At 70.3% G+C, this 56,449-nt stretch carries 58 protein-coding genes and 1 pseudogene (2 of these 59 only partly in view); 9 read left to right on the top strand and 50 right to left on the bottom strand.

Annotated elements, in window-relative coordinates:
• The 4 genes from cydD to hisC all read right to left on the bottom strand — a co-directional run.
• Positions 1-3,357, bottom strand: partial view of a thiol reductant ABC exporter subunit CydD gene (gene cydD, locus ACOTKD_RS07750; RefSeq protein WP_424888123.1) — the 5' portion only. It extends 321 nt beyond the left edge of the window; only the first 3,357 of its 3,678 coding nucleotides appear in the window; the start codon lies at positions 3,355-3,357; the stop codon falls past the left edge of the window.
• A 42-nt stretch (positions 3,358-3,399) separates the two neighbouring features.
• Positions 3,400-4,407: a cytochrome d ubiquinol oxidase subunit II gene (gene cydB, locus ACOTKD_RS07745; protein ID WP_424888122.1), complete on the bottom strand. Its 1,008-nt coding sequence runs from the start codon at positions 4,405-4,407 to the stop codon at positions 3,400-3,402.
• A 90-nt stretch (positions 4,408-4,497) separates the two neighbouring features.
• Positions 4,498-6,075, bottom strand: a complete 1,578-nt coding sequence (locus tag ACOTKD_RS07740; RefSeq protein ID WP_424888121.1) for a cytochrome ubiquinol oxidase subunit I — start codon at positions 6,073-6,075, stop codon at positions 4,498-4,500.
• 332 nt (positions 6,076-6,407) lie between these two features.
• Complete coding sequence (hisC, locus tag ACOTKD_RS07735; protein ID WP_424888120.1) at positions 6,408-7,514, bottom strand: histidinol-phosphate transaminase; 1,107 nt, start codon at positions 7,512-7,514, stop codon at positions 6,408-6,410.
• A 442-nt stretch (positions 7,515-7,956) separates the two neighbouring features.
• Between hisC and ACOTKD_RS07730 the strand changes: the two genes are divergently transcribed.
• From ACOTKD_RS07730 to ACOTKD_RS07720, 3 genes are all read left to right on the top strand, one after another.
• Positions 7,957-9,066, top strand: a complete 1,110-nt coding sequence (locus ACOTKD_RS07730; RefSeq protein ID WP_424888119.1) for a LacI family DNA-binding transcriptional regulator — start codon at positions 7,957-7,959, stop codon at positions 9,064-9,066.
• Positions 9,067-9,411: 345 nt separating this feature from the next.
• Positions 9,412-10,524, top strand: coding sequence for a metallophosphoesterase (locus tag ACOTKD_RS07725; RefSeq protein ID WP_424888118.1), 1,113 nt, complete (start codon positions 9,412-9,414; stop codon positions 10,522-10,524).
• Positions 10,525-10,706: 182 nt separating this feature from the next.
• On the top strand, positions 10,707-11,630 hold the full coding sequence (locus tag ACOTKD_RS07720) for a hypothetical protein (protein WP_424888117.1): 924 nt from the start codon (positions 10,707-10,709) through the stop codon (positions 11,628-11,630).
• Between the two features lie 39 nt (positions 11,631-11,669).
• On the opposite strand, the gene thiC is transcribed toward ACOTKD_RS07720, so the two are convergent.
• Positions 11,670-13,430, bottom strand: a complete 1,761-nt coding sequence (gene thiC, locus ACOTKD_RS07715; protein ID WP_424888116.1) for a phosphomethylpyrimidine synthase ThiC — start codon at positions 13,428-13,430, stop codon at positions 11,670-11,672.
• 194 nt (positions 13,431-13,624) lie between these two features.
• On the opposite strand from thiC, the gene ACOTKD_RS07710 reads away from it, so the two are divergent.
• The 3 genes from ACOTKD_RS07710 (at position 13,625) to ACOTKD_RS07700 (ending at position 17,173) form a co-directional block, all read left to right on the top strand.
• Complete coding sequence (locus ACOTKD_RS07710; protein ID WP_424888115.1) at positions 13,625-15,064, top strand: YibE/F family protein; 1,440 nt, start codon at positions 13,625-13,627, stop codon at positions 15,062-15,064.
• 45 nt (positions 15,065-15,109) lie between these two features.
• Complete coding sequence (locus ACOTKD_RS07705) at positions 15,110-15,310, top strand: hypothetical protein (RefSeq protein ID WP_106674848.1); 201 nt, start codon at positions 15,110-15,112, stop codon at positions 15,308-15,310.
• 252 nt (positions 15,311-15,562) lie between these two features.
• Positions 15,563-17,173 (top strand): SPFH domain-containing protein, encoded by a 1,611-nt coding sequence (locus ACOTKD_RS07700; RefSeq protein ID WP_424888114.1) that lies wholly within the window; start codon positions 15,563-15,565, stop codon positions 17,171-17,173.
• Here the strand turns inward: ACOTKD_RS07700 and ACOTKD_RS07695 are convergent.
• The 3 genes from ACOTKD_RS07695 to ACOTKD_RS07685 form a co-directional block, all read right to left on the bottom strand.
• Positions 17,170-17,616: an SsgA family sporulation/cell division regulator gene (locus ACOTKD_RS07695; protein WP_030366799.1), complete on the bottom strand. Its 447-nt coding sequence runs from the start codon at positions 17,614-17,616 to the stop codon at positions 17,170-17,172. The two genes, ACOTKD_RS07700 and ACOTKD_RS07695, sit on opposite strands and share 4 nt — an antisense overlap.
• 321 nt (positions 17,617-17,937) lie before the next feature.
• Positions 17,938-18,156 (bottom strand): DUF5326 family protein, encoded by a 219-nt coding sequence (locus ACOTKD_RS07690; RefSeq protein ID WP_424888113.1) that lies wholly within the window; start codon positions 18,154-18,156, stop codon positions 17,938-17,940.
• 149 nt (positions 18,157-18,305) lie between these two features.
• Positions 18,306-18,623, bottom strand: coding sequence for a cupin domain-containing protein (locus tag ACOTKD_RS07685; protein ID WP_030366801.1), 318 nt, complete (start codon positions 18,621-18,623; stop codon positions 18,306-18,308).
• 102 nt (positions 18,624-18,725) lie between these two features.
• On the opposite strand from ACOTKD_RS07685, the gene ACOTKD_RS07680 reads away from it, so the two are divergent.
• Positions 18,726-19,106: a phage holin family protein gene (locus ACOTKD_RS07680; protein ID WP_424888112.1), complete on the top strand. Its 381-nt coding sequence runs from the start codon at positions 18,726-18,728 to the stop codon at positions 19,104-19,106.
• A gap of 62 nt (positions 19,107-19,168) precedes the next feature.
• Positions 19,169-20,383 carry a cystathionine gamma-lyase gene (locus tag ACOTKD_RS07675; protein WP_424888111.1) on the top strand — a complete coding sequence of 405 codons (1,215 nt, stop codon included), beginning with the start codon at positions 19,169-19,171 and terminating at the stop codon, positions 20,381-20,383.
• A gap of 556 nt (positions 20,384-20,939) precedes the next feature.
• On the opposite strand, the gene ACOTKD_RS07670 is transcribed toward ACOTKD_RS07675, so the two are convergent.
• Complete coding sequence (locus ACOTKD_RS07670; protein ID WP_424888110.1) at positions 20,940-21,176, bottom strand: hypothetical protein; 237 nt, start codon at positions 21,174-21,176, stop codon at positions 20,940-20,942.
• Positions 21,177-21,527: 351 nt separating this feature from the next.
• On the opposite strand from ACOTKD_RS07670, the gene ACOTKD_RS07665 reads away from it, so the two are divergent.
• A complete protein-coding gene (locus ACOTKD_RS07665; protein ID WP_367129885.1) occupies positions 21,528-21,797 on the top strand; it encodes a GntR family transcriptional regulator in 270 nt (89 codons plus the stop codon).
• A gap of 81 nt (positions 21,798-21,878) precedes the next feature.
• Here the strand turns inward: ACOTKD_RS07665 and ACOTKD_RS07660 are convergent, their stop codons facing one another.
• The 41 genes and pseudogenes from ACOTKD_RS07660 to ACOTKD_RS07460 all read right to left on the bottom strand — a co-directional run.
• Positions 21,879-22,427, bottom strand: a complete 549-nt coding sequence (locus ACOTKD_RS07660; RefSeq protein WP_424888109.1) for a GNAT family N-acetyltransferase — start codon at positions 22,425-22,427, stop codon at positions 21,879-21,881.
• Between the two features lie 101 nt (positions 22,428-22,528).
• The gene (locus ACOTKD_RS07655; protein ID WP_424888108.1) at positions 22,529-24,103 is read right to left on the bottom strand and encodes an asparagine synthase; all 1,575 of its coding nucleotides are present in this window, start codon (positions 24,101-24,103) and stop codon (positions 22,529-22,531) included.
• 67 nt (positions 24,104-24,170) lie between these two features.
• A complete protein-coding gene (locus ACOTKD_RS07650; RefSeq protein WP_311613370.1) occupies positions 24,171-24,332 on the bottom strand; it encodes a hypothetical protein in 162 nt (53 codons plus the stop codon).
• A 192-nt stretch (positions 24,333-24,524) separates the two neighbouring features.
• Complete coding sequence (locus tag ACOTKD_RS07645) at positions 24,525-24,899, bottom strand: hypothetical protein (protein WP_424888107.1); 375 nt, start codon at positions 24,897-24,899, stop codon at positions 24,525-24,527.
• A gap of 200 nt (positions 24,900-25,099) precedes the next feature.
• On the bottom strand, positions 25,100-25,387 hold the full coding sequence (locus ACOTKD_RS07640) for a hypothetical protein (protein WP_424888106.1): 288 nt from the start codon (positions 25,385-25,387) through the stop codon (positions 25,100-25,102).
• Positions 25,388-25,766: 379 nt separating this feature from the next.
• Complete coding sequence (locus tag ACOTKD_RS07635; protein ID WP_424888105.1) at positions 25,767-26,234, bottom strand: hypothetical protein; 468 nt, start codon at positions 26,232-26,234, stop codon at positions 25,767-25,769.
• A gap of 93 nt (positions 26,235-26,327) precedes the next feature.
• Positions 26,328-27,539 (bottom strand): helix-turn-helix domain-containing protein, encoded by a 1,212-nt coding sequence (locus tag ACOTKD_RS07630; RefSeq protein WP_424888393.1) that lies wholly within the window; start codon positions 27,537-27,539, stop codon positions 26,328-26,330.
• A 130-nt stretch (positions 27,540-27,669) separates the two neighbouring features.
• Positions 27,670-27,936 (bottom strand): hypothetical protein, encoded by a 267-nt coding sequence (locus tag ACOTKD_RS07625; protein WP_424888104.1) that lies wholly within the window; start codon positions 27,934-27,936, stop codon positions 27,670-27,672.
• Complete coding sequence (locus tag ACOTKD_RS07620) at positions 27,933-28,187, bottom strand: hypothetical protein (protein ID WP_424888103.1); 255 nt, start codon at positions 28,185-28,187, stop codon at positions 27,933-27,935. The genes ACOTKD_RS07625 and ACOTKD_RS07620 overlap by 4 nt, the downstream gene beginning before the upstream one ends.
• Positions 28,188-28,217: 30 nt before the next feature.
• Positions 28,218-28,406: a hypothetical protein gene (locus ACOTKD_RS07615; RefSeq protein ID WP_424888413.1), complete on the bottom strand. Its 189-nt coding sequence runs from the start codon at positions 28,404-28,406 to the stop codon at positions 28,218-28,220.
• A gap of 636 nt (positions 28,407-29,042) precedes the next feature.
• Positions 29,043-29,405, bottom strand: a pseudogene (locus tag ACOTKD_RS07610) (DNA cytosine methyltransferase); the annotation flags it as partial.
• 125 nt (positions 29,406-29,530) lie between these two features.
• Positions 29,531-30,379, bottom strand: coding sequence for a peptidoglycan-binding protein (locus ACOTKD_RS07605; protein WP_424888102.1), 849 nt, complete (start codon positions 30,377-30,379; stop codon positions 29,531-29,533).
• A gap of 104 nt (positions 30,380-30,483) precedes the next feature.
• A complete protein-coding gene (locus ACOTKD_RS07600) occupies positions 30,484-31,377 on the bottom strand; it encodes a hypothetical protein (protein WP_424888101.1) in 894 nt (297 codons plus the stop codon).
• Positions 31,378-31,456: 79 nt separating this feature from the next.
• The gene (locus ACOTKD_RS07595) at positions 31,457-31,909 is read right to left on the bottom strand and encodes a hypothetical protein (protein WP_424888100.1); all 453 of its coding nucleotides are present in this window, start codon (positions 31,907-31,909) and stop codon (positions 31,457-31,459) included.
• A 210-nt stretch (positions 31,910-32,119) separates the two neighbouring features.
• The gene (locus tag ACOTKD_RS07590; protein WP_424888099.1) at positions 32,120-33,415 is read right to left on the bottom strand and encodes a siphovirus ReqiPepy6 Gp37-like family protein; all 1,296 of its coding nucleotides are present in this window, start codon (positions 33,413-33,415) and stop codon (positions 32,120-32,122) included.
• Positions 33,310-34,884 (bottom strand): hypothetical protein, encoded by a 1,575-nt coding sequence (locus ACOTKD_RS07585; RefSeq protein WP_424888098.1) that lies wholly within the window; start codon positions 34,882-34,884, stop codon positions 33,310-33,312. The genes ACOTKD_RS07590 and ACOTKD_RS07585 overlap by 106 nt, the downstream gene beginning before the upstream one ends.
• 50 nt (positions 34,885-34,934) lie before the next feature.
• On the bottom strand, positions 34,935-39,761 hold the full coding sequence (locus tag ACOTKD_RS07580; RefSeq protein WP_424888097.1) for a hypothetical protein: 4,827 nt from the start codon (positions 39,759-39,761) through the stop codon (positions 34,935-34,937).
• Positions 39,762-39,806: 45 nt separating this feature from the next.
• Positions 39,807-40,142, bottom strand: a complete 336-nt coding sequence (locus tag ACOTKD_RS07575) for a hypothetical protein (RefSeq protein WP_424888096.1) — start codon at positions 40,140-40,142, stop codon at positions 39,807-39,809.
• Positions 40,143-40,225: 83 nt separating this feature from the next.
• The gene (locus ACOTKD_RS07570; protein WP_424888095.1) at positions 40,226-40,570 is read right to left on the bottom strand and encodes a hypothetical protein; all 345 of its coding nucleotides are present in this window, start codon (positions 40,568-40,570) and stop codon (positions 40,226-40,228) included.
• Between the two features lie 76 nt (positions 40,571-40,646).
• Positions 40,647-41,246 (bottom strand): phage tail protein, encoded by a 600-nt coding sequence (locus ACOTKD_RS07565; protein WP_424888094.1) that lies wholly within the window; start codon positions 41,244-41,246, stop codon positions 40,647-40,649.
• 65 nt (positions 41,247-41,311) lie between these two features.
• A complete protein-coding gene (locus tag ACOTKD_RS07560; protein WP_424888093.1) occupies positions 41,312-41,698 on the bottom strand; it encodes a hypothetical protein in 387 nt (128 codons plus the stop codon).
• Complete coding sequence (locus ACOTKD_RS07555) at positions 41,698-42,009, bottom strand: HK97 gp10 family phage protein (RefSeq protein ID WP_424888092.1); 312 nt, start codon at positions 42,007-42,009, stop codon at positions 41,698-41,700. The genes ACOTKD_RS07560 and ACOTKD_RS07555 overlap by 1 nt, the downstream gene beginning before the upstream one ends.
• 39 nt (positions 42,010-42,048) lie before the next feature.
• Positions 42,049-42,411, bottom strand: coding sequence for a hypothetical protein (locus tag ACOTKD_RS07550; RefSeq protein WP_424888091.1), 363 nt, complete (start codon positions 42,409-42,411; stop codon positions 42,049-42,051).
• Positions 42,393-42,710 (bottom strand): hypothetical protein, encoded by a 318-nt coding sequence (locus ACOTKD_RS07545; protein WP_424888090.1) that lies wholly within the window; start codon positions 42,708-42,710, stop codon positions 42,393-42,395. Before ACOTKD_RS07545 ends, ACOTKD_RS07550 begins: the two co-directional genes overlap by 19 nt.
• A gap of 347 nt (positions 42,711-43,057) precedes the next feature.
• Complete coding sequence (locus ACOTKD_RS07540) at positions 43,058-44,029, bottom strand: phage major capsid protein (protein WP_424888392.1); 972 nt, start codon at positions 44,027-44,029, stop codon at positions 43,058-43,060.
• A gap of 30 nt (positions 44,030-44,059) precedes the next feature.
• Positions 44,060-44,566 carry a hypothetical protein gene (locus ACOTKD_RS07535; protein ID WP_424888089.1) on the bottom strand — a complete coding sequence of 169 codons (507 nt, stop codon included), beginning with the start codon at positions 44,564-44,566 and terminating at the stop codon, positions 44,060-44,062.
• A 113-nt stretch (positions 44,567-44,679) separates the two neighbouring features.
• Complete coding sequence (locus ACOTKD_RS07530) at positions 44,680-45,462, bottom strand: hypothetical protein (protein ID WP_424888088.1); 783 nt, start codon at positions 45,460-45,462, stop codon at positions 44,680-44,682.
• A complete protein-coding gene (locus ACOTKD_RS07525) occupies positions 45,459-46,853 on the bottom strand; it encodes a phage portal protein (protein WP_424888087.1) in 1,395 nt (464 codons plus the stop codon). The genes ACOTKD_RS07530 and ACOTKD_RS07525 overlap by 4 nt, the downstream gene beginning before the upstream one ends.
• Before the next feature lie 20 nt (positions 46,854-46,873).
• Positions 46,874-48,187, bottom strand: coding sequence for a terminase (locus ACOTKD_RS07520; protein WP_424888086.1), 1,314 nt, complete (start codon positions 48,185-48,187; stop codon positions 46,874-46,876).
• Positions 48,188-48,641: 454 nt separating this feature from the next.
• Positions 48,642-49,070 (bottom strand): hypothetical protein, encoded by a 429-nt coding sequence (locus tag ACOTKD_RS07515; protein WP_424888085.1) that lies wholly within the window; start codon positions 49,068-49,070, stop codon positions 48,642-48,644.
• A 164-nt stretch (positions 49,071-49,234) separates the two neighbouring features.
• On the bottom strand, positions 49,235-50,605 hold the full coding sequence (locus tag ACOTKD_RS07510; protein WP_424888391.1) for a Vps62-related protein: 1,371 nt from the start codon (positions 50,603-50,605) through the stop codon (positions 49,235-49,237).
• 528 nt (positions 50,606-51,133) lie between these two features.
• Positions 51,134-51,280 (bottom strand): hypothetical protein, encoded by a 147-nt coding sequence (locus ACOTKD_RS07505; RefSeq protein ID WP_424888084.1) that lies wholly within the window; start codon positions 51,278-51,280, stop codon positions 51,134-51,136.
• A 458-nt stretch (positions 51,281-51,738) separates the two neighbouring features.
• On the bottom strand, positions 51,739-52,644 hold the full coding sequence (locus ACOTKD_RS07500) for a class I SAM-dependent methyltransferase (RefSeq protein ID WP_424888083.1): 906 nt from the start codon (positions 52,642-52,644) through the stop codon (positions 51,739-51,741).
• A 25-nt stretch (positions 52,645-52,669) separates the two neighbouring features.
• A complete protein-coding gene (locus tag ACOTKD_RS07495; RefSeq protein ID WP_106674886.1) occupies positions 52,670-52,864 on the bottom strand; it encodes a hypothetical protein in 195 nt (64 codons plus the stop codon).
• A gap of 157 nt (positions 52,865-53,021) precedes the next feature.
• On the bottom strand, positions 53,022-53,654 hold the full coding sequence (locus ACOTKD_RS07490; protein WP_424888082.1) for a hypothetical protein: 633 nt from the start codon (positions 53,652-53,654) through the stop codon (positions 53,022-53,024).
• A 29-nt stretch (positions 53,655-53,683) separates the two neighbouring features.
• Positions 53,684-53,878, bottom strand: coding sequence for a hypothetical protein (locus tag ACOTKD_RS07485; RefSeq protein ID WP_424888081.1), 195 nt, complete (start codon positions 53,876-53,878; stop codon positions 53,684-53,686).
• Positions 53,875-54,177: a WhiB family transcriptional regulator gene (locus ACOTKD_RS07480; RefSeq protein WP_424888080.1), complete on the bottom strand. Its 303-nt coding sequence runs from the start codon at positions 54,175-54,177 to the stop codon at positions 53,875-53,877. Before ACOTKD_RS07480 ends, ACOTKD_RS07485 begins: the two co-directional genes overlap by 4 nt.
• A gap of 256 nt (positions 54,178-54,433) precedes the next feature.
• The gene (locus ACOTKD_RS07475) at positions 54,434-54,841 is read right to left on the bottom strand and encodes a hypothetical protein (protein WP_106674890.1); all 408 of its coding nucleotides are present in this window, start codon (positions 54,839-54,841) and stop codon (positions 54,434-54,436) included.
• On the bottom strand, positions 54,838-55,815 hold the full coding sequence (locus ACOTKD_RS07470) for a mucin-2 (protein WP_424888079.1): 978 nt from the start codon (positions 55,813-55,815) through the stop codon (positions 54,838-54,840). The genes ACOTKD_RS07475 and ACOTKD_RS07470 overlap by 4 nt, the downstream gene beginning before the upstream one ends.
• 66 nt (positions 55,816-55,881) lie before the next feature.
• Positions 55,882-56,301, bottom strand: a complete 420-nt coding sequence (locus ACOTKD_RS07465) for a hypothetical protein (protein ID WP_424888078.1) — start codon at positions 56,299-56,301, stop codon at positions 55,882-55,884.
• Positions 56,298-56,449 carry the final stretch of a YqaJ viral recombinase family protein gene (locus tag ACOTKD_RS07460; protein WP_424888077.1) on the bottom strand. Its footprint extends 748 nt past the window's final position, so 152 of the gene's 900 nt are visible here — the last part of the coding sequence; the start codon falls outside the window, past its right edge; its stop codon occupies positions 56,298-56,300. The genes ACOTKD_RS07465 and ACOTKD_RS07460 overlap by 4 nt, the downstream gene beginning before the upstream one ends.

Here is a 56,449-nt window from a genome sequence, read left to right as displayed (position 1 = left end):
CGCGCGGGCGAGCGCGAGCCGCTGCCGCTGCCCGCCGGACAGGCGTGCCCCGTGCTCCCCGACGAGCGTGTCGAGCCCCTGCGGAAGGCCGTCGACCCACTCCAGGAGACGCGCCGACCGCAGGGCTTCGCGCAGATCGGCCTCACTCGCGTCCGGCCGGGCAAGGCGCAGGTTCTCGCGCAGGGAGCTGTCGAAGATGTGCGCGTCCTGCGCGCACAGTCCCACCAGCCTGCGCACCGCTTCGCCCGCCATGGGCGCCGTGTCCTCGCCGGCGAGGGTGTACGCGCCGGACTCCGCGTCCAGGAAGCGCAGCAGCACCTGCGCGAGCGTCGTCTTGCCGGCTCCGGACCGGCCCACCACGGCCACCCTGCGGCCCGCTCCGAGCTCCAGGCCGAACTCCTCCAGGGCGGGGGCGGGCTGCCCCGGGTAGCGCACCGTGAGGCCCGTCAGCCGCAGCGGGAAGGGCGTTCCCGGCGCGTCGGCCGTCCCCTCCCGTACGGGCGGAGGCGCGTCCAGCACCTCGTACACGCGCTCCGCGGAGCGCCGTACGCGCTGCCGGTACTGCACCGCGAGCGGGAGACCGGCCACGGCCTCGAACGCGGCCAGCGGGGTCAGCACCACCACGGCCAGCCACAGGCCGTCCAGCCTGCCTGTGTGCACGGCCGTCACTCCCGTCCAGGCGGCAGCCGCCACTGTCAGGCCGCACGCGAGGGCGGAGAGGCCCGAACCGAGCGCCGTGGCCGCCGCGGCGCGCCGGGCGATACGGGTGAGCCGGCCGTCGGCCGCACGCAGTCCGGCCAGCCGCTCCGGCAGGGCACCGGCCACGGTCAACTCGTCCGCACCGGCGAGGACATCGACCACCCGGACGGACAACTCGCCACGGGCAGGCGCGGACTGCCGCTCCGCGCGCCGGGCGACCGCTCCGGACAGTAGCGGCACGGCCACGCCCGCGACCAGCAGTCCGAGGGCGAGCACGAGACCGGCCTCCGGGAGCAGCCAGGCGGTGAAGCCGATGGCCGCACCGCCCACGAGGACGGCCGAACCGACCGGCAGCAGCCAGCGCAGGAAGTAGTCCTGCAGGGCGTCCACGTCCGCCACGAGCCGGGACAGCAGGTCGCCCCGGTGGGTGTCGCGCAACCCGGCCGGCGCCAGCCGCTCCAGCCGCCGGTACACCCCGACGCGCAGGCCGGCCAGGGCCCGCAGGACGGCGTCGTGGGAGACCAGGCGCTCGGCGTAGCGGAAGACGGCGCGCCCGATGCCGAACGCGCGGGTCGCGGTGACGGCGACCATCAGGTAGAGCACGGGCGGCTGCTGCGAGGCCCGCGCAATGAGCCAGCCGGACACGGCCATCAGCCCCACGGCGCTGCCGAGGGCCAGGGCGCCCAGCAGCAGTGCCAGGGCGAACCGTGCCCGCAGGGGGCGCCCGGCGGCGCGCACGCGCCCGAGGGCGCCGGGAACCCGCGGGCCGGGCGGGACCTCGGCCGGCTCGTCGGCGGAGCCGGTCGGCGCGGGGCTCCCGGCCTCAGGACCCTGCGCTTCCAAGCCCTGCCCGTCCGGGCTCTGCGCTTCCAGACTTTGCGCTTCCCGGGAAAGCGACGCCGCGCATGGCGAATCCGCGCCGCGCAGCTCAGTTCCTCGCAGCTCAGCTCCCCGCAGCTCCGGGCCGAGTGGTCCCGGCTCATCGGTGCGCTGCGCCGGCACCGCTTCCCGTCCGGTTGCCGGGCCGACCAGCCGTACCGTCCGGCCGGCCACGGCGAGCAGCGCCGGCCGGTGCACGACCATGATCACGGTACGCCCGGCGGCCAGTCGCCGGATCGCCTCGACGACCGAGGCCTCGGTCTCCCCGTCCAGGTTCGCCGTCGGCTCGTCCAGCAGCAGGACCGGCCGGTCGGCGAGGAACGCCCTTGCCAGCGCGAGGCGTTGACGCTGCCCGGCGGAGAGCCCGGCTCCGTTCTCGCCGAGCCGGGTGTCAGTGCCGTGGTGCAGCATGGTCACGAAGTCGAGCGCACCGGCAGCGCGCAGTGCGTCGCACACCTGTGCGTCCGTGGCGCCGGGCCGCGCCAGCCGTACGTTCTCGGCGACCGTCCCGGCGAAGAGACGGGGTCGTTGCGGGACCCAGGCCACCTGGTCCCGCCAGCTTTCGGGGGAGAGCGATGCCAGATCCGTACCGCCCACGAGCACCCGGCCGGCGGCCGGGCGGGCGAAGCCGAGCAGCACGTTCAGCAGGGTGGTCTTGCCGGAGCCGCTGGGGCCCACGAGCGCGACCGTCTCCCCGGCCCGGACCTCGAACGACGTCTCGGGCAGGGAGGGTTCGGCCCGCCCCTCGTGGCGCACCACCAGCCGGTCGACGGTCAGGGCGGCCCGCCGGGCGTCGGGAGCCGGGGCCGTCCCCGCCGGGACCGGCTCGGTCTCCAGGACGGCGAAGACCTCGTCGGCGGCCGCCAGGCCCTCGGCCGCCGCGTGGTACTGCGCGCCCACCTGCCGCAGCGGCAGATAGGCCTCGGGCGCGAGCACCAGCACCATCAGCCCGGTGTACAGGTCGAGTTCACCGTGGACGAGCCGCATGCCGATGCCGACGGCGACGAGCGCCACCGACACGGTCGCGAGGAGTTCGAGGGCGAAGGAGGAGAGGAAGGCGATGCGCAGGGTCCGCAGGGTGGCCCGCCGGTAGTCGGCGGTGATCGCCCGGATCGACTCGGCCTGCGCCTTGGCCCGGCCGAAGACCTTGAGGGTGGGCAGTCCGGCGACGACGTCGAGGAAGTGCCCGGACAGCCGTGACAGCAGCCGCCATTGGCGGTCCATCCGCGACTGGGTGGCCCAGCCGATCAGGACCATGAAGAGGGGGATGAGCGGCAGCGTGAGGACGATGATCAGCGCGGAGACCCAGTCCGCGGAGACGATACGGGCGAGGACGGCGACGGGGACGACGACCGCGAGGCCCAGCTGGGGCAGGTAGCGGGCGAAGTAGTCGTCGAGCGCGTCGACGCCGCGGGTGGCGAGCGTGGTGAGCTCGCCGGTCCTGCGCGCGTCCAGCCAGGCGGGGCCGAGCCGGGTGGCGCGGGTCAGCAGGCGGTCGCGCAGCTCGGACTTGACCGCCGCGCTCGCGCGGTGCGCGGCGAGTTCGGTGAGCCAGGACACGGCAGCGCGGCCGGCGGCCACGGCGGCCAGCAGCGCGAGGGCCGTGCCCAGGTCTCCCGCGGACCGTCCGTGCTGGAAGGCGCCGGTGACGATCTCCGCGACGAGCATCGCCTGGGCGATGACGAGGCCGGCGCCCGCCAGCCCCAGTGCGACGGAGGCGGCCAGGAAGAAGCGGGTCGCCGTGGCGTACCTGAGCAGTCGGGGGTCGACGGGCTTCATGCGGCCTGTCCTCCGTCCGTCGTCGCTGGGGGTCCGTACGCCCTAGTGGGCGGCGGGTGCCGGGATGTGCTGTGTGCCGATCCGCTTGCGGAAGACCCAGTACGTCCACGCCTGGTAGGCGATGATCAGGGGCGTCATGGGCACCGCCACCCAGGTCATGATCTTCAGCGTGTACGGGCTGGAGGCGGCGCCGGCGGCGGTCAGGCTCCAGGCCGGGTTCGCCGAGGAGGGCATGACGTCCGGGAAGAGCGCGAGGAAGACCAGCGCGAAGGCGGCGGCGATCGCCACGCCGGAGCACGCGAAGGCCCATCCCTCGCGCCCGTAGTGGTTCATGACCAGCGCGGCGGCCAGTGCCGCCACGGCGACGATCAGGGCGGGCAGGCTGCGTCCGTTGCCGGACTGGATCTGCGTCCAGCCGAGGAAGGCCACGGCGAGCACGCCCGAGGTCATCCCCAGCACGGTGGCGCGGGAGCGCGCCCGGTCGCGGATGTCGCCCACCGTCTTCAGCGCGGCGAAGACCGCGCCGTGGAAGGTGAACAGCACGAGGGTCAGGAGGCCGCCCAGGAGCGCGTACGGGCCGAAGAGGTCGGCGAGGGTGCCGGTGAAGTTCTTGTCCGGCCCGATCGGCACCCCGCGCACGATGTTCGCGAAGACGACGCCCCACAGGAAGGCGGGCAGCAGTGAGCACCAGAAGATCGCGTGCTCCCAGTTGCGCTGCCAGCGCTCACCGCTGCGCTTGTGGCGGTACTCGAAGGCGACGCCGCGCACGATCAGGCAGATCAGGATGGCCAGGAGGGGCAGGTAGAAGCCGCTGAACAGGGTGGCGTACCAGTCGGGGAACGCCGCGAAGGTCGCGCCGGCCGCCGTGATCAGCCAGACCTCGTTGCCGTCCCAGACGGGTCCGATCGTGTTGATCAGCACCCGGCGCTCGGTGCGGTCCCGGGCCAGCAGCTTGGTCAGCACGCCTATGCCGAAGTCGAACCCTTCGAGGAAGAAGTAGCCGGTCCACAGGACGGCGATGAGCAGGAACCAGAAGTCGTGGAGGTGCATGGTCGGTTCTCCGTTCCGTTCCGCCGCGTCGGCAGACGAGGGCGTCGGACGAAATCGTCGGTCGGCGCGTCAGCAGGCGAAGGTCACGCGTCAGTAGGCGAAGGTCATCGGCTTGTCGGCGTCCTCGGGGTGCTCGGCCGCGCCGCCGGAGGGCAGCCGCAGCCTGGGGTCCTTCGCGGGCGGCTTCTCGTCGGTGTCCGGTCCGGCCTTGGCGTACTTCACGAGCAGCCTGACCTCGACCACGGCCAGCACCCCGTACAGCAGGGTGAAGACGCCCATGGAGGTGAGCACCTCGGCCTGGCTGACGCCGGGCGACACCGCGTCGGCGGTCTTCATCAGGCCGTAGACGCCCCAGGGCTGGCGGCCCATCTCGGTGAAGATCCAGCCGAAGGAGTTGGCGATCAGCGGGAAGCCCATGGTCAGGATGCCGATCCGCCACGACCAGGCGGTGAGGAACGGGTTCATCTCGCGGTTCTTGGTCAGCATCAGGCGCGGGACCTCGGTCTCGCCCGTGCGGTACTCGGGCGCGAGCCAGAACTTCTTGCGGGTGGTCCACAGCCCGATCAGCCCGGCGACGAAGGAGGTCATCCCGAAGCCGATCATGAGCCGGAAGCCCCAGAAGGTCATGAAGATGCTGGGGATGTAGTCCTCCGGCTTGCCGCCGTACTGGGCGGCCTCGCGGGCGGCGATGTCGTTGATGCCGGGGACGGCCTCGGAGAAGTTGTTGTGGGCGAGGAAGGAGAGCAGGCCCGGGATCTCTATCTCGACGCTGTTGTGGCCCTTGCTGACGTCGCCGACCGCGAAGACCGAGAACGGCGCCGGCGCCTTGGTGTCCCACAGCGCCTCGGCCGCGGCCATCTTCATCGGCTGCTGCTCGAACATCACCTTGCCGAGCTCGTCGCCGCTGACCGCGGTGCCCAGACCGGCGATCACCGCGACGACGAGGCCGGTGCGCAGCGAGGCCCGCATCGCGCCGACCTGGTTGCGCTGCTTCTCGCCGAGCTCCTCGCCGCGCAGCTGCTTGCGCTTGGCGCGCCACAGGTGGAAGGAGGCGATGCCGACGATGAAGGCGCCACCGGTGAGGAAGGCCGCGGTGAGGGTGTGGAAGACGACGACGAGGGTGGTGTTCTGGGTGAGCACGGCCCAGATGTCGGTCAGGCGCGCCTTGCCGGTCGCCTTGTCGACGGCGTAGCCGATGGGGTGCTGCATCCAGGAGTTCGCGGCCAGGATGAAGTACGAGGACAGCAGCGTGCCGACGGCGACGATCCAGATGCACGCGCAGTGGATCTTCTTCGGCAGCTTGTCCCAGCCGAAGATCCACAGGCCGATGAAGGTCGACTCGAAGAAGAAGGCGAGCAGGGCCTCCATCGCGAGCGGGGCGCCGAAGACGTCACCGACGAAGCGTGAGTAGTCCGACCAGTTCATGCCGAACTGGAACTCCTGCACGATGCCGGTGACCACGCCCATCGCGATGTTGATCAGGAAGAGCTTTCCCCAGAACTTCGTCGCGTGGAAGTACTTGTCCTTGCCCGTGCGGACCCAGGCGGTCTCCAGCCCGGCGGTGATCGCGGCAAGGCTGATCGTGAGCGGGACGAAGAGGAAGTGGTAGACGGTCGTGATGCCGAACTGCCAGCGGGCCAGTGTCTCAGGAGCCAAAGCCAGATTCACTCGGTCTCTCCTTGCCTGTCGCATCGCCGGCAACACAGGTCTCCGGCGTTATGCACCTGTATGCCCCAGGTAAAGCAGGACAATAGAGGCGCGCTTGTGAACGCGTTCACATTCACAAGCATTATGACGCACCAGCTTTTCGGACAACTCAGGGGGGTACCCCCTTCGGCCCTAGTGCGGCCCGGCCATGAGGACGCCCGGCCCGCCCCGCGCCCCCGCGCCCCCGCACCCCGCCCTGACACAAGAACGCCGCACGCCCCCGTCAGGGGCGTGCGGCGTTCGTCGCGCATCGCCTGCCGGCCGTCAGACCTGTCGGTCATCGGACCTGCCGATCAGAGCTCCTTGCGGAACTCCTCCGCCACCCGCAGGAAGATGTCGTTCGCCTCGGTCTCGCCGATCGTCACCCGCACGCCCTCGCCCGGGAACGGCCGCACGATCACACCGGCCCGCTCGCACGCCCCCGCGAAGTCGAGCGTCCGCTCGCCCAGGCGCAGCCACACGAAGTTCGCCTGGGTCACCGCCGGCGTCCAGCCCTGGGCCGTCAGCCCCTCCACGACCCGCGCCCGCTCCGCCACCAGCGCGTCGACCCGCTCGCGCAGGGCGTCCTCGCTGCGCAACGACGCGACGGCCGCCTCCTGCGCGATGTGGCTCACGCCGAACGGCACGGCCGTCTTGCGCAGCGCCGCGGCCACCGGCTCGTGCGCCACGGCGAAGCCCACCCGGAGGCCGGCCAGGCCGTACGCCTTGGAGAAGGTGCGCAGCACGCAGACGTTGGGCCGGTCGCGGTAGAGCTCGAGGCCGTTGGGGAACTCGGGGTCACGGACGAACTCGATGTACGCCTCGTCGAGCACCACCAGGATGTCGGAGGGCACCCGGTCCAGGAAGGACTCCAGCTCGGCCCGGTGCACCACGGTGCCCGTGGGGTTGTTGGGGTTGCAGACGAAGATCAGCCGGGTCCGGTCGGTGATCGCCGCCAGCATCGCCTCCAGGTCGTGGACCTCGTCACCGGTCAGCGGGATCTGCACCGGCGTGGCCCCGGAGACCTGGGTGATGATCGGGTACGCCTCGAAGGACCGCCAGGCGTAGATCACCTCGTCGCCGGGCCCGGCCGTGGCCTGCACCAGCTGCTGGGCCACGCCCACCGAGCCGGTGCCGGTGGCGAGGTGGGTCAGGGGCACGGAGAAGCGCTCGGCCAGCTCGGCCATCAGCCCGGCGCACGCCATGTCGGGGTAGCGGTTGAGGGAGCCGGCCGCGGCGACGGCCCGCTCCAGCACGCCCGGCAGCGGCGGATACGGGTTCTCGTTGGAGGACAGCTTGAACGCGACCGGGCCGTCGGCGGCAGCGGGCTTGCCCGGCTTGTAGGTGGGCACGTCGTCCAGCGCGGCACGCAGCTTCGGGGTCTTGTCGGTCACCGCAGGTCCTCCACGAATAGCGGACATGAATACTGCACACCTTAAGAGGATTCACCGGGCCCGCGTCCAGAGACGGGAGTGAGCCCGCCCACCCCGCTTCCCACCGCCGGCTCACCGGAACCGGAGATCCCGCCCGCCCGGACGCCTCACCGCTGGAGCAGCCGGAAGCTCCCCGCGGAAGCGGCCCGCCGCCTCTCCCCGGAAGCAGGGGGAGCGCTTCCGGAAATGCCGCACGCCGGTGGCGGGCGCCGTGGCGCGCATCCCCCGTGAAGGTGAGTTGAGACCTCTTCGAGACCTGGACCATTCACCAGGTGCGGATATGCCACAGGCCAACGGCCTACCCTCAGCACCCACAACTGACTGCGTTTCCATGGTCATTGCAGGAAATTCCTCTTGCAGAAACGTCTCTGTCAACAGTCAAATATGCCGCCCTGCCAACGGACCACACGAGCCCTACTATCGGCTCGCCATGACAGCAGCAGGGAAGCATCAGGTGAGCCGGGCGGAACCATCCCGCAGGGGCAGCCGGCATGGACGTGCGGGCATCCGCGACGTGGCCGCCGCCGCCGGGGTTTCGATCACGACCGTCTCCGACGCGCTCAACGGCAAGGGCCGGCTACCGGACGCGACCCGCCGCCATGTCCGCGAGGTCGCCGACCGGCTGGGCTATCGCCCGTCCGCCGCGGCCCGCACCCTCCGTACGGGCAAGTCGGGGCTCATCGGCCTGACCGTGACCACGTACGGGGATGAACCTTTCACCTTCACCGAGTTCGCCTACTTCGCCGAGATGGCGCGAGCCGCCACCTCCGCCGCGCTGGCCCGCGGCTACGCCCTGGTCATCCTCCCCGCCACCTCCCGCCACGACGTCTGGTCCAACGTGGCGCTCGACGGCACCGTCGTCATCGACCCCTCGGACCACGACCCCGTGGTCTCCGACCTCGTCCGCCAGGGCATCCCCGTCGTCTCCGACGGGCGCCCTGCCGGCACGCTGCCCGTCACCGCCTGGGTGGACAACGACCACGAGGCCGCCGTCCTGGGCATCCTCGACCACCTCGCCGCCGCCGGCGCCCGCCGGATCGGCCTGCTGACCGGGACCAGCACCGACACGTACACCCGCCTGTCCACCCACGCCTACCTGCACTGGTGCGAGCGGATCGGCCAGGACCCGGTCTACGAGAAGTACCCCGCCCACGACCCCTGCGCCGGCGCCGTCGCCGCCGACCGGCTGCTCGCCCGCCCCGACCGGCCCGACGCCGTCTACGGCCTCTTCGACCCCAACGGCACCGACCTGCTGGCCGCCGCCCGCCGCTACGGGCTGCGCGTCCCGGACGACCTGCTGCTCGTCTGCTGCAGCGAGTCCACGGTCTACGCCACCACCGAGCCGCCCATCACCACGCTCTCCCTCAAGCCGCGGCGCATCGGCACCGCGGTCGTCCAGCTGCTCATCGACGCCATCGAGGGGCTGGACAGCGGCCGGCCGGTCGAGCAGGTGATACCGACCGAGCTGATCGTCCGGACCTCCTCGCAGCGCCGCCCGCCGCGCACCACCGTCAGCGCGCCGCGCGGCCCCGCCGTCTGATCCCCGGCGCGCCGGGCACCGGAGATCCCGGTGCCGCGGCGCCCGGCACGACACGACGGTGCCCGCCGGCCGGGCGTGCCCGCTCCCGGGCGGTCAACGCGCCGTTCGCCGCCTCCACCGCCCTTCACCCGGTGCCGGGAGGGCGCTCAGGGGGCGCACAGCCCCCGGGCGAATGGCTCAATTGGGGAGAAAAACCCGTCGTGCGCACTCTCCTGCCCCGATTCGCGGCCCCTGGTGCGTCACAAGCCGCGACGGTCATTCCTATGATGGGCGCACGACACCACGGACCGCCGTCGACCAGGCAAGGTCCACAAGGTGCACGGCGGCGCGATGGTGGAGGGGTCGATGACTCAGGGGGCCGGTCAAGGACCCGCGGCACGGCACACGGCGGGCATCCCGCCCTTCCCCGGCTACGCCGCGCCTCCCGCGGCCTCCGGCCCCGTGTCGCCGTACGCCCAGTCCGCGCCCCCCGTGCAGCCGCCCATGGACGCTCCCGACGGCTACACCCCGACCGCGCGCGACCTGCCGGTGATCGGCCGTGCCGCCCGCCAGGCGCTCCCTCAGGACGTCCCGACGGTCGAGCTGACCCCGCTCCCCGATCCGCACCCGCCGGCCCCGCAGCACCCCGCCCTGGGCCCGCTCTACGTCGTGGGCGACGTCCACGGCTATCTGGACGAGCTCTACGAGGCCCTCCAGGCCGAGGGGCTGATCGACGAGACGGGACACTGGGCGGCCGGCAACGCCCGCCTGTGGTTCCTCGGCGACTTCACCGACCGCGGCCCCGACGGCGTCGGCGTGATCGACCTCGTCATGCGCCTGTCGGCCGAGGCCGCGGCCGCCGGCGGCTACTGCAAGGCCCTCATGGGCAACCACGAGCTGCTGATCATCGGCGCGAAGCGGTTCGCCGACACGCCGGTCAACTCCGGCGCCGGCACGGCCTCCTTCCAGGCGGCCTGGCTGCTCAACGGCGGCCAGCGCTCCGACATGGAGCGCCTGGAGGACCACCACCTGCAGTGGATGTCGCGGCTCGACGCCATGGCGAAGGAGGACGGGCACCTGCTGGTGCACTCCGACACCACGGCCTACCTGGAGTTCGGCGACTCCATCGAAGACGTCAACGACTCGATCACCGAGGCCCTGCAGCGCAACGACCCGGACGAGGTCTGGGACCTCTTCCGGAAGTTCACCAAGCGCTTCGCCTTCCGCGACGAGGAGGCCGGCCCGATGGCCGTGCGGGAGCTGCTGGACACCTACGGCGGTGGCCGGATCGTGCACGGCCACAGCCCGATCCCGTACCTCCTGGGAGAGGTCGGCACGGAGGACGCGGACGCCGAGGACGACGGAGCGCCGCTGGTGAGCGGCCCGCACCTGTACGCGGACGGGCTCGCCCTCGCCATGGACGGCGGCGTCACGATGGCCGGAAAACTGCTGGTCGTGCAACTTCCGCTGGCTGACTGAGGGTTCAGCGGGCAGACGGACGGGCAGGTAGGGAGTTCCACCGCCGCGGGGGTAATTCGGGAAACACGCTGTCACCCCGCACCGGTACGGCTCTACCATCGGCTTATCCGTAGCAGGCTCTCCTCCGTTTCCGCCCACTGCCCGGTGTAAGCCGGCTACACGGCCCTACGGAGCATCGGGGGATGCACATGAACAGCGCTCCGCATCTGCTGGCCGAGGACCGCCCGGAATTCGAGCGGGTTCTCGACCAGGCGCTGCGTACCGCGAACCATGACCCGGAACTCGCCGCTGCGATAGGACAGCGGCTCAATACAGAACAGCTGCGCGAGATGGCACTCGGCTCCGTGTCCGCCATCACGGCTTGTGCAGCGGTCGAATACCAGAACTACATAAGGGCGCGCGATGCACTGCGCGCGCTCTCCGCCACGGCACGCCCCCAAACCGTAGGTGCCGGGGGCGCACCGGATGACGAAAGCGCTCCCTCCGGTGAGGCCGCCCCCGCCGCACCGGAGGACGAGCCGGAGGAGTCCTCGGGCGCGGGTGCCGGAGCGGTGCTCGCCGTGCTGGCGCCGGTCCTCGCCGGGATCGCCGCGCTGATCTTCCTTGCCATCGGCTACGTCCTGCGGTCCATCGGGTCGGACACCACCGTCGCGGACCCGATGATCAGTGTGGGCTGGTGGTTCGCCGGGCTCACGGCGGCCGGCGTGTTCATCGCCATGGTCGGCATCGTCCTCACGGCGGTGCGCAACGGCTCCTCCGAGGGGAGTGATGCGCGAGGGGTGCACGTCCAGGAGGATGCCGACCGTGCCAGAGAGGCATGGCGGCAGGCTTTGATCCACCGCGGTCTGCTGCCCTTTGTCCGCGATGCCCTGGCCAATGCTCCTGCGGGCCCGGGCACTCGCCCGCGGCCGGGTGCCGGCCCGGATCCGTCCGCCTCGTTCGTCCCCGGGCGCCGGGAGGGCAACGGCCGTACGCCGCAGCTGGGGTACTCCCGGCCCGGCTTCACCAGCCCCGACAGCGATTCGTCCCCCGGCAGCCGCGCCGGCTACACGAGCCCCGACTTCACCAGCCCCGACTACGGCGGCCCGGACCACCACCCGGAGTGAGGGTCCGGGCGGCGGTCCGGGGGTTCCGGGTGCCTGCGGTCAGTCCGCGATCGGCAGGTAGACGCGGTTGCCCGCCGCCGCGAACTCCTTCGACTTCTCCGCCATGCCGGCCTCGGGGTCGACGGCCAGGTCACCGCCGTGCTCGCGCCGGATGTCCTGCGAGATCTTCATGCTGCAGAACTTCGGCCCGCACATCGAGCAGAAATGCGCGGTCTTCGCCGGCTCGGCGGGCAGCGTCTCGTCGTGGAAGGCCCGCGCCGTCTCCGGGTCGAGGGCCAGGTTGAACTGGTCCTCCCAGCGGAACTCGAAGCGGGCGTCCGACAGCGCGTCGTCCCACTCCTGCGCCCCCGGGTGCCCCTTGGCGAGGTCCGCGGCGTGCGCGGCGATCTTGTAGGTGATCACACCGGTCTTGACGTCGTCCCGGTCCGGCAGGCCCAGGTGCTCCTTGGGCGTGACGTAGCAGAGCATCGCCGTGCCCCACCAGGCGATCATCGCGGCGCCGATGCCGGAGGTGATGTGGTCGTACGCGGGTGCGACGTCGGTCGTCAGCGGGCCGAGGGTGTAGAACGGCGCCTCCTCGCAGATCTCCTGCTGGAGGTCGATGTTCTCCTTGATCTTGTGCATCGGGACGTGGCCCGGGCCCTCGATCATCGTCTGGACGTTGTGCCGCTTGGCGATGGTGTTGAGCTCGCCGAGCGTCTTCAGCTCGGCGAACTGCGCCTCGTCGTTGGCGTCCGCGATGGAGCCGGGGCGCAGGCCGTCGCCGAGCGAGTACGTCACGTCGTAGGCCGCGAGGATCTCGCAGAGCTCCTCGAAGTTCTCGTAGAGGAACGATTCCTTGTGGTGGGCCAGGCACCACGCGGCCATGATCGAACCGCCGCGGGAGACGATGCCGGTCTTGCGGCGGGCCGTCAGCGGGACGTAGCGCAGCAGCACGCCCGCGTGCACGGTCATGTAGTCGACGCCCTGTTCGGCCTGCTCGATGACCGTGTCCTTGTAGATCTCCCAGGTGAGCTCCTCGGCCTTGCCGTCGACCTTCTCCAGGGCCTGGTAGAGCGGCACGGTGCCGATCGGCACGGGGGAGTTGCGCAGCACCCATTCGCGCGTGGTGTGGATGTTGCGGCCGGTGGAGAGGTCCATGACGGTGTCGGCGCCCCAGCGGGTGGCCCACGTCATCTTCTCCACCTCCTCCTCGATGGAGGAGGTCACGGCGGAGTTGCCGATGTTGGCGTTCACCTTCACCAGGAACTTCTTGCCGATGATCATCGGCTCGATCTCCGGGTGGTTCACATTGGCCGGGAGGACCGCCCGGCCGGCCGCGATCTCTTCGCGGACGGTCTCGGGGGAAACGTTCTCCCGGAGGGCCACGTACTCCATCTCCTCGGTGACCTCACCGCGGCGGGCGTACGCGAGCTGGGTGACGGCCTGCCCGCCGCGGCCCCGGCGGGGCTGGCGCGGACGGCCCGGGAAGACCGCGTCGAGGTTCTTCAGGCCCCCGCGCGGCGACGTGTGCTTGATGCCGTCGTCCTCCGGGCGCATCGGGCGCCCGGCGTACTCCTCGGTGTCACCACGGCCGATGATCCAGTTCTCCCGGAGCGGCTGGAGGCCGCGCCGGACGTCCGTCTCGATCGCCGGGTCGGTGTACGGGCCGGAGGTGTCGTACAGCTGTACGTCCTGCCCGTTGGTGAGGTGGACCCGCCGAACCGGCACCCGAAGGTCCGGACGCGAGCCGGTCACGTAGTCCTTGTGCCAGCCGATCTCCCGGCCGGATTCGGACGTGCGTGCATCCTGCGAGGTCATGAGACCAGAACTCCCTACGCCGGCATTACCCGGTAACAGGTTCGGCGGTCGGCGCAGCGATCTTCCGTACGAATCTCCGTACGGAGGTCAGCGCCCTCTCAGCCCGGTGCTCCGAGCTCCCGCGATTGCAAAGGTGCCACCACGCTAGCGCCTCTCCCGTACGGAGGGCCAGGGGGGCTTGCGATGATGCGGGCGTGACCCCCACGGACCAGCATTCCCCCGCCCACCCCCACGAGGCCGGCCCTCCGGCCGCTCACGAGCATCCGCCCTCCCCGGCGCACGGCCACTCCCACGCCCACAGTCACGGCCATGGCCACGGCCACGGCCCGGCCACCCCCGTCTCCGCCCACCTGCGCAAGGTGATCGGCGCGATCCTCATCCCCTTCGCCGCCGCGGTGCTCACCGGCCTGGTCGTGCTGTGGCCCGGCGGCGCGCCGGCGCACGAGCACTCCGGGCTCGGTCTCGACCAGAAGACGGAGTCGGGCCGCGTCGTGAAGATCGAGGAGCTCGACTGCGCGAAGGCGGGCGCGCAGCCGCAGCAGCCGCCGCCGGAGGCGCAGGGCGGGCCGGGGGGCCCGGGCGGCCCTCCGCAGGCGAAGGGCCCCTGCGAGAAGTCGGAGATCGAGGTCACCTCGGGCCCCGACAAGGGCCGGACGTTCACCGAGCTCGTCCAGCCCAGCGCCTCCCGGCACTACACGGTCGGCCAGGAGGTCGTCCTCGCGTACGCACCCAAGGCGCCGAAGAACCTGCAGTACTCCGTCACCGACGTGGACCGGACGCTGCCGATGGCGATACTCGCGGCGGTCTTCGCCCTGGCCGTCGTGGTCGTCGGCCGGCTGCGCGGGGTCTTCGCGCTGATCGCACTGGTGATCAGCTTCGGGGTGCTCACGCTGTTCATCCTCCCGGCGATCCTGCAGGGCTCCGATCCGCTGGTGGTCGCCGTCATCGGCGGCAGCGCGATCATGCTGATCGCGCTCTACATGTGCCACGGCCTCACCGCCCGTACGTCCGTGGCCGTGCTCGGTACGCTCACCTCGCTGATGCTCATCGGCCTGCTCGGCTCGCTGTTCACCGGCTGGGCCCACCTGACGGGCAACACCGACGACCAGACCGGGCTCGTGCACAGCCTCTATCCGGAGATCGAGATCCGCGGTCTGCTGCTCGCGGGGATCATCATCGGTTCGCTCGGCGTGCTCGACGACGTGACGGTGACGCAGACCTCCGCGGTGTGGGAGCTGAAGGACGCCGACCCGAGCGCGAGTTGGCGCAAGCTCTACGGGGCGGCCATGCGCATCGGCCGGGACCACATCGCGTCGGTCGTGAACACGCTCGTGCTGGCGTACGCGGGTGCCTCGCTGCCGCTCCTGCTGCTGTTCTCGATCGCCGACAGCGGGGTGGGAACGGTGGCGACCAGCGAGATCGTGGCCGAGGAGATCGTACGGACCCTCGTCGGCAGCATCGGGTTGGTCGCGTCGGTGCCGGTGACGACCTTGCTGGCAGCCCTCGTTGTCAGTGCCGACCGGCACAATGCGAGTACGGGGAACGGCGCGCGCCCGGGCGCCGGCCGGGGTGCCGGTGCGCGAGCAGGCGGGCGCGGCAGGTCGAAGGGTGGCAGGCGCCGGCGCGCCAAGTGACCGCGCGGTGCCGGGCCGGCCGATCACACAGGGGGGGAGCCGCAGGTGGTCGGGGAGCAGGGCAGGGTGACGGGCACGGTCGGGCCGGGGCTGGTCGGCGAGGTGATGGTGCGGGTCCGCGGCGGGGCCGAGGCCTTCCTGGCCTACGCGGCGGAGCCGGGAGAGCGGATAGAACGCGGAACGGTGGTGGTGATCATGGAGTATCAGCCGCCGCGCACGGTCTATGTGACCTCCGCCTACGGGTGAGGACAGAGGGCGTGGGGTCTGCTGGGGACACGGCGTCGGCAGGGGCACGCGCCTGCTTACGGGTGAGACGGCCGGGGCAGAGGGGGCATGAGGGGCGCTGCACCGGTCTCATAACCCTGCTGTGTCACGCCCGTGCACACCTCTCGTATCAGGACCGTGCCAAGCCGCGTCCGGGTCTTCACCACCGGCTCGCGTGGGAGCACACTTTCGAGCTCGGGCCCCGTCGCGGGGCCCATAAGGGGGGCTGGACGCATGCTCATCGGCGTCGTGGCGGGGGTCGTCCTCGTCGCTGCGGCCATCGTGGTCGGGCTGTTCAAACTGATGTGGCGGGTTGCCGAGCCCAATGAAGCGCTCGTCATCTCCGGTTCCAAGCACCGCACCGAGGGCCTGGAGGAGGGGATGGGGTTCCGGATCGTCACGGGGCGGGGGACGCTCGTGCTGCCCGGGGTCCAGGTGGTCCGGAAGCTGTCGCTCGACCTCAACGAGGCCGATCTCCATGTGGATTGTGTGACCAAGCAGGGCATCCCCCTCAAGGTCCACGGTGTGGTCATATTCAAGGTGGGCGACGACTTCGTGTCGATCGCCAACGCCGCGCGGCGCTTCCTCGACCAGCAGAAGTTCATGGGCGAGCGGGTGCACAACGTCTTCGCGGGCCATCTGCGCTCGATCGTCGGCGGTCTCACCGTTGAGGACATGATCCGCGACCGGGAGCGGCTGACGGGCGAGACCCGTGCCGCCTCGGGCACCGAGATGGAGAAGCTCGGGCTGATCATCGACTCGCTGCAGATCCATGAGATCCAGGACCCCACCGGCTACATCAAGAACCTGTCCGCGCCGCACGCCGCGGCGGTGCAGCGGGACGCCCGGATCGCCCAGGCCGAGGCCGACCGGCTGGCCACGGAGGCGGAGCAGCAGGCCGCGGCCCGGATGGCGCAGGCCCAGCGCGACTCGGAGATCCTGCAGGCCGGCTATCAGGCCGAGCGGGACAGCGCGGCGGCGAAGGCGCGGCAGGCGGGTCCGCTGGCGGACGCCGCGGCCCAGCAGGAGGTCGTGGTCCAGGAGACGCGGGTGGCCGAGCTGGCGGCGCACCGGCGGGAGCAGCAGCTCCAGGCGGACGTGCGCAAGCCCGCGGACGCGGCGGCCTACGAGAAGCGCACCCTGGCGGAGGCGGAGCGCGATGCCCGCATCTCCGCGGCCCAGGCGAAGGCCCGGGAGACGGAGCTGGCCGCGGCCGCCGAGGCGACGCGCGTGAAGGCGGCCGCCGGTGCCGAGGCCGAGGCCACCAAGGCGCGCGGCGCCGCGGCGGCGGACGCGACCCGGGCGACGGGTGAGGCCGAAGCGGCGGCCGCGCGGGCGAAGGGTCTGGCGACGGCCGAGGCCGCCAAGGCTCAGGGCCTGGCGGAGGCGGAGGCGATCAAGGCACGGGCGGCGGCCCTGGCGGAGAACCAGGAGGCAGTGGTCGCTCAGCAACTGGCCGAAAAGTGGCCCGAGATCGTACGTGCGGGGGCTGAAGCCTTCGGAAACGTTGACCACATGGTGCTGCTCAACGGGGCCGACGGGATGTCCGAGATGTTTGCGAAGGCGCTGACGATGGGGGGTACGGGGCTGGGCCTGGCGCGGCAGCTGCTCGCGGCCATGGGCACGGCAGGAGCGGCGGGCGCGGCGGACGGATCGGGCGTGCCCGGTGGGAACGGTCTCGGCGGCCCCGGTGCCGGACAGGCCGGCAAGAACGGCGGCTCGGGGGAAAACAGCAGCTCAGGGGCGCTGGGGGCCGGGACGGCGCCGAAGGGCGCGCCCCCACGCACTGAGCGGGTGCCGGTCCGGGACGAGGGCGGTGCCGGCGGAGGCATGCCGGGCCGCTAACCGGCGTTCTGCCCCTCGGTGTTGCCGGCGAGGATGTTGTCGAGGGCCGCGGCGAGGTCGTAGTCGAAGTCGGCGACCGACCGCTCCTCGCCGAGCGGGGCGATGCGGTCGGTCCGGTCGAGGAACGCCACGAGGGGCGCCGCGCCGGCCCGGAACAGGGCCCCTTCCGAGCCCACTTGCAGCCGGATGAAGACGTCCGAGAGGTGCTCGGCGGAGGCGGGGGCGATGTGCACATCGCCCTCGCCGGAGGGCTGGCTGAGCCCGTCGAGCAGCAGCTCCCTAGCGAACGCCCAGGTCACGGGCGCGTCGCCGGGAAGGTGGAAGGTGAACTTCACCGCGTAGGGATCACTGCTGTCGTAGTCCAGTCCCACCGGGATCCGGAAGGACAGCTCCTCGGACACGAGGAAGGTCATGATCACTTCTGCCTGAACCGTTTCACGCATCGCCCAATGCCCCGTATTCGTCGTTTTGGCCGGGATTGGCTCCTCGCGCCCCGGACGCCATCGCTCGACGGCATCCACGGATCACGAGGAGTGATTCTTCAGCTACCGATAGAGACCGAGACTGAGCTTACGAGCTCTATGACTCTGGAGCGTAGCGACTCGACTACGGGGCGGAGTCGTTCCGGGGGATTCAGGGCAGAGAAATTGCCAGAGCCGTCAACACCGGTCCGGGCGGCGACCGGAAGGACGAGCTCCCAGAGGGCCCGCGGGCCCACGACGAGCGCCCGTGACGGCCCGCGGCCGGCGCTCGACGGCCGGCGGCTACCAGTCGCTCTTCGACGAGGACGACGACGTGAACTTCTTGACGATGAAGATCAGCCCGCCGATGAGCGCGACCAGCAGCAGGGCCTTGAAGACCAGCGCTATGACGAAGCCCAGCACGGTCATGATCAGACCGCCGAACACCACGAGGACGAGCGCCGGCACGGCGATCCACTTCACCCACCAGGGCAGTCCTGCGAAAATCCCCTTCTCGGCCATGTCGTTCGTCCCCTGCTTTCCGCTTCGTGGTCCTGGAGCCCTGCTGCTCCGGCCTTGCTTCGATGCTAGGACGGACAGGGGTCCGGACGGGGCTTCCGCAGCCCCCGTCGACCCCTGAGCGTCCCCCTACGGGTTCCCGGGGCGAACCCTCAGCTCTCAGGCGGAGAGAAGACCACCAGAACCCTCAGAGGCTCGCTGATGTGGTGGAAGCGGTGGGTGACCCCGGCCGGGACGTACACCACGCTCCCCCGCCCCACCTGCGTCGTCTCCTCCCCCACGGTGATCGACGCCCGGCCGCTCATCACCACGTACACCTCGTCCTGGGCGTGCGGGGTCTGCGGGTCCATCTGCCCCGCGTCGAGCGCGTACAGCCCGACCGACATGTTCCGCTCGCGCAGGAACTGCAGGTACGCACCGTCGTTCGCGAGGCGCTCACCCTCCAGTTCATCCAGCCGGAAGGCCTTCATCTACCGTCCACCTCTTGCCGCTCCTCGTCCGTGACCGGTCCGTGCGCCGGCCTCCGACCGTGCTGATCCGCGCCGGGCGGGCGCGTCTGCAACGATCTCACCATGAAGAATTTCGTAGTCAAGACGATCGCCAACGCGGCGGCCCTGGCGGTCGCCATCTGGCTGCTCAAGGGCATCACGCTCTCCGGTGAGAACACCGTGCGCAAGGTGCTCACGCTGATCCTCGTCGCGCTCGTCTTCGGCGTGGTCAACTTCATCGTCAAGCCGGTGGTGAAGCTGCTCTCGTTCCCGCTGTTCATCCTCACCCTCGGCCTCATCACGCTGGTGATCAACGCGCTGATGCTGCTGCTGACCTCGTGGATCGCCAAGGAACTGGGGCTCGCCTTCCATGTCGACGGGTTCTGGAACGCCCTGGTCGGCGGCGTGATCATCTCGGTCGTGGCGTGGGCGATGCACGTGATCCTGCCGGACGAGAAGGACTGAACCGGCGCCGGACGACGGGACGTACAAGGATGACCGGACGGGCGAGGACGAAGGAGCAGCCGATGACAGGCGACGGCACCCGGGCCGTACGAGCGGGCCTGCCGGAACCGCGGGCGAACGAGCCCGCGCTCCCCGGCCCGGCCTTCGCCGCCCACTACCACCTCCCGGGCGAGGTCTCCGGCCCGTACACGTACGGCCGCGAGGCCAACCCCACCTGGGCCGCCCTGGAGAGCGCCATCGCCGTGCTGGAGACCCCCGACGGCCCCGGCCCGGCGGCGGAGGCGGTCACCTTCCCCTCCGGGATGGCCGCGATCTCCGCCGTGCTCCTCTCCCAGCTGCGGCCCGGCGACACGGCGGTCCTGCCCTCGGACGGCTACCAGCTGCTGCCCGCGCTGCGCGACCGCCTGGAGGCGTTCGGCGTCGCCGTGCGCACCGCCCCGACCGCCGGGGACGCCCAGCTCGCCGCGCTGGAGGGGGCACGGCTGCTGTGGCTCGAATCGCCCTCCAACCCCGGCCTCGACGTGTGCGACATCCGCCGCCTCGCCGACGCCGCCCACCGCCACGGCGCGCTCGTCGCCGTCGACAACACCCTCCCCACGCCGCTCGGCCAGCGCCCCCTCGAACTGGGCGCCGACTTCTCCGTGGCCAGCGGCACCAAGGCCCTCACCGGCCATGGGGATCTGCTCCTGGGGTACGTGGCCGCACGCGACCCACGGCTCACCGCGGCCGTACGGGACTGGCGCAAGGTCGCGGGCGCGATCCCCGGCCCCATGGAGGCCTGGCTGGCCCACCGCTCCCTGGCGACGCTGCACCTGCGCGTGGACCGGCAGGCGGCCACAGCGCTCGCACTCGCCGAAGCCCTGCGCGACCGGCCCGAAGTGACCGGCCTGCGCCACCCCGGGCTGCCCACCGACCCCGCCCACGCGCTCGCCCTGCGGCAGATGCGCGGCGGCCGCTTCGGATGCGTGGTCTCGTTCGTCCTGCCCGGCCGGGCGCACGCCGAACGCTTCCTGACCGCCCTGCGACTCGTCGACGAAGCGACCAGCTTCGGCGGCGTCCGGTCGACGGCCGAGCGGCGCGGGCGGTGGGGCGGCGACGCCGTGCCGGAGGGGTTCATCCGCTTCTCGGTGGGCGTCGAGGACACCGAGGACCTCGTCGCGGACGTGCTCGCCGCGCTGGACGAGGCGGTACTGGACGAGGCGGTGCCGGACCAAACAGACGTGGACGGGACGACCCGTCCACAAGGACGGCTCGAGTCTCCCCCCTCAAGAACCTAGCTCCCCCTGACTGACCTGGGGGAATGAGGCTCTCAAGGCCCCTGACCTGCACCTTTGTGCGTTTCAGAGCGTTTCCCGCATCGCTGCGTTTTGGGGGCTCGCGCTCCCCAAACGCTCCCCCGTTCTCCCCAGATTCTCCCCACGGGGAGGACCCTCTTCGCCCCCCGCTCCGCAGGTCCGAGCCGGGGGGCGTCCTGCTGTCTGCCCTTCCCCGTGTGAAGGCCGCACCCCCGGATGGGCCGAGGTGACGGCCGTTACGGCGGCGGTCATCGGCCGAGTCAACTGGCCCCGCCTCGTGGGCAAACAAGACAGCGCCCCGCCCGGCACGACGGCCGGACGGGGCGGGTTCCTGCCCTGCGATCAGATCAGCGTGGACCTGTGACGCCCATGGGCGCGATCTTCGGGGCGCAGTCGGGGCACGCAACCCGGGCGTACCCGGGTCCACTTGTGCCCTGGATGTAGGCGACGGTCACGGGGGCCACAGTCCCTCTACCGCAATTGCAGCAGTGAGCCGGGCGGTTCGCCGGGACCTCGGGAAACAGTTCGTCGTAGATGTTCATGCGGTCACCGCCGCCGGGTACGGGTGGGCTCCGTCGTAGGTGTACTCGTAGTCGTAGCCCATGACGCCGGCCACGAGGGCCACGCATCGTTGCCGCTGTCGCTCCCGCTTCTCCAGCTCCTTTTGCCAGTGCTGCATGTAGAGGGGGACGAGCGGGCGCGTGCTCGGGGGAAGGGGCATGGTCCTGGTGAGGACGTGGACCGGGATGGGGGTCCGGGGCGCGCAGATGACCACGGACCCCTGCGTCAGGGCGGAGTGCGGCGGGCGGAGGGCCTTGACGGGGACGGCCGGCGGCCGGGTCCTGGCAGTGTCACGGCAAACGGCCCGGTGTTTTCCAGCGGGCAGCAGTAGACGCAGGGCCCACGCTAAGAAACGGGCGATAGAGTCGCGCAAGGTCGTTCAGCTCCTCGAAAGCTGTCGGCTAGCCCCGGCACGCCGCTTAGGACCGGCTGTGTCGGGGCGTTCTTGTTGGAGACGATAGACCTTAACGTCAAGCGACGTAAAGACTGGTAAAGGCACGTAAGGCGTCGTCCCCTGACGTGCCCCTTTGTGACTTGCCGATAGGGCGTCGCTACGGTTTGCCGTATGGGTTACGAGCCGGACGCCAAGATCATTCGGGACGCGCCCGAGCCGCCGTTTCAGCAGCTCACGGGCATTCTCAAGGCGCGCATCCAGCGCGGGGACTGGAAGCCCCGGCGACCTATCCCGTCTGAGGCGCGATTGACCGAAGAGTACGAACTCTCACGCCCCACGATCCGCCGGGCCATCGCCGCCTTGGTGGAAGAGGGCGTCCTCTTCGTTGTCCCGCAAAGGGGGACGTACGTTGCGGGTGAGAAGGAGCATGGAACGGCGTGACCGGAGACCCGGTGCGCCCTGGGACAGACGGCTGCATCTGGGCTCGGCCAGCAGCCGAGCCCAGATGCCGGAGCCGTTGGCTCAGATGCGGTCGGCGAGTGTGCCGGTCGGGTCCTTGAACAGCGCGTCCAGCTCAGACAGGCGTTCGGCGCGGCGTGCCATGAGGTAGATGCGGTTGTGGGTGCGCTGGACCTCGTGCAGCAGGGCGAACCCTTGGGTCTCGTAGTAGCGGACCAGGCCGGGGAACATGCAGCCGCGCCGAACCCACTCTTTGCCTTCGCGAGCGGCGTGGTCCACGGCCCACAGGGCGATCAGGGTTCCGGGCTTCTGATCGCGGTATGCCGGATCGGTCACCGTTGTGAAGAGGTAGTGGGCGGGCTCGGCAAGTTCTTCGGGCGTCCACCCCCAGGGCGGGGTCTGGTCCTGCACGGTGGTGCAGCCGACGATCCGGGAGGCGTCCTCCTCCAGCACCCACATGCCGCCGTGGGAGTTCTCGGCCTGGGCGGCCAGGTTGTCGGCGCTGTCACGCCAGGTCGGCATGCCGCGTTCCTCCAGCCACGTGGAGCGGGACCGGATCAGGGCCGCGACTCCGGGAATGTCGGCCGCCGTGGCCAGGCGCATGGTGAACATCTGTGACCTCCGCATCTCCGAGGGGCTGTGGCAGCCTCCCACGGTCAGGTGTTGCGTGTGGGGGGTTCCGGTCTGGGCGGACGGCGGAACCCCCGTGGGGATTACAGGAACGCGCGGGTGGCGAGGTGGAGGTCGATGACCTGAAGGAGCTGCGCGTCACCGTCCTCGCGGTACGTCCCTTCGCTGAGTCGGCGCACGGCCTTTCGGAGGCCGTCGGGCTTGACGAGCCCGTGGTCGAAGAGCGGCGATCCTTCGTGCAGCATGCGGGCGAAGAGCGGGCGGCCGTGCGTTGTCAGGGCGTGCTGGACGACTTCGGCGAAGGACTCGCGCTCTGCGGGTTGGGTGACGTCTTCGCTGAGCCCGAGTGCGGCGAGTCGGCGGCGCTGGAGCTGTTTGAGTTCGCGCCAGTCCATCGGCAGCCACTCGCCGAGTTGGACCATGTCGGGGTCGGCGAACGGGTGGACGGGCCAGATCCCTTCGCGTAGGAGGACTGGGGCGGTGGTCTCCAGAGAGAGCAGGCTCATGGAGTTGACGATGGCCGGCGGGGCGATTCCGTCGTCCGCGAACTCAAGGGCCGCTGCCGCGCGCTCGCCGATCCACGGGAGAAGGTGGACGTCCTTCAGATCGCCCATGGCTTTGTGGGGGTACTCCTCCTGCGACAGGGCCACCATTTCATCACCGCAGAGTCCGGTGACCACGGTGTGGGCGCCGGCCGCGGCCAGGGCCTTGGTCATGCGGGTGAACGGGTGGTGAAGTGGCTCCTCGTAGGGACTGATGAGGGCACCGCGGACCCGGTCACAGTCGGGGTGGAGGGGGGTGTCCCTCATAGCGTCGATCAGGTCGTCCCGGGCGGCGAAGGGAACAGCGGCGCGCATCTCCTTGCGCCGGCGGATCTGCTGTGCCCGGCCGGGGCCGCCGATCAGGAGTGCAGAGGTGTTCAGTTGGCCGGGGAAGCGTTCGGCAGCGCGGGTTGCCAGGGTGCCGGAGTCGAATCCCCCTGTCAGGTGGAAGACGGTCTTGGAGGGGTCCAGTGGGCGCAGGTCCATGGCGTCGTCCATGGTCGCGACGAAGGCGGCCAGGACGTCGGCGTCCGGGGCGAGTTCGCGGGGGCCGCTGTGCAGGGCGGGCGCGGGGTAGCGCAGGACGAGGTGTCCGCCATAGTGGGCGGTGGCCCGTTCGGTGAGCCGGTGGATTCCGCGGAACGGGGTGTCGCTGCTGTACCGGGGCCGGTAGATCAGCAGCCGCGCGACCTCGCGGGAGTTCAGTCCGGTGATGTGGTCGCGCAGGTCGGCCATGTCCCAGGACCCGTGAAGGCTGGTGTCGTCGTGGGCCAGGTAGAGCGGTGTCGTCCTGCACGCGCCGGCAGTGACCCGTGCCGGTTCCTGCGGCGTGGTCTCCACCAGCACGTAGTCCGCCGGCCATTGCTCGGCCAGGCACCGTAACGTGTCGTACTCGCTGGGGCTGACGGTGCGGGGCGCGGGGGTGCAGGAGGGGCGGCCCGCCACTCGCTCGCGGACGACGAGCAGGGTGCGGTGTCCGTCGCTGACAGCGAGCTGTTCCACCATGGGGTGGGCGTAGGGGATGACCTCGCTGGAACGGTCGGCGGTGGTGTACCGGTCGCCGGTCCAGGACCAGCCGGTGTCGGCGCTGTAGGGGGTAAGACGCAGCTTGATCACGATGCCTCCAGACGGTCCGGGGCACGACCGAAGGGGCCGTGCCCCGGGAGCGATCAGGGTGTGGTGGTCACACCTTGGTGGTGTCGTAGGTCATGGCGCCGTCGGACGAGCCCGATTCCTTCTTGTACTCGTGGGTCTCGGCCGGCGACTGGACCCGTCGCTGCACCTTGGTCGTGAAGAGTTTTTCGGCGTGTCGCACCCGCTTCGGCGGGGGCAGGAATTCGTCCACTGTGCTCCTCCTACGCGATGCGGTACGGGGAACGTCCCCGTACCGTCGTGCGGTGGTGCGGGTGGTGCGGGTGGTGCACCCGCCCGGCCGAAACTCCCCAGGATCGGCCGGACGGGCGTCTTGGGGCCCGCCCCTTCACCAGGCGGACGCATCGGGGGGATCGCCCGGCATCCGGTGGAGGGGCAGGCGGCTCTAGGTGGGCCCGGCCCTGCCGCGAACGGCTCCCTCGGGGGCGTCGCGGCCGTTCGAGAGCACGTAGGCGAAGCCCTCCACGACCGTGCGGAACTCCTCGTGCCAGTCCTGGGCAGCGTGCGCCATGCAGGCGTCCTGCATGGGTTCAGGCGCCTCTGCTCCCCTGATCTTCCATGCACAGCCCAGGCAGTCCGCGCTGTACGTCACGGTCTCCGGATGCACGGTGATCGCGTAGGCGGCTTGATCCGCATTACTGTCCGTCTCCACGGGGTCCCGATGACTACCGCCGAGGTCGTTCCGGTCACTGACGGCCGCGGGAACCTGGATCTTCGGCAGCTGCGCCCGCTCGCGGATGCCCAGGGGCTGACGGAGCACGTAGGAAATCCCCTGGACCCGGATGCGGAACTGCACGTGTCCAGACTTGCCGCCGCCATGCTCCACGCACGCGTCGTGCACGGGCTCAGCCGACCCTTTCCCTCTGACTTTCCATGTGCAGCCGAGGCAGTCAGCGCCGTAGGTCACGGTGTTCGGGCGTGTGGTGATCTTGCACTGCACGTGTCGGATTCTGGTGCGGGTCACCACGGGCGCCACCGGCGTTCTCGATTGATCACCGCGACGCGGGCCCTGAGTCGGTCTTTGTCGTTAGCGGGACGATAGGTAGCGGTCTGCCACGGCTCCCCACCGCCCAACGGAGCGATGCTCACGACGTCACCGTCCCAGCGGACGACCCTGCCGATGCGGTCGCGTGTCGTGTCGGTGACCAAGTCGCCGATCTCCAAGGACCACTTCACGGTGCCGCCTCGGGATACCACGAACGTCGGGCGCTGCTCGCCGGCGGCGAAGAGCTTCTCGGCATCACCCATGGTGCACCTGCCTCTCGTGGTAGGTGCGGACGACGGTGACCTTCTGGACCTTGGCCACGTCCCCCTGAAGGGCGGCCTCGTGCTGAACAGTGCGGATCTTGCCGCAGGTGGGGCACCCAGCGGCCGTGACCCTGAGGACGCGCGGTCTACCTCCGGCCACGGCGTGCCGCCTCCCAATTGGTGATCAAGGGGCTGCCGTCCGGGCACTCATCCACTTCCGTGCCGACAGCGATGCCGGACGGTCCGGACGAGTGCGGCAGGGAGATCACTTCCGGACTGTCTGCCGACTCCCCCAGGTCCCGGCGCACCACGAGGACGCCATCGGCCCCGCGGGCGGCAACCCGGGCGAGGACGGCCCGCGCCTTGCTCGCTCCGGGGATCACCACGCCTCCCCGTTCGCTTCCTCCGGGCCGGTGAGCCGCTTCGCGTATACGAACCCGCCGTCCTCTTCGATCTCGCGGAGGGTCTGCTTGTACTCGTCAAGCGACGTCGAGATCATCGAGCGCCAGGCGGTCAGGATCGCGCCGGCTTCTCCGCGGCGGAGGTGACCGAGCACGGAAGCCAGCCCTTCGCGTTCCCACGGCGGAACGGCGCGACGATCGCTCTCCACGATCAGCGCGGCAACGTCCCATCCGAGGACGTCGGCGGTCTCCAGGCACCCCTGGCGATGTAGCTCGACGTCAACACCCTCGACACCGGAGAGGTAGATGACGCAGCGGAAACGTCCGATCTTCGGCGTAAGGCCCGCTGCCGCGTCTGCCAGTGCGCGCCGTCGTTGACGATCGCCTTCCGTCCGGCGCGCGTCCGGCGGGTGCTGCTGGGGTTCGGTCCTCTGGTTGCTGACCATGCGGGAATCGTGCTCGCTCAGGACACCGAGCAGAAGTGACGGAGCGTACGACCTTGCTAGATCGTCAGTGACGACTCGTACGCTCCGTATGACTCACGTGATCAAGGGCACCCCAATAACCTCGCTGATGTGACGGACCTTGGCCGTGGAGACCTTCGCGATGCGTTGGCCGATGACGCCAGGCAGGGCCTGATGCCGAACCCATTCGGGGGCGTCGAGACCCACCTCGATCAACGTGCTGGCTGCCTGGTCATGAAGGCCGGCGGCGCACTGAGCGAGGGCCACGTCGAGCTTGTACCGGTTCCTCGCGACCTTGGACATCTGCCGGGGGATATCAGCCATGTCACGCTCGTTGGCCAACTTAAGAGCGCGCCCGTAGTTCTTGAGGGCTACGTGAATCCCAACAGCTTCCGTCTTCGCCGCTGTTGGGCCGAACGCGGTCCCGTACAGCTTCTCATCACGGCCGAGTCGCGCGGCTGCGGCGTGGGCCTGCGAGATGTAATCGTCAGCCGCTGCCTCGTCCTCCCGGCGTGATGCCGCCACGGCGGCCGAGATCATCAGGCGCCCGTAGGCAAGCAGTTGCGGCCTGGACGCCTTTCGGAAGGACGGCTCAATCGCCAGCGCGGCCCGCTCGGCAACGGCAACCGCCCGGGGAGTCTTGGCCCCACGCAGGTAGATCCAAGACAGTGTGGATTCGAGGAGCGCCAACATAATGGGGTCGTCGACTTCCTGAGCGCGCAGTTTCGCCGACGTGAGCGCGCTCAGCGCCAGGTCCCGCAGACCGAACCCGTTAGCGCACGATGCGGCTACGCGGTACGTGCTGGCCAGGATGAGCCCGAGCTGCTCTCGTTCCGTGCCGGTAGCACTGTCGTACCTGACGTGCCCCTCCATGAGGACTTTGGAAGCCATACTGCTGACACCCGCTGTGTCGCTTTTCCAGAATGCAGCCCATGCGAGGTCACGCGCCTTACCCAGCGCGGCGACCGAACTCGGATCATCGATCCCCTCCCACTCACCGAGGGCGCTGTCGTGCACCGCGTCCGACAGTTGCCGGAGCGCGGCGCGGTCGCTGCGATTCATACCGCGGCGGGGTGCCTGCTGTCCGAGGATCACGCCCACATCCGTGTTGAGTGCGCTGGCGAGTTTCAGCAGGGACCCAACGGATAGTTCACCGCGGTCCTGCTCCGCCTTCTGCACAAGGGCGAGAGAGACGCCGGCCGCCTCGGCCAGCCCCTGTTGAGTCAGATCGGAGCCCCGAAGGTGCTTGATCCGCTTACCGTTTGTCAGATCGGCCCAGTTACTCACGTTCACCTCGGGGAGTCAGCTAGAACTCTGCGGCGCGTCAATTCCGATGGTAGGCCCGCGCCTGCTCCGCACGGTTCCAGCGTCAACGACGAAAGACCCCCGTACCGGTTGGACCGGTACGGGGGCTGTATCAGTGGCCGGTGGCGGCCTGCCAGAGGGCTACGGCGAGGCCGAGCACGGCGACGAGGGCCGCGAGGCTGGGCAGTGGCCATCGGTTCCGTTCGAGGGCGGCGAGGCGGGTGTCGTGGTCGTCGAGCTTCCGTTCGCTCTGGTCGGAGCGCTGAACGAGTAGGCCGAGGGCGCCGTCGACGCGGGCGAAACCAACCTCGACGGTGGCGCGGAGCCGTTCGAGCTCCAGGGCTACGGCGCCCGTGTCGGCCGGGTTCGGGTCGGTCACGCGCTGCCCCCGCGGTCGACGGCGGGGAGCTGGTCGTCAGGGTGGGCGGTGCGGAGCCACATGGGCAGGAGGGCCTGAACGCCGGGGATGGCCATGATCCGGGTAAGGCCGGCGGCGACGGCGAGGGCGCCGGCCGCCCACGGCAGGGTCGCAGGGATACCTGCGGCATCAACGATCACCGGCAGGAGCGCGGCAAGGGTGATCGCGGTCTGAACGGTCGTGCGGATGGTGCGACGGGTGGCGTCGGTCATACGTCGTGGGTCTTTCTCTGGGGGCAGGGGTCAGGGGTCGTTGTCGATCAGCGCGGGAATGGGTGCGCCGCGGGCGCGGGCGCGTTGCGCAAGGTGTTCGATGGCCGTCGCGGCCTGAAGCGGCACAACGCCATTGCCAAGGGCCTTGAGCTGGGCGGCCCGGGACAGTCCGGGAACGGCAGTGACATGACCGGGAGGAAGGCCCATCATCCATTCCACTAGGCCAGGGTTCAGGCGTCCCATAGCGTCGGTTGGACGGGGAGCGGTACGGCCGATGACAGGGGCCCATCGGGCCACGGCCCCGGCATACGGTCCCCAGATTTCTTCCGGCGCGAGCACGGAAGCGGGGTCTGGCGCATCTGCGCCGCGTGCCGCCTGCCGATCCGCGTGCCCGACGAGGTGGTGGTGCGATTCCTGGCGTGGGGCGGTGTGGCAAGGCCGGCCACGGTGCAGACCTCCGCGGCCAGGGATCGGCCGTGTGTCCCGGCTTCCTGTGACGGGGTGCGGCGCGTCTGCCGGTCCTCGTTCGGTGACGCTCTGGGGGTGGGGAGCAGGTCGATGGCGGTGCGCAGGTTCATGCCCCCGGCCCGTCCCTGGTGTCCCGCCCCGGCCGCTTCGGAGGCTGAGGGGGTGGGCAAGAGCAGGGCGGCGGCGGTCGGACAGCGCGGCTGACGTCCGCCCGGCCGGATCGGTGCAGCCGGACCGGTCAGCGTGCCGCCGGCGGCGGGCAGGCGGTCCAACGTGGTCTGACCTGTTGCCGGGCCTTGGCGGATGGCCTGGGTCGGTCGGCCAGGTGAGGAGGAAGAGGCGGTTTCTCTGGTGGGGGGCACCCACGTCGGACGCACGTAGACAAGTCCACTCCGCATCGAACCCGATGCGGGCAAGATCGGCGAGGACGTTGCCGTAGCCCACGCCAACGTGAGCTGCGACGTTTTCAAACACCCCAAGTCGGGGTCGTAGAACGCCAAGGGCGGCGGCGATGTGAGGCCAGATGTGCCGGGGATCGTTCACTCCTTTCCGCTGGCCGGCAGTGCTGAAAGGCTGGCAGGGGTATCCGCCCAGGAGCACGTCGACCGGTTCGACACCGGTCCAGTCAGTAGCCGTGATGTCGCCGAGGTTGGGAACGTCGGGGTAGTGGTGAGCGAGGATGCGGGCGGGGCCAGGGTCGGGGTCTGCAACCCACGTGACCGTGCCGCCGAATACGGCCTGCACGGCCATGTCGAGGCCGCCGTATCCGGAGCACAGAGAACCGATCCGCAGCGCCTGCCCGTCTGCCGACCCCTCCGTGGGGCCCCCGCTCCGGTGCGGGGAGGCCAGAAGGGGCTGGGTCAGAACGCCGGTGGTCACGCGGTAGTGCGCGGGACCTTCAGCGCGGCCCACTGGAGCGGGCCGGGCCAACCGTCACACTCGTGCGGCGCGTCGCCCAGCTTGCGCTGCCACTTCTGGAAGCTTGCGCGGTCGGCGGACGTCCACTGCGGCCCGGGGCCCTCGCGGTAGGCGGAGCAGCCCTCTTCGACGAGGCGGCGGCCCATGGCGGTGATGATCGGCGAGTCGGGTGCGTCGCGGAACCACTGCTCACCGGGGAACGGCTCGAACTCACTGGCCCCGCGGTCCCGCCCGTGCTCGGCCCCGTCCTCGCCGGCCGGGATGTCGTCCGTACTGGCCTCGTGGCCGAAGAACGTGATGCCGGACCGACCTCGCCAATCCGGGTCGGCCAGGACGACGCCCTCGGGGTAGTCGGGAATCCCGTAGCCGTGAATGTAGGAGCTGCGGCGGAGGCGGGTCTTCAGGTAGACACCATCGCCCTCGGCGGACCCGTTCGAGTTCGTGTTGCCTTCCACGGTGGTGATTTCGTCGTCCGTGTACGCGACGACAATGCCCGTGTGGGAGCCGCCGCCTGCGCCGAAGTAGACGATGCCGCCGATGACGGGGTAGTCGGTGTAGCGGTCGCGGTCCTGGAACCACTGGACGCCCTCCCAGCACGAGGCCGTGACGGGGGCCAGGTCTGCCGCACCGGCCTCCTGGAAGCACCAGCTCACGAACGTGTGGCACCAAGCTTCACCCTGGGCCCACTCAAGGCCGGGTACGGCCGGCGCGTACTTCTGGATGTTGTTCCAGTCACCGTCCTCACGGCCTTCGTGGTACCCGACTTCATCGCGGGCGGTATTGATCACATCAAGTGCAAGGGACATGCAAATGGCTCCCGTTGGGGCATAGAGAAAGCCCCGGCCGGGTGACGGCGCGGGGCGGGGAAAAAGGTTGGCAATGAGGGCGGCTCACGCCGACCGGGTGGTGATCAGGCGTCGATGGCGAACCTGATGCTGTCCAGATAGATCCACTTCACCGGTGACTGCACCTGGGCTTGTAGCTGGCCCGGGTAGGGGTCGGTGCCGGACGTGACGTCGATGCGAATCGAGCTGTTCTTGACCGCGTTGAAGCTGGTGGCGCAGATGAAGGAACGCATGTACTTCGGCCGTGCCTCCGGCGGCAGGACGGCCAGCAGCCAGCTGTCAGCGACGTTGAAGTCCTTGCCGTCCTTGCGCTCTACGGACCCGCTCAACTCGATCGTGCCGTTAACCAGGCGCCATCTGGGGTTACCGCCGTGCGCGGCGACGTCGGAGGGCAGGGGCAGGGGCTGCCAGGGACCGGGCGACAAGGGCGTCCAGGTGCCGTTGGTGTAGATCTCCATGCGGTCTTCGGCCTGGAGGTAGGCGAGCTTTCCGGGGACGGCCCGTTCCGGGGATGCCGCGCGGGCGGCGGCATTGGCGTACACGCTCTGGGTCAGGGCGTACACCCGCTCATCCACGATGTCCCGAGGGGCGATGGCGCCGGCCTGCGGGGCCACGGCTACCCGGCACAAGGGGACGTCGAAGACCCCGTCCTGCCCCTGGCTGAGCGCGGGGGGCTGGGGCTGGGCTGCCGGGGTGCCCTGGAGGTAGGCGATGGAGATGCGCTGGCCGGTGCGGGTCAGGCGGACAGTGATCCGGTCGACGCGCGGCTGGGTGCCGACATTGGCGGCGATCACCACGTGGCGCTCGGCGTCGGAGTAGTAGTGGAAGCCCTGAACGGTGGCGTGACCGGGTGCGATGTTGACGGTCATGTCCTGGCCGGTGGCCGTGGTGGCGAGGGGGTCGGCGGGATCGCTGGTGCGCGGGGCGCGGATGCCGTCGGTCTGCCACATGGACGTCATCTGTGACCACTGCTCGCTCGTGACAGTCGTGCCAGCGCCACTATCGAAGGGGAAATAATACTCAGCCACATTGCCCTTTCTATGAAGGTTCCTCAATAAACGTTGCCCAAAATTGCAGCGCTAGAGCGAAGCGAAGGAAGGCCGCACCAGTCAGGAGCAACAGCTTTCGCACCCGGTCATGAGTCTTGAGGGCGAGGAGCAATTTCGTTGACACGAATAGCAGAATCACGCACGCCGACAAGGCGCCCTCAATGAACACGAAGCACAATGTCACAAAAGCCAGAAACAGGGCGATGTTCAGAATCCACTCAAGAACTGTACCCACCCAGACAAAGTGGAAAAGCCCGACCTTCTCCCGATAGAGGTCCAAATTCAAATGAATTCGCAGCAGGAACGTTCGGTACAGCAGGTACCCCAACCCACCCAGGCAAGCACAGGCAAGCGTGAACCAGGCCAACGGCGGGGCCGCTTTACGGGCCATCGCCCGGAGGGTGGCGGGCTGGCTGCGCGAATCTCCCGCGAAGGCGACCACGTACGCACCTAGGTCATACAAGCCGCACCGGGCAGCCGTTGCCCACCTGCCCAACCGATCCTTTCCGATAATCTCAGGAGTGCAGCAATAGAACGAAAGTGCCAGAAAAACGATTGCCAGTCGATTGCATGAATTTGCGCCCACGTTCGCCTCTTCACGAATACCCTTTTCGAACAAGATGCCACAGGTGCGCCGCTTGCGCTTAAAACATCAGTACCGGGTGTTGAGTTTGTGAACGGCTTGCCAAAGCTGCCGCACCTGGGTGTAGAGGGCGGGGGTTTGGGTGGCGGCCTCGGTGCCGACGGTGGCCTGTACGGAGCTGGCGTCCACGGTGTCCGTCAGGTGCACCTCGCGGACGGGGTGGACGAGGTCTGTGCCGGCGGTGGTGGTGACGGTGACCGTGTCGCCCGTGCGGTAGTCGCGGCCGTACTGGCACTGCTCGGTGTCGACCGGCGCCAGGGACAGTTCGGCCTGCGCTCCACCCTGCTGAAGGGCGTTGGTGGCCGAGGTGCGCAGGGACCGGAACTGCTCGTCGGTGTCGTCCAGTCGCTCCGGAATGGCGGTGTCGCGCTGGTCTACGAACGTCTCCCCCACCCGGGCCCACTCGGCTTCGGCATCGGGGGCGGCCCATTGCCAGAAGAACCTGTCCTTGCCCTGCCCCTGAGCGGCGACGACGGCGCGCGTCGTGCGGGGCGCGGTGAGCTGGTAGGAGTACGAGCCGAGGTTGCCCAGGTCGGTTGAGAAGCGGACCGCTCCGCGTAGGTCGCGGGTGGTGCCGATCTGGAGGGCGAGGCGGGGCGTGGTGGGGTCGGGCTGGGTGATCCGCACGGCCAGGTCGGCCGTGGTGGCGAGGGTCTGCGTCGCGGACAGGAGGGTGTCGAAGCGCAGGGAGACCTTCGTGGCGTCGCCGAGGCCGGTGGTCGGGCCGGGGTCTAGGCCCAGGACGCGCCGACCGGGCAGGGCTGCCGGTCCGGCGTTGGCGGCAACGAGGCGGTTGATGATGTCGCCGGCCGGGCCTGCGGCCGTCCAGTAGTCGACGCTGTAGCGGCCGTTGCCGGTGTCGGGGGCGCGGGTGGGGTCGGGGAAGGCGAGGCGGGCGGCGAGTGCGGTGTTGTCGCAGACGCCGGAGAAGGTCAGTGTGCCGCCGCTGGTGGCTGACCAGTCGTCACGGATGCTGGTCAAGGGGCCGGTGAGCAGGGGTTCGGGGGCGTGGTCGGACCAGATCATCACCCCGTGGCCGCTGGCAAAGAGCCCGGCGTGGGGGTGGTCGGCGGGGAGGACGAGGGTCCAGGTGCCGACGTCGAGGTGGCGGACGATGACGTCCAGGGAGGTGTAGGAGTCGATCTGTCCTATGCGGCGGAGGGCCGCGTCGCGGACGTCGACGCGGTAGCGCCGCAGGGTCAGGCTCCGAGGTGTCGTGGCTGATAGGTCAGGGTGACCGCGGACTCTTCCGACGCGCCGGTGGCGGTGAGGGAGATGCGGTTCTCCCCGGGGATGAGCTGCCACAGGGAGGCCGGGCCCGTGAGGTAGGGCCAGAGGTTTTCGCCGCGGGTGCCGTCGGGGTTCTCCAGGTGGACGGCCTTGATGCCGGGGCGGGTGTCGATCACGACCGTCCGGCCGACGGGGATGCCGTAGGACAGCGTGAGCTGCTGGCCGGTGGTGCGGTTGGCCAGGCGGAGGGGGATGACGGGCTGGCCTGCGTCCTGCTGGCCGAGGGGGCCGGTGATCCGCCATACAGGCCACGCCTCCACGTCGGTGGTGACCTGGACCGGCAGACCCTCGTCACCGATCACGCTCGGCGCGATCCGCACCGGGAAGAACGGGCTCATGTGCGCCTCGCCGGTGGTCGTGGGGTCGAGGCGGGACAGGGTGAGGTGGTCGACGTCCAGCGGGGTGCCGTCGGCTTGGACGACCGGCCGCACCGTGGCCGTGCCGACGGGCATCGTGCCGGGACCGGACTCCACCGGGTAGGCCACGCTGCTGGTGGCCGGGGAGGCGTTCTCGAGCGCCCGCCCTCGGGCGTAGCCGATGACGTCCACCCACCCGTCGGCGTCCAAGAGCGCGCGGCCGGCGGCGGTGATGAACCGGGTCCCACCATGCACCGGTGCACCGACGGCAGTGAGGCCGGCCAGGCCGACCGATACGGACGTCTGCGCGTCGGCAGCGGCCTTGTTGCTGCGGCGGACCCGGGCGTTCAGCCGGTACAGGCTCGTCCCGTCGTAGGGGACCGCGGTCGTCGCCTCCGCCCGGACACCGGCGGCAAGGCGGGTGTACTGGCCGTCCGAGCCCCGGGGGTCGGTCAGGACCGTTCCGGCCGCGCCGGAGGAGGTCCAGGCGGAGGGGTTGTTCATGGTGTCGGACAGCAGCGCTGTCCAGGACCCGGCGGGGTGGGAGAGGAACGCGGGCGCTCCGTGGACGCGGAAGGTCTCGGCTCGCTCGTCGCCGTACCAATAGGGGTCGGGGGCGGTGAGCTGGAGCCCGTACCGGGTGAAGGTCAGGCCAGCGCTGTCACTGCCCTCGTCGCCTTCCATGCCGGCGGTGTAGTGGACACGGATGCTGCGGGCGGTGCCGTCGGCCTCCGCCACCCGCAGCACGCACGGGCCCCGGTCGGCGACGAGGGCAGCGACGAAGCGCCGCTTCAGCGCCAGGAGTTCCGGGCGGGTGGGCGCCCACAGCACCAGCGGGAGTTGGATGCGGCGGGAGGCGGCGCGGGTCTTGACCAGACGGCCGCCGTCCATCCCCGCGTACTCCGTGACCGTGGCCTGTACCGGCGGGGCGTCCATGCCGGTGGGGCCGGGGAGGATCGCGATACAGGCCCCTTGGTGGGACAGGTCCGCGGTCAGAAGGAACTCTTGGCCGCTGCCGGTGGTGAGAGTGACGCGGGGTGGGGCGTCGGCCCCCGCGTGCTCTGATTCGGGGAGGATTCCGGCGGAGACAACGGCGGACGGTGAGTTCAGCGTGGCCAGTAAGCTCACGCGCCAACCCCCCTTTCTCGCATGGGTGGTTGGCGCGTGGGCCGTGCTGGTCAGGCGTACAGGGCGTCCGCGAATTTCAGCGCGGACACGATCTGCTGTTCCGTGGGGATGCCGGGTACGGCGTGCAGGTGAATGACCGGCGCCGCACCGGCAGTTGTGCCGTTCCCAGACGGGGTGTTGAGGCCCTTTGAATCGGCGATCATGTCCCACTGGGTGGGTGTGAAAACGGGCTCGGGGTGGCCTAGCCCGTTGTAGACGAGGGACAGGCCCGGGGGCAGGTAGCCGCCGGAGTCGTAGCCGCCCGGTCGGTCCAGGGCGGACAGTGACCCATATCTATGCAGGGCGTAATTCAGGCCGGAATAGATATTGGCAAGCGGGTTAACGGACGTCCCGTACAGGAAAGGGCCCGTATTCCGGAAAGGACCCGCATACGCATCGAAGGTCGGCCCGATCACCTGCATCAAACCGACAGACGGAGTGCCGTCCTGCCAGTTGATATCCCAGGTATTGACGATGTTCGAGTTTCCGCCCGATTCATCATTCATGCGGCGGAGGACAGTATCGAGCCAGGACGCCGGCTGCCCGAGCATGCTCAGGGCCTGGAGCACTTGCGGCGTCCAGCGGGTGACCCCGCTACCGCCAGTGTCACCTCCCATCTGCGGGCTTCCGCCTGCGGAGAAGAACCCCTTCACGAAGTCGGTGACGGTGTCCTTCAGGCCCATGACCGGCGTCCGGAACACCTCGCCGATCATCTGCGACCACTTCGCCGCGTCCAGGCTGCCCAGGTCTCCGAGGACGGGCTTCAGCAGGGCATCCATGGCTTGGCCGGGGTTGGCCAGCATGTCGGCGGCACCCTTGACGCCGCGCCACGTCTTGGTGGCCTTGTCGCTCGTCCAGTCCCACGCCTTACCGGCGGATTCCTTGCCCCAGTCGAGGGCCGAGCCGAGAATGCCGCCCTTGGCGAGCATCTGCGTGCCGGCGGCTTGGAGGAGGCCGAGGGCACGTGCCCGGTATCGGGGATCGGTCGGGATGACGTATTCCGGGTAGCGGGGGTTTCCCTCGCCGACGATGGCCGTCGGGCGGTTAAAAACCCCGGGGCGGACCGGCAGAGGTCCGCCGGCGGCAAGCAACGGGAGTTTCTCCATTTTCAGCTTGTCGCCGATGCCCGGAATCCAGCCGGTCAGGGTGTTCCAGATGTCAAGGACGCCCGAGTTCCATACGGTCCCGATCACGAAGTTGACCGGGTCTTTCGTGGCCCCTTCGATTTTCTTCCACGCAATCGCGATTCCGTCCTTCGCGTGCGCGAAGGCGGAGGAGACTGCGCCGATTCCGTCCTTCAGGGCGACGAACGCGGGCTGAATTCCGTTCTGCCACCCCCACGTGATGGCGTCGGATATCAAGCGCCACACCGGCTTGACGATGCTGTAGTACAGCCACGAGATCGTGGGGCCGAGGATGTCCTTCAGGAAGGAGGAGAACGCGCCGACCGCGGGCCGGATGACGTAGGTCCAGGCGGCGACGATCGCCGCACCGATCAGCGCGAAGGTGGGCTTCACGACGGCGTCGTAAAGAAGGACGATGACCGGCCACAGGATGTTCTTTATGAACGACCAGAAAAGCTGGAGGGTCGGCCAAATCACGTCCAGCCAGACGGTTTTGATGACCTGGCCGATGAGCTGGAACATGGGCCAGACAACGGCCTGGGCGAAGTCGCGGACGACCGGGAAGAGGGTGTTCGCGATGATCGACCACAGGGCCGACAGGACCGGCTGAAGCACTCCGGTCCACACCGCGAAGACGATCTGCCCGATCATCTGGAACGCGGGGACAACCGCGCCCTGCCACAGCCACAGGACGGCCGGGACGACCCGCGTCATGATGAAGTCGGCGAGCCAGGAGAACGCCGGCTGAACGTACGCCGCCCAGATAGTTGAAAACTGGACCGATATCCAGGCAAAAAAAGGGGAGAGCGTGGAGTTCCACAGCCACATGAAGGCCGGGACCACCCGGTCCATGACAATGCCCGCGATCCACGCGAACACCGGCTGAATGACCGTGGTCCAGGCGAGGAGGCAGGCCGCCTTGATGACGTCCCAGCACGCCGTCACCCCGTCGCGGAACCATGAGAACCGCTGCCAGAGGTAGACGACGGCCAGGCCCAGGGCGACGAGGGCGCCGATCACCAGCAGGATCACGTCCATCGTCCAGCCGACAGGCGTGGCCTGGACGAGCAGCGCCATCGCCGTCGTGGCGGCGTTGACCAGCCATTCCGCAACGGCGATGGCGCGCAGGCCGAGGCTGATGGTGATCAGCGCAACGCCGATGGCCTCCAGGACGCCCGGCGGGACCAGGGAGACGAGGCGGGCGAGGTCGCCGACGAAGAGCAGCGTGACCCCAGACATCGGCTGAACGGCCGTCCAGACGTTGCCCAAAGTCGTGCCGATATCCCGGAGAATTCCGCCAACTACCGGCCCGTTCTGGCGAATTCGCGCGAGGAAGGCGGCGAAGCCGGGTGAGTCGCGGAGACGGTCGCCCCACTCAGAGAAGCGTTTCGCCTGATCGACCAGGCGCTGAGTGAAGCTCTCCGTGTGTGGCAGGGCGGCTTCCAGCGCGCCCGCAAAGCCCTTGAAGAAGTACCCGAGTGCGATCCCGGTATTCCGGATGGCAGGCCGGATGGCGTGCGTCAGGTCATCACGGAAGCGATCCCAGAAAGGGGTTTTGAAGTCCGCCGCCGTGGCATCCATCAACTCCCGGGTACCGGCCGCTGCTTCGCGCACCAAGGGCGTGAAAGCGGGCAGGGATGCCCGCACGCCGTTGAGGCCGCGGGTGAAAAGCGGCATCACCTCCGGCTGAAGCGACGCCGACCAGTCCTTGAATCCCTCCTTCAGCGCCACGACGGCGTCGAAGGTGGCGCGGGCGGCCGGCGACAGCTCGTCGAGGGCGCGGCGGTACTTCTGCGCGGCCGTGTCCGCCGTCGACGTGGCGTCGGCCGTCTGCATGTGGGCCGCGGCCACCTGCCGCTCAGCGGCAGCGATCGTGTCGGCCGCCGCGGCCTGGGCCCGCGCCACGCCGCGGACGGCGTCGGCTACCCGGGCCTGCGCGTCGACAACGGCGCGGGCCTGGTCAGCGACGCGCTCGTGGGCCTGCGCGGCGGCGTCCTGCGCGCGCCGCACCCCCTCCGCGCCATCAACGCCGGCCGCGTTCGCCCGGCGGGCGTCGGCCTCCAGACGCTTGTGCGCGAGGGACTGTTCCTTCAGGCCCTGGACGGCCTGGTCGTAGGTGAGCTGGGCTTGATCCCGCTCCAACTGGCTTGCGGCGGGGTCGGCCCGGACCTTCTCCAGGTCCTGTTTGGCCTGCGTCAGGCGCAGCGTCGCCGCCCGCTCGGACAGGGCGGAGTCGGTGACCTGGTTGTTCAGGTCCTCCAGCTGCCGGACGGCGTCGGCACGGGCCCGGGTCAGCTCCTGCTGCGCACGCCGCTCGTCGTCCTGGGCGCGTGCGAGTTGCTGTTCGGCGCGACGGACGCCGTCTTCGGCCTGGGCTACCTGCCGCTGTGCGGCGGCGATCTGCTCGGCGGCGGTGCGCTGCGCGGTGGCCAGGGCGCGAACGGCGCCTTCCTGCTGAAAGGCGCGCTGCGTGGCCTGGGCGGCGGCGCGGGCCCCGTTGTCGGTGGCCGCGGCGGCGGCGTCCTCGGCCGCCTTCTTGGCCTGGAGTGCCTGCGCGATCCCGATGATCGCCGGGGCGGCGACGGCGCCGAGGACGGCGAAGCCAGAGGCGGCAACGACGGTGGCCGCGGCGAGGCCAGCGACCTGTCCGGCGAGGATTTCCGCGCCGGGGACGGTGGCGAGGCCGGCCAGGGCGAGGGTAAGGCCCAGCGTCCCCAGCAGGGCCGGGGAGAAGTCGAAATCGATCCGCTTGCCGTCGAGGGCGTCGGCCTGCGCGCGGACCGCGGCCAGGGCGGCGGATGCCTGCGCGGCATCCACCCGGACGTCGAGGTCCGCGTCCGAGGCGGCCAGGACGGCCAGGCGGGCCTGGACGGCGTCGATCTGCGCCATGGCCGCGCCGGCATCGACATCGATGCCGATCCGGGCCGTGGCAAGGGTGGTGAGCTGGGCGCGCAGCGTGGCGAGCTGGGCGCGGGCGGGTTCGGTGTCCGCCGTGATGTTGATCTCCGGCAGGGCGGCCTGCGCGGCCTGGACCTGGGCCCGCAGACGGCCGCCGAAACTGCCGTCGGTCTCCAGGCGGACGACACCGGGGCGGGCGGTGATCCGGTCGATCTCCTCGCGGACCGCGGAGAGGTGGGCGCGGGCAGCGGCGGTGTCCGCGCGGATCGTCACGTCCGGGTGCGCGGCGCCCAGGCGCAGAAGCTCGGCCTCCAGGGCCTCGGCTTCCGCGCGGGCGGCCTCCGCGTCGATGTCGACCCCGACCGTCTTGCCGGCCAGGGTCTCCATGCGCACGCGCAGGGCCTGAAGGTCGGCGTCAGCCTCGTCCGTGTCCGCGCCGATAGTGATCTTCGGCAGCGTCCGGAACGCGGCCTCCAACCGGGTCTTCAGCGACCGGGCGAACGCGCCGCCCGTCTGCTCGCCCTCGCGGGTGGCCTGCTGGCGGGCCCGGGTGCCGCCCTGCCGGACGGCGTCGGGGATGGCATTGCGGATCGCGGGGGCGAGGGCGGCGGCGATGTCGCGGCCGAGGGTGGTGCCGATCTGCGCGCCGCCGCCGACACCGGCGGTCATGGCCTGCGTGAACGCCTGCCCGGCCAGGCGCCCGGCCTCCTGCCCCGCGGTCGTGGCAGGTTCGGCAAGCGCGGTCCGCAAACGCTGGCCGATTCCCCGGGTGTTGGGGATGACCTGGACCTCGACGGAGCCGACGACGATTGCCACGGCGGCCCTCCTTACGTGCGGGAGTGGCCGCCGATCAGGCGAGCGTTACGCGGGCGGGTCGGGAGTGCCGTTGATGATCTGCAACAGCGTCTGCGCCGCCGCATCGCTCATGCGCGGGCGGAGGTCGCGGGTGCGGGGGACGCCGGGGCGCGGGACCGGCGAGGGCGCCTCCGGCTTCTTGCCGCCGCTGGTGTTGACCAGGGCGTAGTAGTGCGTGAGGCGGTTGACTGCGTCGATGGTCTGCGCGAGGAGCAGGTCAGTCTGGGACCAGCGGCCCCGGGACGGGTCGGCGCCTTCGGCCTGCGCGTCGAGGTCGGCCGGCGGGGCGTTGTTGCGCAGGGCGGTCATGGTCGCTGCCTCGGGCGGGAGGTGCTCGATCATCACGCGTACCTGCCGCCAGGTGAGACGGCCCCGGTGCAGGTCCAGCAGGTCCGTACCGGGGTAGTACCGCCGTAGGTCTGCTTCTACCGCTTCCGCATGCTCTTCGAGGACCCGGTGCGTCCACTGGACTTTCCCAGCGCCTCGCCACCGGCCTCAGCGACCTGCGCGACCCACTTGCCGATCTCGTCCTGCGTCGGGTCGCCCTCGTACCAGGCATCGACGTCGTCGGGGTGAAGCACGCTCTCGGCGAAGCGGTCGAGGTCACCTGAGTTCAGGGCGCGCAGGTGGGAGGCGCGCCAGCGCTGCGAGGGCAGGGCACGCACCGGGTAGCCGGCCAGCTCCACCGGCACGTAGTCGGTGGTCGCGTCGGTCTCCTGCCCCGCCGTGGCGCGGTCGGTCGTGGACGGGGCGGTCGTGGTCACGGTCATGGGTCCTTAGAAGTTCAGCCGGCCGAGCCGGGGTGATGTGAGGAGGGGGAAGCAGGCGCGGGAGGCCGGGGGCGGGTCAGCTCTTGGTGGTCGGCAGATCCTTCGGCACGACCGGGGCCTTCGCCGTGAACTGGTGGTACACGGTGTTGTTCGCCGCGTCCGGGTAGGCGGTGATCTTCACCTCGTAGCCCACCATGTCCTCGCCCTTGTACTGGACGTCCGACCGGTCAGTGATCTCGCCCGACGGCACGTAGAAGCCTTCGAGCGAGTCGCCGTCGGCCACGATGAAGTAGAACGACCGCCGGTCGGGCGACGGGGACGCGCTCTCCGCGAACTTGGCCACGCCGTCAGGGCCGGGGGCGAGGTCCGCGGCCGGGATGCGGAACATCAGGCTCTTGACGACGGGGCTCTTCGTCTCCCACATCGTCACGCCGAAAGTCCGCACCGACTTGGTGACCTGGGTACGGAAGGCCGAGGTCACACCCCACGGGGTGAACTCCTTCGAATCCTCGTCAATGCCGTACTTCAGGCCGTCGTCAGAGATGGCACCCAGGCCCGCCCAGGGGGCGGCGGGGACGCCGAGGGCGATCGGGCCGGCGGTGCCTTCCGGCGCGACCCAACCGCCGCCGTTCGCACCGACCATGGCCAGGTCGGCCGCACGGGTGATCTGAATCAAGAGGGGCTTCCTTCGAAAGGGCAGGCCACCGCCAAGGGTGGGCGGAGGCGAGGCGGAGCGGTAGTTCAGGGGTGCCGGTGCAGGCGGATTGCGTAGGTGCCGCCGATCCGCGTCACGGCCGGGTTGTCCCACGGCCGCCACGCCGGGGCGGAGACGGTGGAAGCAGCGGTGAACACCGCGGCGGCCGTCGGGACAACGGCTCCGGGCAGGGAGCCGAGAAGCGCGTCACGGGTACGGGCGGCCAAGCCGGCGGCCTGGGCCCTGGTGGCAGCGAAGGCGTCGATGTCGACCACGGCCAGGTCGAGACGGAACCCGTCGTCGCCGCCCCCGATCCGCTGGAGACGCAGGAGGGGGACGGCGTGGTCCAGGTCGGCGGGGGCATCAGTGCACACCCGCACGCCTATGCGGGGGGTCAGCCAGGCGATCAACGCCGCTTCAGCGTCCGGCCACATCACGTGTCCCGGCGGCTGGTCGCGGCTCGCAGAAGGGTGTGGTGCGCCGGGGCACCGTCACCGCCGTACTCCACGAACCGGGCGTGACGCGCGGTGTTGATCACGACGGCGCCCGTGCGGTCCTTGCGCACACCCATCCGGCGCCGGGCCCACACCTCGAACGACGCCTTATAGGTGCCGGAGTCCACGGGGGCAGTAGCCTCGGCCACTGCCTTGATCTCCTCCGCACGCTCCACCAAGGCCACTGCGATCATGGAGGAGTTGAGGAGCTGACGGACCCCAGCCCGGTTGACCTTCACCTTCGGTGGCACGACGACGGCCCCCTTCCTCTACAGCCTGTGGACAAGGGGCTATCCCGTGACGCGGCGAGCGGTGATCTGCACGCCTGCGGTGGTGCCGGTAAGGGGGGACCGGTAGACCTCTACCGGCCCGTGGACGGTGTAGGTCAGGCCGCGAATCCGTAGCCGGTCGGTGGGCCGGATGTCGGCGGTCACGGGGGCGTAGATCGCCAAGTGTTCGGTGACGGTGTCCTGGCCGCCCACGATCTCGCCGCCGGGGCCCGGGGCGATCGCGCATCCGGGCAACGGGTGCTCCTCGTCGGGGCCGGGCGTGTCGTTGCCGTAGATGTCCCGGACGGGCGGGCCGGGGCGCAGGACGGTGACCGTCTCCCCGAACCGTGACGGGGGCAGGCTGATCACTGGTCGTACCACCACGGCAGATCCCACGACGCCGGGCGGCCCGGCGGCGCCCCTGCCCCGGGTGGGGTCGGGTTGATGGTGAAGGCGCCGCCACGGCCGGCCATGAGCTTGAGCGACCGGCGTTCGTCGCGGGTCATGTACAGACCGGCCTGGGAATGGGGCCGCTGGACGCTGTACGGACCGATCGTCTCGGCCACGATGCCTTGCGGGTTGGCGTACGCGCGGGCGGCGACCGACAGGACGACGGCGCCAGCACCCTCGGGAAGGGGACTCACCACGGCCCGGCACAGGGCCTCGGCCTGGGCGATGATCATTCGCGCCCGGTCTTCTTGCACGTCCTGGCCGAGGAGGTCGGCGAGGTCTTGCGGCGTAACAGCAGACAACAGCGATCACCGCCCTTGCCGCGTGCGTATGGACGTGTCTGACCGGACGGGGCGTCGTTGATCCGGCCACCAGGCCGTGATGATGAGCGGCCCATATGACAGGAGTGCAGCGATGATCTTGCCCCACGTCGGTCCGCTCTTGGGCTTGGCCGCAGCCGGGATCCACGCCTTCGTCGGGCTCTTGGCCGGCCTCTTCTGAGAGCAGCACACTTCCCGTGGCGTCGGGCTGGGGAAGCCTCGGGGGCTCCCCTCGGCCCGACGCCGCCCAGCCCTGAAGCCTAGGCGGCCAGTGTGAAGTCGCTCTGCTTCGGTGCCTTCGGCGCGATGGCAGGCGCGGTGTAGGTGACGAACGCGCTCTTGTCGCCGATCGTGAACCCATAGTGGGCCTCGCACAGCATCAAGATCAGGTTCTCCTGGAAGGCGCTGTGTACGTGGCCGTCGGCGTCGACGTAGGTGCCGACGTCGGTTGTCTTGATCGAGATGTCCATGCCCACGCCGTAGACGGCCTGGTCCCAGTCACCGGCGACCGCGCGAAGGCCCGTGTCGGCGGTGCTGGACTGCCTGTTGAGCTTGCCGCCCACGCCCCGGTTGTAAGCAACGGGGTAGCCAATGAGGGAGCCTCGGGAGACGGTGCCCTGTCCCGCCGGGTCCGGTACGAACATCGGGCGACCGTTGGTGTCGGTGGCGAGCAGCAGCTCGGGCTTCAGGAGCGGGTCGGCCACGAAACCGGTGGTGTCGTAGCCAGCCGCGGCAACGCTCTTCAGGCCGGTGACTACATCGGCGTAAATACCGCCCTTGGACTGAGCAGTCGTGCCAAGAGCCACGGTGTTGGGCGTGGCGGTCAGGTGGTCCTCGAACGGGCCCTTCGCGCCGGCCATGGTCTTGCCGTGGATGGCCGCGTAGTCGAAGGCGCGGCCGAGTGCGGTGGGCAGGTCGCGCTGAAGCTGCGCGTACACGCCCGCCGCATTGGTCATGGCCACTTCGGCGCTGACGGGGACGAGGACGGCGACCTTCTTGCCGCGCATGGTCCGCACGGTCATGGAGGTGGAGCCGAGAGGTTTGGTGCCCGCCTCGTCGACCCAGTCCGCGAGGGGGACGTCGCCGGACACGGGGATCGCGGTCTCGGCGGTGAGGGAGAGCGGCACGCGGCGGGCAAGCTGCATGACGGCCGAGGACTCTACGGCGCGGTCGAAGATTGGGGCGGTGATCTCCGGCGGGAGGAGCTGGGAGGGGACACCGCGGGTCTGGATCGGGGTGGTGCTGGCGATGGCGCGACTTCCTTAGCGGTGGAGGGAGTTGTGGAGGAGTCCGGCGAACAGCGCGGCGGGGTCGGCGGCGGTGTGCTGGCCGGAAGAGCCTTGCGAGGGGTCTGGCGGCATGAGGCGGTGGCCGGCCGGTGTGGGGGTGAGGTCGGCCAGCAGTTCGTCCGCGTCGGCCTCCAGTTCCTCCTGGGTGGTGCCGACGAGGCGTGCGGCCTGTCGGGCGGTGAGGCCCTTGGAGTGCGCGACCTGCGCGCGGATCAACTCGGCGCGGGTCTGTTCGGCCAGGCGCTCCGCGGCCTCCGCGCGCTCCGTAAGTCGCTGGGCCTCGGTCTTACCGGCCTCCTGGAGCTGATACAGCTGGGCGGCGGCGGGCTCCAGCTCGGCGACGCGCGCGGCATGGCCGGCTAGCTCGGCGGTAAGGCGCTCGATCTCCGTGCGGGCGGCGGTGGGGTCCTCCCAGGGGTGCGGCGCGTCGTCCTGGACGGCGGTTCCGTCCGGCGCGGTGGTGGGGTCAGGGTGGGGCATGAGTGACAGCCTCCGGGCGTGCAAAAGGCCACATCACAGGGGTGGGTGACGGGGCCGGGGGGCAGGGCAGGGCGGGCAGCGGAAGGCGGCCTTGCGGAACGGGGCAGGGGGTGTCAGGCGGTCGGGGCGGGGGCGCGGCCCCTGCCGTACTTCGCATCGAAAGCACGCCGGAAGGCTCGGAGCTTCTCCGTGCCGTACACGCCGTGGGAGGCGTCGTAGTACAGCTTTTCCCACTCGGCGACCTGCGGCTCGTCCTCGGACGTCCGGCCTCGAAAGACCGGCTCGGGGGTGCAGGCACAGCGGTCGTGGTACGGGTCGCCGGAACTGGTGCGCACCGCTCGGGTGCGGTCGCCGTAGATGAGTCCGCGGATGGCGAGGAGGGCACAGAAGGCGCAGCAGGTGCCGCCGGTCACGCGCACCCATCCGATGGCCTCGGGGTCCGCGCGGGCGGCTTGCTCGATCGTGCGGCGGCCGGCTTGCGCGGCGAGGCGCTGCACGGCGGCAAGGTCGCGTTCCTGCTGCGTGCGGCGCCACGCCTCCACGGCTTCCGCCCCGTGCTCGTCGCGGGGGCGGGATGCGGCGGTCCGGCGCACGGCGTTGCGGGCGGCGGTGATCTGAGCCAGGGGTGGCGGGTCGGCCACCGTCGCTATGAAGGAGCCCTTCACGTCGGCAGCCCGGCGGGCCTCGTCGTAGTAGTCGGCGGCGAGGGACGCAGAGGCCAGCCCGTATTTATGGACCATGCGCGCGACCGTCGCCGACCACGCCCGCTCGGCCTCCGGGCCCGGGGGTGCGGCTCGGTGGCGCGCCCATGCCGTCAGGTACTCCGTCCGCAGGACCCGTGACAGGGCTTCCTGCCTGCGGCGGTGCCCGTCAGCGAGTGCCCGAAGGATCTTCATGCGGCGGCCTGGTAGTCGGCCTTGCTGGCGCGGTTGTCGCTGGTGAGGGTGCGGGCGATCTGGTCCAGGGCGTCCCGGCCGGCGCTGCGGGCCCGGTCGGCGGCGATGCGCTGCCGCTGGGCGCGGTCGATACCGGCCCGTTCCAACGTGACCTCCGAGTCCGCCGGCAATACCCCGGCGGCCACCAGTTTGGTGGTGGCGTCAGCCTGGGCGGCCACCGTCGGGGTGGAGGGGTCGCGCCACTGGACGTTGACGGTCGGCACGGGTGCGGTGACGCCGGTGAGCTGGAGGGCGAGGCGCATCGCGCGCGACCACGGGCCGGAGAAACTCCGCTGGCGCCGCTCTGCCTTCTTGATCAGCCGGGCCTCCGCACTGCGGATGGCCTCGGCGCTCGCCGGGTTGTCGGTGGTGTAGCCGAGCATGTGCGCGGGCAGGGCGGTGACGCCGGCGACGAGGCGGGCGTAGGTGTCGACAATGCGGCCGTAGACGCCCGGGTCGTAGGCCGGGAACTGACCGACCTCGGGAACCGCGCCGTCTTCGTCGCGCTCCAGGGCGAGGTAGCGGCCGATGTAGGTCTCCCACGCGCTTCGCTGCGTGCCGTCCGGGCCCTGAAAGCTTCCCTCGGAAGCACCAAGGACATAGCGCTGCGGGGCGGCGAAGAACTCCCTCGCGATCTCCTGACCCAGGAGGGTCCGGCACGCGGCGTCGGTCAGGGCGCGCACCTCTTCGGTGATCTCGGAGGAGCCGCGCCGGTCGGCGATCCGCTGCCGGTTGGCGAGGCGGATCACGGGGACCACGCCGAGGCTATGTGGCTGCCGGTCGGCCACCGTCCACCCGGTCCCGGAGCCTTCCAGGTAGACCGTCTGATCGGGCAGGTAGAGGGTGGCGGACCTCTGGGGACCCGCGGTGATCAGGCGCAGGGCCGCGCGGACGGTGCGGGTGCGGACGTCGTAGTCCACACTCATGTGCTGCGGCGACTCCACCGACACGAGCGGATCGCCCCACTCGTCAACGCCGACCGCGAGATACGACCGGCCGTAGACCAGGGCGTCCTGGTGCGCGAGCTGCGATTCCACGGCGAGGTCGTTGGCGTCCCAGATGGCGCCCACCGCGGCCTCGGCCCCGACATCGTCCGGGCATTTCAGGCTGTCGATGTCGAGGCGCTCGTCCAGGGCGTCCACGATGATCCGCGGCCACCCCGTGACAGTACGGACGGCCTGGAGCGCCGGCGGCACGGCGATGCCGAGGTTCGCCATGCGGGACAGGCCGGTGAAGTAGTCGTCCAGCGTCCGCAGGCGCCATGTGTCCTCGGCCGCCGTGGCCACCAGCCGGGACAGCGTGGCGGCCTCGGCGTCGGCGAGGGCGAGGGTGGGCAGGGCAGGGGTGGACAAGGTGCGTGGTCTCCTCGCTGCTATCCGAGGACGATCACGCGTCCCTTACCGCGCGCCCGGGGGCGCTTGCCGTACTTGCTGCTGGTGATGACGAGGCGGCGGAGCATGCGGGCGCCGACCATGCAGACGGCAAGGTCGATCTTCCGGGGGGAGGCCCGGTGTTCCTTGCCGATCGTGATGCCGAAGGCGTTCGTGCGCCGTCGCGCGTTGCGGACGTGGGTGCGCATGACCTTGTGGCCGTCGTGCGTCAACTGCCGTTCCAGGATGTCCACTTCAGCACGCTCCACGGCGTGGGTGAATTCCTCCTGGCGGCGGCGGTCGCCGCCCATGTCCCACTCGACGGCATGCCGGCGGGTGCCGGTCGTCGTCGCGTGGACCAGGAGCCGGGCGCCGTACCGTTCCGCCCAGGCGTCGATGAAGCGGTCCCAGTAGCGGCTACCGTCCACCTGGTCCTCGCCCGTGCCGGGATCGGCGAAGAACGCCAGCACCCGGAACCTGTTGAAGGCGTTGTCCACCACCCCGTCGACGTCCTCGCGCGGCACGTTCCACACGTCGACCTGCGGCGGTCGCTGCCACACCCCGAGGGTGCTGACGTGGCCGTCGGACATGCGGCAGGCCACCAGGCCGGTGGCGTCGTCGCTCTTGGAGCAGTCGAGGAACAGCACGACTTCGTCGCCGTCGGACAGGGTCAAGTCGGGCCGGGCGCAGGCATCCCACTCATAGGGCGCGCACCACGCGTCCTCTGCGGCAACGATCTGGTTGTACCAAAACCGGCGCGACCGGGAGGCGGGGTTCCGCACGTCGAGAATCGAGGCCACGATGCGGTCGATGTCCAGCCAGGTAGCATCCCCGCGAACGGCCTCGATCACCTTCGGCGCCCATGCGGCCGTCAGCTTGGCACCGGGCGGGGCCTCCAGGGAGTCGTAGAGAAGACCCGTGTCCACGGCGCGGCCAGCCTGCGCGTCCTCCCAAGCTTCCCGCGTCCGCTCCGCGACCGAGTTCTCCCCCGGTTCGTAAGCGTTCGTGATTGCGAGGGTTCGGGCGGAGCCGTCAGCCGATTTGGTGGCATTCCGTTCGATCACGGCTGCCATATCGTGGCCCCCGTTGGTCGACAGCCAGTGATGCGGCTCGTTGATCAAGCTCCAGGATGCCCTGGAGCCCTCCAAAGCGCGGGGCGACGAGGTGACAGCCTCGATCCGGGCCCGGCCCTTGTGGGCGTAGATGACCTCTTTGCCGAGGTCGATGGAGTATTCCTCGATGGCCCGCGGGCTGAAGAGCCCCGGGAAGATCATCATGGTGTTGCGGGTCTGCGACTGCGTGACCGCCGCGAGCATCACCCAAGGATCCGGATGGGGCTGCCCGAGGGGCTGCCCCTCCGGAACCCCGGAGGGATCGTTGGGACCGGCGACACGGCCCGACGGCCGACACGGGCCCACGAACTCCACCGCGGCGTAGGTCGCGGCGAGCGGGTCTTTCCCGTGGCCCTTCAACCGCTGGAACACCGCGTCCCGGTAGAGGAATCGATTCGTCTCCGGAGAGACGGCGTAGTACCAGAGAGTGAAACGTGCCTGTTCCGGGGTGTACCTCCAGGGCGTTCCGGCGGAGTGCTGAAGATACTCAGCGGTCCACGACAGGACGTGCCAGCCCAGCGAGAACTCCGGTAGGACGAACCGCCCGTCGGGCCCGCGGCACCACGTCGGGCCGATGACCACCGGCTCGATGACGTCCGGGGGAAGATCCTCTTCGGCGAGGGCGGTCGCGGCGACCACCCCCTCCGGGAGTCAGGCGTCAGGCGCCGAGAGCGGCCCGGTAGTCCGCGATGGCGGTCACACCGGCCGGGGTCTCCTCCTCGGCGGGCGCCCGCTCCAGCTCAACGCGCACGCGGCGTCGGGCGCCTTCGGTGGTGAGGAGTTCGGTCATGGCGGAGGAGACGGCGGCGAATAGCTGGGCAGAGAACCGGGCACCGGCCGCGAGGTTCCGGGACATGGCCTCGGCGACGTAGCGAGCGGTCGCCACGTCGGAGGGCTCGTAGAACTGTGACTGGCCAGAGGCGCCCAAGGAGACGTACCAGTCACGGGCGATGGCGTGCCAACCAGCCTCCGGCTCCGGCCACTCGACCGCGCCTGGAGCAGATGATGCGCGTACCGATTCGGTGCCGTCCTTGTTGCGGCGGCGCCGCTCTGCAGAACGCTTCGGCACGGGCCCGCGGGTGCCCACGCGATCACCTCCGGCCGCTTGTGTTCATCAGATATCCACTGAGAGGGAAGGAAGTTCCGGTGCAGGAGAAGGCCGAAGCTGTCATCGACCACCCACAGCCCCGCTTCACCCTTCCGCGCCCGCCCGGATGGTGCGGCAGGCGGGCGCGGCGGGGCTTGGGCTTGTCAGTCGGTGATGAAGTCGGGGGCGTCGTTGGAGATGCTGGTCTCGGGTTCGCCGAACGGCTGGGCCTTGAGGTCGTCGGCGGTGGTCTCGGTGTCGTCGACGAAGACCTTGAGCCCGGCGCCGCTGGGGTATTCGCCCGAGACGCGGGAGTCGACGTCGAAGGTGAGGCCGCCCTGGCCGCCGACCGTGTCGCCGTCCTTGCGGAGGGCGATGATCTCGTGGGTGGCCGACCACAGTGCGCCCGAGGAGTGCGGCGGTGTGACCATGCTCCAGGTCGTGGTGGTCTCGTTGAGCTGGGTGACTCCGTAACGGCTGCTGTAGCCGAGTTCCCTGGACACGCTGGTCTCCACGGAGGAGGAGAACGCCTTGATGTTGATTCCGGCCGAGGCGGTAACCGTAATGGTGGTGCGCTCGCTGAACTCGTCGCTCTGCTCCTCTGAGACACCGGTCCTGACGGCCTGGCTGTCGGGCTGCTCGACTGTCCCGTGCTGGTTGTTGCGGAACATCTTCAGCGTGTAGTTGACCCGCCGCTCCAGCGTGTAGAAGGGGGAGTACTGCGCCTGCCACGCGGGCGTCGCGTTGGGATCCGTGATGACCGTGCAGGGCACCGTCACCGAGCGGTCGGTCACCTGGGCGATGGGATCCGGCTCCTGGTGCGAGGCAAGCACCGGGACCTGCGGCGGGTTGCGCTTGACCACCAGGGCGGGCAGGTCCAGGACCCACACCGTGCGGCTGGGCCTGGTGTACTGGTTGCCGGCGACGAAGGCGTCTGCTTCGAGGATGAGCCGCTCCTCGCTGTCCGAGGGGTACCCGGGGTTGCGGACCTGCCACACCGACACGTTCGCATCGGCCCCGGAACCGCGGTCGTCCCAGATCAGCTCGGCGATCTGCGCCTCCCGGACGTACTTACGTCCTCCGGCCTCCTTGCGGACACAGGCGTGCCAGGCGGGGTCGGGCTTGGCCCACGAGCCGGTGAACACATCGCCGAGCGCGACGTACCCGGCGGGCGGGATCGGCCGCCACACCGCGCCGTTCGCGTCCGCTCCCGATCCCCGGTCCCGCCAGATGAGCTCGAAGTCCGTGGGGGGCCTGAGCATGTCGTGGGAGGCGCTGCGGGCCAGGAGCGCAGTGGCCTGGTGGTTGATGTCCACGTAGCTGGGTCGGCCGACGTGGGCCAGGATCCGCCAGCCGGCCAGCCAGTTGTTCCAGGAGACGTTCGGGGAGAAGAACGCCCCGTTCCGGTCGGCCCTTGACCCCCTGTCGTCCCACACCCGGGTGAACCCGGAGGTTACGGCCAAGTCGATCGCCCCGTACCGTGCGCTTTCAACCATGGAAAACCCCTCGTCGCGGCTGCTTTGGTGCCCCGACAGTAGGAGGCAGCATTGAAGATCAGGCGATAGCAGCGAAACCTGGCTGAATACGAGAAGGAATGGTCCGGAACGGCCACCTTGCTACTGATCAAGCCAACGAGGCGAAGCCTCCCGTCACACACCAAGTCTCACCTGGCCCAGACAGAGAGGTGGCTGCCGCAGCACCCCTGCACCGGGATGCATTCCTGCACGGAGGTCGCCTTCCCTGTTCTGACCAGCACGAATTACTCACAGCGAAGGCGTGCATGGCTCCTCAGGGAAAGAGGGAGCGGGAGACCACCCGCCTTACGCCCCTACCGGCCGCACCAGAGGTGCGAGCTACTCGTGGGGACGGGCGGTTCCCGCGCGTTGCCTCACGACCTCGGCAGGCCACCCCGAGTAGCGGCGGGATGCGTGATGCACGGGCAACGCTGATCAAGACCCCGGTTCGCGGGCTCGGAAACCCGTACAGGAAGGCAAGTGCATTACCCATCGCCCTGGGTCGGAACCGGGGAGGGGGGTCACCCCCCAGGGGGCAGTCACACAGAGTTACCCCAGTCGTCCAGGGTGGGGGTCGTCGGGGCGGCGCCGGCCGGGGCGGCGGGCGCGGCCGACGGCGCCCTCGGCCGCGCTCTTCTGGGCGTGGCAGGGGCCGCATACGCCCTGTAGGGCGCGGTCACGGTGGTCGTCGGTCATGGCCTTGATGTGGTCGACCTGGGTCGAACGACGGACGCCACAGATGCGGCACACCGGGTCGCGAGTAAGGACGCGGGTCCGGATGGTGGCCCAGTTCCCCGGGAGGCGGTCGGCGCGGTTGCTGGTGTGCCAGGGCAGGGGCCGTCACCTCCGGGCAGCGGCAGGTGACGGTTGGGTGTGTGGTGCCCGCCCCCGGGTTCGAACCGGGATCTCTGCGGCATAACCGAGCCAATTGGCTGCGCATTGGCCGCGCACCTCTCCCTTGGGTCAGGCGGGCGTGTAAGGAGTCCGCACGGGCTTGCGACCCCGTTCGGCTCGCCCTCGATGTCGAGGACCGGTTACTAGTGGGCGGTGCGGACTCCCTGGTGATCCCGGCCGGAGTCGAACCGGCTCACCCGTGCGGTGCGGGTGCCTCCCCGGAGGCAGGGACCGGCTACCCCGGTGGGGGCGGTGGTGGGTCAGGGAGTCGGCAGTGAGGCGGTGGCCTTGCGGGGGTCGCCCTTGATGAAGGTCAGTACGTACTGGTGGTGTCTGCCCATCTTGCGGGACGCGCGCCATTGGGCACCGAGTCGCATGGGGACGGTGCCGAGGGTGTTGACCAAGATCGCGTCGTTGTAGAGGCGGGCGCCGGCCGCTTCGTGTGCGGCGATGGTGAGCGGCACGAGGCCGCGGGCGATTCCTCCGCTGTTGCGGACCTCGCCCACGACCCAGGTGGCGAACCGATGGGGCGCGAGGCAGCGAACGGTCTCCGCGATGATCGCGCTGTATGCCTCGGCGAACTCCGACCATCTCATGGCGGAGAGGTCGGCCGGGTGATCGCTGTATCGCTCAAGGTCGTGGTACGGCGGACAGGTGAAGACGTAGTCCGCGTGGGCCGTCGGCAGTTCGGGGAGTTCTTCGAGCGCGTCGCCGTGAATCCATCGAGGTTCGGAGGCGAGGAGGTCGCGGGTGCGCCAGTCTGCGGCGGCTTCCTCGTTGGCGTCGATTTGGACGGGCGACAGGTCAATACCGGTGTACCGGAAACCGCCGTTGGCGGCGACGAGGCCGCGCACGGAGCCGCCGGCGAAGGGGTCGAGGATTTGCCCGCCGTCCGGGCAGTACCAGGTGTAGGACGCCTCTGCGAGGACCGGATCGAAGGTGGAGAGCCCGCCGTTGACGTCGGCGAGCCTCCGGCCGAAGGAACCGCCGGTGTTGAAGGTGGTGACGTCGCGTCCTCGTCGGCTGTGCAGCCCGAGGTCTTCCCAGGCGCGGCGGCGGTCTCGCCACGGGCCCAGGTCTGTCCGGAGGACGGAGAACGGCTGTATGCCCGGCAGGACGCGCCCGGTGGTCACGGGGGCGGCGTCGATCAGGGCGAGTTGAGACACGGGGCGCGACCTTTCGTGCAGGCGCTCACGCTGCCGTGGTGCCCCGCTGGGTCACGTAGTCGCGGACTTCGCGCAGGTCGACCAGGGCCCGACCGGCTTGGTCGTAGCCGGACCGTCGGACGTGGCCGCGGTGGATCCACTGGCGGACCGTGGCGGGTGTGACGTGAAAGTGGTGGGCGGCGGCGACGGTGTCGCAGATAAGGGGAGTGGTTGGGGACACGTGCGTCTGCCTCCGCCTGGGTACGAGAAAGCCCCTCCGGCCGGGGGGGGGAGGGGCCGGAGGGGCTTTCTGGCTTTCGCACCGGTATGCGGACATACGGGGGGTGCTGCGATTGAGTGTGACACGGCCGGAGGGGATCCCCAAATACCTCTGCTGGTCAGACGGCTAGGGCGAGCGCTGCGCCCAGGTCGATGGCGTCCCAGGTAGTGCGGCACCACCGGCACGTGACGGTGGCCGCTCCGGGGATGTAGCGCAGGACGGCGCCGCACGCCTGCGCGGGGTCGTCGGGTGCGGGGGCGGGGCAGTGCCCGATGCGCCGGGCGCGCTTGCCGGGGTCCAGGAGCCCGGTTGCGTCGCTGTGAAGGTCGGCGATCTCCTGGGCGAAATCGTCTATCGCCAAGTGCTGTTCGACGGCCCAGGGCAGGTTGGTCCGCAGGGCGGCGGCGGCCTCGGCAAGTGGATCGGTGCGGTACGTGGGGGACGGCCATTGGAGGTGGTCGTGCCAGTCGGCGAGCCAGGTGTCCAGCACGGCCGCGGCGGCGGTGATGCGGTCGAGGATGTCGAGGCGGATCGGGGCCGGCGGTTCGACGCTGGAGCGGGTGATGGGTCCGTCCAGCGCGCGACGGGATCCGGGGGTCAGGAGTCCATGAAGATCGTGGATCAGTTCCGGGAGGTGGTCGAGGTGGTCGGCGATCCGTCGTTCGCACGGACGGCACGCGAATCGGTGCCACTCGTCGGCCCACAGGGGGCGGTGGCAGATGGTGCAGGTGGGGCGGCTGGGGTCGGTCATGGTGTGCGTCCTCCTTGCTGCCGACGGGGTCAGGCTGCGATCTGGGCTATGGCGTGGCCTGGGGTGATGTCGCCGGCGCACAAGTCCCGCAGCGTGATGACGATCTCCGTGCGCCGGTGGGTGGTGCACAGGAGGGTGTCGGCGATGTGGGCGGCGGTGGCGAGGCGCTCGTAAAGGTCGTCCAGGCGGTCGTCGGTGATGGTGGTGGCGGTGGTTCTGGTCATGCGGCGGCGGCTTCCGTGCGTGCGATGTGGCGTCGGGAGGTGGGGCGGTAGGCGTGCTCCGCTTCGGTGCGACCGCCCCAGATGCCCCACTCCCTGTGCTCGCGGGCCCAGGCACCGCAGGTAGAGCGGATGGCACAGCCGGAGCAGACCTCCTTGGCCGCAGCGACGCGCTCGGCGTACTCCTTCGGCAGCTCTTGCCGGTCGGGTGGGAAGAAGAGGGCGGGGGCGGTCGCGCAGGGGACGCGGTACTCATTACTGCGGGGGACGTAGGGCGGTGGGGTGATCTTGATCGGCGGCACGAGGTTCCTGTGGGCGCTTGTTGGCGGGGCGGGGCAGGGCAGAACCGACCCCGCAGGCTCGAATGGCTGTACGGCTCCGTGTGGGGCGATTACGGACTCCTGCCGGTCATAGGCCGCGATTGCGGGTGCGGGGCCGCGAGAGGGGCCGTTGTGGCCGCTGTTGACCTTGGTGTGACAGAAGCGGCAGGAGAGGCTGGAGAGGTAGACGCGGAAGCCGATGCGGCGGGCGCCGTCTTCCTCGCACTCCCCCGGCTGGTCAAGGGCGGAGTTCCTTCGGGACGTGGCGGCCGGTGGCGGCGAGGAGTTCGGCCAGGGGTCGGCGGCGGGTGGTGGGGTCGGCGGCGCGGATGCGCTGGGCGCGGACGGCGGCGAGGTAGGCGGGGATGTCGTCGGGGTCGGCGTCGGGGATCTCCGGGTGCTGGCCGGGGCCGTGGATGTGGCGGGAGCGGCCGGCGCGCAGTTCGCGCACCTTCGCCGTGATCTCGCCTACGGCCACGAAGGCTTTGCCGCTGTCCACGAGGGCGATGACGGCGGCGCGGGCGTCGGCGAGGTTGTAGGGGGCGAGGACGTCGTGCCAGGCGTCGGGGGTGTACTCGTCGAAGCGCTGGCCGGGGCAGATGGCGCGGACATAGCGGGTCAGGGCCACGGTTTCTTCGGGGGTCACGAGATCAGGGCTTTCTGTGCGTCGGTCTCGGCAGCGTCTTCGGCGGCCATGCGGGCGCGGGCGCGGTCCAGGGCGCGGGCGAACTGGTCGTCGCTGGCGGCTTGGTGCCGGTCCACGAAGGGGCCGGGGAGGGGTGCGGCGGGTGCATCGGCGGGGGTGTCGGGGAGGGCATCCCAGACCTTCAGCAGGTAACGAATGGTGCGTGGCGGGTTGGCGGGGTTCCATGCACGGCGTGCGGCGTCCACGAGCCGGTCGGCGGGGATGCGGTCGAGGTGTCTGCGGAGTGCGTCGCGGTCGGCGCTGTCGGTTCGCCATCCCACGTGGCATCCGGCCGCGGCGAGTTGATCGGCGAGCGGTTGCGCGAAGGCGGGGACGCCAGCCGCTTCCGGCCCGGCCGGTGAGCGCTGTGGGGGGTGAAGGGGGGACTGTTCTATCCCGGTAGGGATAGAACTCGGGTCGGGACGGGTCGGGTCTACGTGCGCGCCCGCGAGGCGTCCGGCGTGACGCACCTCTTTGACCTGCGGCGCTGCCGGAAAACGAGGGGTCGAATCGGCGTCGTTTCGCGTGCGCTTCGGACGTGAAGCGGGCGTGGTTCGTGCGCGGTTCGCGTCCGGAGCAGCGGCGGTTTTTGCCGCTCGTACCTGCCGCTGGCGCTCGGCTGCTCGCTCGCGGTCGGCTTCGACGCGGGATCTGGAGGGGTTGGAGGCGAGGAAGTCGTGGACGAGGTAGTCGCCGGGGTCCGGCTGCGGGCAGCGCACGCACTCGTGCCCGGCGGTGTGCAGCAGCCCGACGGCGGACAGCTTGCGGATCTGCGGCGCGGTCCCGTACTCACGCACGACCGCCCCCGGGATGACGCCGTCCGTCAGGTGCTGACCTGCATACGAAATGACCCTCACCAGCAGCCCGGCGGCAGCGTTGCCTGCCCGGATGATCTTCGGGTGTGAGTGGAAGCCATCGTCCAGCCGCGCCCACATGTTCTGTTCCCCTCCCCTGGTCCTGACTGATTGCACGCGGCCCGCCCGCTCACCGGGCGGGCGTGTTCACGCCGCGGGTGCTGTCTCCTCCGGCGCCGCGGTGATGCGGTAGACGGTGATGCGGTGGCCGTGCGTCGCCGGCGCCGTGCTCGGCACCGTCCGGCCGGTGGCGGTGATCGCGCCGGAGGCGGCCAGGCCGCGCACCGCGGCGCCGAGGAGGCCGTGAGGCAGGCCGTCCGGAAGCTGACGGCGGAAGTCGTTGGCGGAGAACTCCCCTTCCGTCAGGCCGTGGTCGAGGATGAGTTCCTGCACCAGGGCGAGTTGGTCGCGATCGGCCGCCGCGCGGATGCGGGCGAGGAGGGAATTGGCGCGCCGCTGGGCGCGGAACTGGTCAAGGTGCACCGCGCCCGGGGCGGCTTCCCCGGGCGTGGTCGCGGCGTCGTCCCGAACGGTGTGGACGGCGGCGGCCGGCGTGGAGCTGGTCATGCTGTTGCCTTCATGTAGGTGCGGTTGGGGATGAGGGACCGGGTACTGCCGTCGGGACGCACGGTCCGGGTGGCGATCTTCTGTCCGGCCGCGCGGCAGTGGCGGGCATCGCCCATGACGGCCAGGACGGCGGCGGCGAGGTCCGCCT

It is taken from the genome of Streptomyces sp. XH2 (genome assembly GCF_049725035.1).
Taxonomy (GTDB): Bacteria; Actinomycetota; Actinomycetes; order Streptomycetales; family Streptomycetaceae; genus Streptomyces; species Streptomyces roseoverticillatus.
Note: the sequence above shows the minus strand (reverse complement) of the source record. Positions and strands in the feature narration are given on the sequence as shown.

Coding starts and splice junctions, on each gene's coding strand:
- ACOTKD_RS07605 (WP_424888102.1), bottom strand. CDS start 30,379: ATGTCCCTTGCACTTGATGTGATCAATACCGCCCGCGATGAAGTCGGG.
- ACOTKD_RS07545 (WP_424888090.1), bottom strand. CDS start 42,710: ATGATCATCGCCCAGGCCGAGGCCCTGTGCCGGGCCGTGGTGAGTCCC.
- ACOTKD_RS07640 (WP_424888106.1), bottom strand. CDS start 25,387: ATGGGTGATGCCGAGAAGCTCTTCGCCGCCGGCGAGCAGCGCCCGACG.
- ACOTKD_RS07535 (WP_424888089.1), bottom strand. CDS start 44,566: ATGCCCCACCCTGACCCCACCACCGCGCCGGACGGAACCGCCGTCCAG.
- ACOTKD_RS07690 (WP_424888113.1), bottom strand. CDS start 18,156: ATGGCCGAGAAGGGGATTTTCGCAGGACTGCCCTGGTGGGTGAAGTGG.
- ACOTKD_RS07530 (WP_424888088.1), bottom strand. CDS start 45,462: ATGAAGATCCTTCGGGCACTCGCTGACGGGCACCGCCGCAGGCAGGAA.
- ACOTKD_RS07680 (WP_424888112.1), top strand. CDS start 18,726: ATGAAGAATTTCGTAGTCAAGACGATCGCCAACGCGGCGGCCCTGGCG.
- ACOTKD_RS07505 (WP_424888084.1), bottom strand. CDS start 51,280: ATGACCGACGACCACCGTGACCGCGCCCTACAGGGCGTATGCGGCCCC.
- ACOTKD_RS07575 (WP_424888096.1), bottom strand. CDS start 40,142: ATGATCGAGCACCTCCCGCCCGAGGCAGCGACCATGACCGCCCTGCGC.
- ACOTKD_RS07685 (WP_030366801.1), bottom strand. CDS start 18,623: ATGAAGGCCTTCCGGCTGGATGAACTGGAGGGTGAGCGCCTCGCGAAC.
- ACOTKD_RS07635 (WP_424888105.1), bottom strand. CDS start 26,234: ATGGTCAGCAACCAGAGGACCGAACCCCAGCAGCACCCGCCGGACGCG.
- ACOTKD_RS07490 (WP_424888082.1), bottom strand. CDS start 53,654: ATGACCGACCCCAGCCGCCCCACCTGCACCATCTGCCACCGCCCCCTG.
- ACOTKD_RS07695 (WP_030366799.1), bottom strand. CDS start 17,616: ATGCGTGAAACGGTTCAGGCAGAAGTGATCATGACCTTCCTCGTGTCC.
- ACOTKD_RS07725 (WP_424888118.1), top strand. CDS start 9,412: ATGACTCAGGGGGCCGGTCAAGGACCCGCGGCACGGCACACGGCGGGC.
- ACOTKD_RS07560 (WP_424888093.1), bottom strand. CDS start 41,698: ATGTGGCCGGACGCTGAAGCGGCGTTGATCGCCTGGCTGACCCCCCGC.
- ACOTKD_RS07730 (WP_424888119.1), top strand. CDS start 7,957: ATGACAGCAGCAGGGAAGCATCAGGTGAGCCGGGCGGAACCATCCCGC.
- hisC (WP_424888120.1), bottom strand. CDS start 7,514: ATGTCCGCTATTCGTGGAGGACCTGCGGTGACCGACAAGACCCCGAAG.
- ACOTKD_RS07660 (WP_424888109.1), bottom strand. CDS start 22,427: ATGTTCACCATGCGCCTGGCCACGGCGGCCGACATTCCCGGAGTCGCG.
- ACOTKD_RS07665 (WP_367129885.1), top strand. CDS start 21,528: ATGGGTTACGAGCCGGACGCCAAGATCATTCGGGACGCGCCCGAGCCG.
- cydB (WP_424888122.1), bottom strand. CDS start 4,407: ATGCACCTCCACGACTTCTGGTTCCTGCTCATCGCCGTCCTGTGGACC.
- ACOTKD_RS07620 (WP_424888103.1), bottom strand. CDS start 28,187: ATGACCGACGCCACCCGTCGCACCATCCGCACGACCGTTCAGACCGCG.
- ACOTKD_RS07520 (WP_424888086.1), bottom strand. CDS start 48,187: ATGCTCGCGGCGGTCACGCAGTCGCAGACCCGCAACACCATGATGATC.
- ACOTKD_RS07720 (WP_424888117.1), top strand. CDS start 10,707: ATGCACATGAACAGCGCTCCGCATCTGCTGGCCGAGGACCGCCCGGAA.
- ACOTKD_RS07470 (WP_424888079.1), bottom strand. CDS start 55,815: ATGTGGGCGCGGCTGGACGATGGCTTCCACTCACACCCGAAGATCATC.
- thiC (WP_424888116.1), bottom strand. CDS start 13,430: ATGACCTCGCAGGATGCACGCACGTCCGAATCCGGCCGGGAGATCGGC.
- ACOTKD_RS07600 (WP_424888101.1), bottom strand. CDS start 31,377: ATGACGTCCATGTGGCAGACCGACGGCATCCGCGCCCCGCGCACCAGC.
- ACOTKD_RS07700 (WP_424888114.1), top strand. CDS start 15,563: ATGCTCATCGGCGTCGTGGCGGGGGTCGTCCTCGTCGCTGCGGCCATC.
- ACOTKD_RS07675 (WP_424888111.1), top strand. CDS start 19,169: ATGACAGGCGACGGCACCCGGGCCGTACGAGCGGGCCTGCCGGAACCG.
- ACOTKD_RS07465 (WP_424888078.1), bottom strand. CDS start 56,301: ATGACCAGCTCCACGCCGGCCGCCGCCGTCCACACCGTTCGGGACGAC.
- ACOTKD_RS07485 (WP_424888081.1), bottom strand. CDS start 53,878: ATGACCAGAACCACCGCCACCACCATCACCGACGACCGCCTGGACGAC.
- ACOTKD_RS07570 (WP_424888095.1), bottom strand. CDS start 40,570: ATGACCGTGACCACGACCGCCCCGTCCACGACCGACCGCGCCACGGCG.